General features: G+C 72.5%; 50 protein-coding genes and 2 riboswitches (1 of these 52 running past the window's edge). Of the genes, 28 read left to right on the top strand and 22 right to left on the bottom strand.

The window, feature by feature from the left end:
* Window positions 1-2: 2 nt before the first annotated feature.
* Window positions 3-1,535 carry an NADH-ubiquinone oxidoreductase-F iron-sulfur binding region domain-containing protein gene (locus tag AC3AGO_RS06940; protein ID WP_487819242.1) on the bottom strand — a complete coding sequence of 511 codons (1,533 nt, stop codon included), beginning with the start codon at window positions 1,533-1,535 and terminating at the stop codon, window positions 3-5.
* On the bottom strand, window positions 1,532-2,194 hold the full coding sequence (locus AC3AGO_RS06935) for a ferric reductase-like transmembrane domain-containing protein (protein WP_487819241.1): 663 nt from the start codon (window positions 2,192-2,194) through the stop codon (window positions 1,532-1,534). Before AC3AGO_RS06935 ends, AC3AGO_RS06940 begins: the two co-directional genes overlap by 4 nt.
* A 519-nt stretch (window positions 2,195-2,713) precedes the next feature.
* On the opposite strand from AC3AGO_RS06935, the gene AC3AGO_RS06930 reads away from it, so the two are divergent.
* Complete coding sequence (locus tag AC3AGO_RS06930) at window positions 2,714-3,847, top strand: PucR family transcriptional regulator (protein ID WP_487819240.1); 1,134 nt, start codon at window positions 2,714-2,716, stop codon at window positions 3,845-3,847.
* A gap of 290 nt (window positions 3,848-4,137) precedes the next feature.
* Here the strand turns inward: AC3AGO_RS06930 and AC3AGO_RS06925 are convergent, their stop codons facing one another.
* The 3 genes from AC3AGO_RS06925 to AC3AGO_RS06915 form a co-directional block, all read right to left on the bottom strand.
* Window positions 4,138-5,667: a DUF1996 domain-containing protein gene (locus tag AC3AGO_RS06925; RefSeq protein ID WP_487819239.1), complete on the bottom strand. Its 1,530-nt coding sequence runs from the start codon at window positions 5,665-5,667 to the stop codon at window positions 4,138-4,140.
* 47 nt (window positions 5,668-5,714) lie between these two features.
* Window positions 5,715-6,356, bottom strand: a complete 642-nt coding sequence (locus AC3AGO_RS06920) for a DUF4142 domain-containing protein (RefSeq protein WP_487819238.1) — start codon at window positions 6,354-6,356, stop codon at window positions 5,715-5,717.
* A 336-nt stretch (window positions 6,357-6,692) separates the two neighbouring features.
* Window positions 6,693-8,492, bottom strand: a complete 1,800-nt coding sequence (locus AC3AGO_RS06915) for an AMP-dependent synthetase/ligase (protein ID WP_487824562.1) — start codon at window positions 8,490-8,492, stop codon at window positions 6,693-6,695.
* Between the two features lie 338 nt (window positions 8,493-8,830).
* Between AC3AGO_RS06915 and AC3AGO_RS06910 the strand changes: the two genes are divergently transcribed.
* From AC3AGO_RS06910 to AC3AGO_RS06895, 4 genes are all read left to right on the top strand, one after another.
* Window positions 8,831-10,267 carry a GuaB1 family IMP dehydrogenase-related protein gene (locus AC3AGO_RS06910; RefSeq protein ID WP_487819237.1) on the top strand — a complete coding sequence of 479 codons (1,437 nt, stop codon included), beginning with the start codon at window positions 8,831-8,833 and terminating at the stop codon, window positions 10,265-10,267.
* Between the two features lie 94 nt (window positions 10,268-10,361).
* On the top strand, window positions 10,362-11,060 hold the full coding sequence (locus AC3AGO_RS06905; RefSeq protein ID WP_487819236.1) for a class I SAM-dependent methyltransferase: 699 nt from the start codon (window positions 10,362-10,364) through the stop codon (window positions 11,058-11,060).
* A gap of 221 nt (window positions 11,061-11,281) precedes the next feature.
* Window positions 11,282-12,793: an amino acid permease gene (locus AC3AGO_RS06900; protein ID WP_487819235.1), complete on the top strand. Its 1,512-nt coding sequence runs from the start codon at window positions 11,282-11,284 to the stop codon at window positions 12,791-12,793.
* Between the two features lie 10 nt (window positions 12,794-12,803).
* Entirely contained in the window at window positions 12,804-13,259 is a 456-nt protein-coding gene (locus AC3AGO_RS06895; RefSeq protein WP_487819234.1) for an Lrp/AsnC family transcriptional regulator, read from the top strand.
* Window positions 13,260-13,303: 44 nt separating this feature from the next.
* On the opposite strand, the gene AC3AGO_RS06890 is transcribed toward AC3AGO_RS06895, so the two are convergent.
* A complete protein-coding gene (locus tag AC3AGO_RS06890; RefSeq protein ID WP_487819233.1) occupies window positions 13,304-13,888 on the bottom strand; it encodes a peptidoglycan-binding domain-containing protein in 585 nt (194 codons plus the stop codon).
* 1,240 nt (window positions 13,889-15,128) lie between these two features.
* On the opposite strand from AC3AGO_RS06890, the gene AC3AGO_RS06885 reads away from it, so the two are divergent.
* Both AC3AGO_RS06885 and AC3AGO_RS06880 read left to right on the top strand, forming a co-directional pair.
* Window positions 15,129-15,944, top strand: coding sequence for a carbon-nitrogen hydrolase family protein (locus tag AC3AGO_RS06885; protein WP_487824561.1), 816 nt, complete (start codon window positions 15,129-15,131; stop codon window positions 15,942-15,944).
* 225 nt (window positions 15,945-16,169) lie between these two features.
* On the top strand, window positions 16,170-17,897 hold the full coding sequence (locus tag AC3AGO_RS06880; protein WP_487819232.1) for a flavin monoamine oxidase family protein: 1,728 nt from the start codon (window positions 16,170-16,172) through the stop codon (window positions 17,895-17,897).
* Window positions 17,898-17,960: 63 nt separating this feature from the next.
* Here the strand turns inward: AC3AGO_RS06880 and AC3AGO_RS06875 are convergent, their stop codons facing one another.
* The 4 genes from AC3AGO_RS06875 to AC3AGO_RS06860 form a co-directional block, all read right to left on the bottom strand.
* Window positions 17,961-18,890: a TIGR03619 family F420-dependent LLM class oxidoreductase gene (locus AC3AGO_RS06875; protein ID WP_487819231.1), complete on the bottom strand. Its 930-nt coding sequence runs from the start codon at window positions 18,888-18,890 to the stop codon at window positions 17,961-17,963.
* 116 nt (window positions 18,891-19,006) lie between these two features.
* Window positions 19,007-19,735 carry a DUF5995 family protein gene (locus AC3AGO_RS06870; RefSeq protein ID WP_487819230.1) on the bottom strand — a complete coding sequence of 243 codons (729 nt, stop codon included), beginning with the start codon at window positions 19,733-19,735 and terminating at the stop codon, window positions 19,007-19,009.
* 264 nt (window positions 19,736-19,999) lie between these two features.
* Complete coding sequence (locus AC3AGO_RS06865; RefSeq protein ID WP_487819229.1) at window positions 20,000-21,451, bottom strand: uracil-xanthine permease family protein; 1,452 nt, start codon at window positions 21,449-21,451, stop codon at window positions 20,000-20,002.
* Window positions 21,452-21,821: 370 nt separating this feature from the next.
* On the bottom strand, window positions 21,822-23,066 hold the full coding sequence (locus AC3AGO_RS06860; protein WP_487819228.1) for an MFS transporter: 1,245 nt from the start codon (window positions 23,064-23,066) through the stop codon (window positions 21,822-21,824).
* Between the two features lie 168 nt (window positions 23,067-23,234).
* Window positions 23,235-23,365, top strand: a riboswitch (FMN riboswitch).
* Window positions 23,366-23,564: 199 nt separating this feature from the next.
* On the opposite strand from AC3AGO_RS06860, the gene ribD reads away from it, so the two are divergent.
* The 8 genes from ribD to AC3AGO_RS06820 all read left to right on the top strand — a co-directional run bounded on the left by ribD (window position 23,565) and on the right by AC3AGO_RS06820 (window position 29,594).
* A complete protein-coding gene (gene ribD / locus AC3AGO_RS06855) occupies window positions 23,565-24,704 on the top strand; it encodes a bifunctional diaminohydroxyphosphoribosylaminopyrimidine deaminase/5-amino-6-(5-phosphoribosylamino)uracil reductase RibD (RefSeq protein WP_487824560.1) in 1,140 nt (379 codons plus the stop codon).
* Window positions 24,705-25,334 (top strand): riboflavin synthase, encoded by a 630-nt coding sequence (locus AC3AGO_RS06850; protein WP_487819227.1) that lies wholly within the window; start codon window positions 24,705-24,707, stop codon window positions 25,332-25,334.
* Window positions 25,331-26,002: a nicotinamide mononucleotide transporter family protein gene (locus AC3AGO_RS06845; protein WP_487819226.1), complete on the top strand. Its 672-nt coding sequence runs from the start codon at window positions 25,331-25,333 to the stop codon at window positions 26,000-26,002. Before AC3AGO_RS06850 ends, AC3AGO_RS06845 begins: the two co-directional genes overlap by 4 nt.
* Window positions 25,999-27,312: a bifunctional 3,4-dihydroxy-2-butanone-4-phosphate synthase/GTP cyclohydrolase II gene (locus tag AC3AGO_RS06840; RefSeq protein WP_487819225.1), complete on the top strand. Its 1,314-nt coding sequence runs from the start codon at window positions 25,999-26,001 to the stop codon at window positions 27,310-27,312. Before AC3AGO_RS06845 ends, AC3AGO_RS06840 begins: the two co-directional genes overlap by 4 nt.
* Window positions 27,313-27,377: 65 nt before the next feature.
* Complete coding sequence (gene ribH, locus AC3AGO_RS06835) at window positions 27,378-27,863, top strand: 6,7-dimethyl-8-ribityllumazine synthase (RefSeq protein ID WP_487819224.1); 486 nt, start codon at window positions 27,378-27,380, stop codon at window positions 27,861-27,863.
* Window positions 27,864-27,897: 34 nt separating this feature from the next.
* On the top strand, window positions 27,898-28,170 hold the full coding sequence (locus tag AC3AGO_RS06830; protein ID WP_487819223.1) for a phosphoribosyl-ATP diphosphatase: 273 nt from the start codon (window positions 27,898-27,900) through the stop codon (window positions 28,168-28,170).
* An 84-nt stretch (window positions 28,171-28,254) separates the two neighbouring features.
* Window positions 28,255-29,103, top strand: coding sequence for an ATP phosphoribosyltransferase (gene hisG / locus AC3AGO_RS06825; RefSeq protein ID WP_487819222.1), 849 nt, complete (start codon window positions 28,255-28,257; stop codon window positions 29,101-29,103).
* Between the two features lie 38 nt (window positions 29,104-29,141).
* A complete protein-coding gene (locus tag AC3AGO_RS06820) occupies window positions 29,142-29,594 on the top strand; it encodes a PH domain-containing protein (RefSeq protein ID WP_487819221.1) in 453 nt (150 codons plus the stop codon).
* Window positions 29,595-29,716: 122 nt separating this feature from the next.
* Here the strand turns inward: AC3AGO_RS06820 and AC3AGO_RS06815 are convergent, their stop codons facing one another.
* Window positions 29,717-30,757, bottom strand: a complete 1,041-nt coding sequence (locus AC3AGO_RS06815) for a LacI family DNA-binding transcriptional regulator (protein WP_487819220.1) — start codon at window positions 30,755-30,757, stop codon at window positions 29,717-29,719.
* 236 nt (window positions 30,758-30,993) lie between these two features.
* On the opposite strand from AC3AGO_RS06815, the gene AC3AGO_RS06810 reads away from it, so the two are divergent.
* The 6 genes from AC3AGO_RS06810 to AC3AGO_RS06785 all read left to right on the top strand — a co-directional run bounded on the left by AC3AGO_RS06810 (window position 30,994) and on the right by AC3AGO_RS06785 (window position 38,650).
* Window positions 30,994-32,325: an extracellular solute-binding protein gene (locus AC3AGO_RS06810; protein ID WP_487819219.1), complete on the top strand. Its 1,332-nt coding sequence runs from the start codon at window positions 30,994-30,996 to the stop codon at window positions 32,323-32,325.
* Window positions 32,322-33,290, top strand: a complete 969-nt coding sequence (locus AC3AGO_RS06805; RefSeq protein ID WP_487819218.1) for a carbohydrate ABC transporter permease — start codon at window positions 32,322-32,324, stop codon at window positions 33,288-33,290. Before AC3AGO_RS06810 ends, AC3AGO_RS06805 begins: the two co-directional genes overlap by 4 nt.
* Entirely contained in the window at window positions 33,287-34,135 is an 849-nt protein-coding gene (locus AC3AGO_RS06800; protein WP_487819217.1) for a carbohydrate ABC transporter permease, read from the top strand. Before AC3AGO_RS06805 ends, AC3AGO_RS06800 begins: the two co-directional genes overlap by 4 nt.
* A 59-nt stretch (window positions 34,136-34,194) precedes the next feature.
* Window positions 34,195-35,871 carry a glycoside hydrolase family 13 protein gene (locus AC3AGO_RS06795; RefSeq protein ID WP_487819216.1) on the top strand — a complete coding sequence of 559 codons (1,677 nt, stop codon included), beginning with the start codon at window positions 34,195-34,197 and terminating at the stop codon, window positions 35,869-35,871.
* A 275-nt stretch (window positions 35,872-36,146) separates the two neighbouring features.
* Window positions 36,147-37,508 carry a hemolysin family protein gene (locus AC3AGO_RS06790; protein WP_487819215.1) on the top strand — a complete coding sequence of 454 codons (1,362 nt, stop codon included), beginning with the start codon at window positions 36,147-36,149 and terminating at the stop codon, window positions 37,506-37,508.
* Window positions 37,505-38,650, top strand: coding sequence for a hemolysin family protein (locus AC3AGO_RS06785; protein ID WP_487819214.1), 1,146 nt, complete (start codon window positions 37,505-37,507; stop codon window positions 38,648-38,650). The genes AC3AGO_RS06790 and AC3AGO_RS06785 overlap by 4 nt, the downstream gene beginning before the upstream one ends.
* Here AC3AGO_RS06785 and AC3AGO_RS06780 read toward each other — a convergent pair.
* A complete protein-coding gene (locus AC3AGO_RS06780; RefSeq protein WP_487819213.1) occupies window positions 38,571-40,613 on the bottom strand; it encodes an AAA family ATPase in 2,043 nt (680 codons plus the stop codon). The two genes, AC3AGO_RS06785 and AC3AGO_RS06780, sit on opposite strands and share 80 nt — an antisense overlap.
* A 494-nt stretch (window positions 40,614-41,107) precedes the next feature.
* The gene (locus AC3AGO_RS06775) at window positions 41,108-41,764 is read right to left on the bottom strand and encodes a uridine kinase family protein (protein ID WP_487819212.1); all 657 of its coding nucleotides are present in this window, start codon (window positions 41,762-41,764) and stop codon (window positions 41,108-41,110) included.
* A gap of 200 nt (window positions 41,765-41,964) precedes the next feature.
* Here AC3AGO_RS06775 and AC3AGO_RS06770 point away from each other — a divergent pair, with 200 nt between their 5' ends.
* Complete coding sequence (locus AC3AGO_RS06770) at window positions 41,965-43,335, top strand: C39 family peptidase (protein ID WP_487819211.1); 1,371 nt, start codon at window positions 41,965-41,967, stop codon at window positions 43,333-43,335.
* Window positions 43,336-43,384: 49 nt separating this feature from the next.
* On the opposite strand, the gene AC3AGO_RS06765 is transcribed toward AC3AGO_RS06770, so the two are convergent.
* A complete protein-coding gene (locus AC3AGO_RS06765; RefSeq protein WP_487819210.1) occupies window positions 43,385-43,606 on the bottom strand; it encodes a hypothetical protein in 222 nt (73 codons plus the stop codon).
* Between the two features lie 120 nt (window positions 43,607-43,726).
* Window positions 43,727-44,779, bottom strand: coding sequence for a serine hydrolase domain-containing protein (locus AC3AGO_RS06760; protein ID WP_487824559.1), 1,053 nt, complete (start codon window positions 44,777-44,779; stop codon window positions 43,727-43,729).
* Between the two features lie 296 nt (window positions 44,780-45,075).
* Here AC3AGO_RS06760 and AC3AGO_RS06755 point away from each other — a divergent pair, with 296 nt between their 5' ends.
* On the top strand, window positions 45,076-46,140 hold the full coding sequence (locus tag AC3AGO_RS06755) for an alpha/beta fold hydrolase (RefSeq protein ID WP_487819209.1): 1,065 nt from the start codon (window positions 45,076-45,078) through the stop codon (window positions 46,138-46,140).
* Window positions 46,141-46,244: 104 nt separating this feature from the next.
* On the opposite strand, the gene AC3AGO_RS06750 is transcribed toward AC3AGO_RS06755, so the two are convergent.
* On the bottom strand, window positions 46,245-47,096 hold the full coding sequence (locus tag AC3AGO_RS06750; RefSeq protein WP_487819208.1) for a pentapeptide repeat-containing protein: 852 nt from the start codon (window positions 47,094-47,096) through the stop codon (window positions 46,245-46,247).
* A gap of 149 nt (window positions 47,097-47,245) precedes the next feature.
* Between AC3AGO_RS06750 and AC3AGO_RS06745 the strand changes: the two genes are divergently transcribed.
* Window positions 47,246-47,713, top strand: a complete 468-nt coding sequence (locus AC3AGO_RS06745; RefSeq protein ID WP_487819207.1) for an FxLYD domain-containing protein — start codon at window positions 47,246-47,248, stop codon at window positions 47,711-47,713.
* Window positions 47,714-47,833: 120 nt separating this feature from the next.
* Here AC3AGO_RS06745 and AC3AGO_RS06740 read toward each other — a convergent pair whose 3' ends face one another.
* Window positions 47,834-48,340 carry a DinB family protein gene (locus tag AC3AGO_RS06740; protein WP_487819206.1) on the bottom strand — a complete coding sequence of 169 codons (507 nt, stop codon included), beginning with the start codon at window positions 48,338-48,340 and terminating at the stop codon, window positions 47,834-47,836.
* Window positions 48,341-48,557: 217 nt separating this feature from the next.
* A complete protein-coding gene (locus AC3AGO_RS06735; protein ID WP_487819205.1) occupies window positions 48,558-48,773 on the bottom strand; it encodes a hypothetical protein in 216 nt (71 codons plus the stop codon).
* A 167-nt stretch (window positions 48,774-48,940) separates the two neighbouring features.
* Here AC3AGO_RS06735 and AC3AGO_RS06730 point away from each other — a divergent pair, with 167 nt between their 5' ends.
* The 3 genes from AC3AGO_RS06730 to AC3AGO_RS06720 all read left to right on the top strand — a co-directional run bounded on the left by AC3AGO_RS06730 (window position 48,941) and on the right by AC3AGO_RS06720 (window position 52,262).
* Window positions 48,941-49,540 carry a GNAT family N-acetyltransferase gene (locus AC3AGO_RS06730; RefSeq protein WP_487819204.1) on the top strand — a complete coding sequence of 200 codons (600 nt, stop codon included), beginning with the start codon at window positions 48,941-48,943 and terminating at the stop codon, window positions 49,538-49,540.
* A gap of 242 nt (window positions 49,541-49,782) precedes the next feature.
* A complete protein-coding gene (locus tag AC3AGO_RS06725) occupies window positions 49,783-50,223 on the top strand; it encodes an NUDIX domain-containing protein (protein WP_487819203.1) in 441 nt (146 codons plus the stop codon).
* Window positions 50,224-50,309: 86 nt separating this feature from the next.
* The gene (locus AC3AGO_RS06720) at window positions 50,310-52,262 is read left to right on the top strand and encodes an ATP-binding cassette domain-containing protein (RefSeq protein WP_487819202.1); all 1,953 of its coding nucleotides are present in this window, start codon (window positions 50,310-50,312) and stop codon (window positions 52,260-52,262) included.
* Window positions 52,263-52,328: 66 nt separating this feature from the next.
* Here the strand turns inward: AC3AGO_RS06720 and AC3AGO_RS06715 are convergent, their stop codons facing one another.
* The 4 genes from AC3AGO_RS06715 to AC3AGO_RS06700 all read right to left on the bottom strand — a co-directional run bounded on the left by AC3AGO_RS06715 (window position 52,329) and on the right by AC3AGO_RS06700 (window position 56,045).
* A complete protein-coding gene (locus tag AC3AGO_RS06715; protein ID WP_487819201.1) occupies window positions 52,329-53,126 on the bottom strand; it encodes a (2Fe-2S)-binding protein in 798 nt (265 codons plus the stop codon).
* Entirely contained in the window at window positions 53,123-53,962 is an 840-nt protein-coding gene (locus AC3AGO_RS06710) for an ABC transporter ATP-binding protein (protein ID WP_487819200.1), read from the bottom strand. Before AC3AGO_RS06710 ends, AC3AGO_RS06715 begins: the two co-directional genes overlap by 4 nt.
* Entirely contained in the window at window positions 53,959-54,909 is a 951-nt protein-coding gene (locus AC3AGO_RS06705; RefSeq protein WP_487824558.1) for a FecCD family ABC transporter permease, read from the bottom strand. Before AC3AGO_RS06705 ends, AC3AGO_RS06710 begins: the two co-directional genes overlap by 4 nt.
* A gap of 146 nt (window positions 54,910-55,055) precedes the next feature.
* Window positions 55,056-56,045: an ABC transporter substrate-binding protein gene (locus tag AC3AGO_RS06700; protein WP_487819199.1), complete on the bottom strand. Its 990-nt coding sequence runs from the start codon at window positions 56,043-56,045 to the stop codon at window positions 55,056-55,058.
* 35 nt (window positions 56,046-56,080) lie between these two features.
* A riboswitch (cobalamin riboswitch) is annotated at window positions 56,081-56,219 on the bottom strand.
* Between the two features lie 130 nt (window positions 56,220-56,349).
* Here AC3AGO_RS06700 and AC3AGO_RS06695 point away from each other — a divergent pair.
* Window positions 56,350-56,724: the beginning of an aldo/keto reductase gene (locus AC3AGO_RS06695; RefSeq protein WP_487819198.1), read on the top strand. It continues 453 nt past the right edge of the window; 375 of the gene's 828 nt are visible here — the first part of the coding sequence; the start codon lies at window positions 56,350-56,352; the stop codon falls past the right edge of the window.

Raw genomic sequence — 56,724 nt, 5'->3', positions numbered from 1 at the left:
GCTCAGCCCTCCAGCCGCAGCGCCAGTGCCGGACAGCGGCGTACGGCCCGCTGGGCCTGGCGGCGCAGCGACGGGGGGATCTCGGCGGAGCCGTGCGTGGGGTAGCCGTCCCGGCCGAGGGTGATGGCGTCGGGCACGACGCCCGCGCACAGTCCGTGCCCCTGGCACAGCGTCCAGTTGACCACCAGCCGCTCCTGCCGCTGCGGGGCTCCTTCCCGTACGGGCTCCGCGTCCGGAACCGGAAGGGCACCCCGTACGGGACGGCCGCAGCCGCGCCCCGCGGCGTGCTCCGCGAACTCGCCCGGGAACGCCGTCAGCGCCGAGTCCACGAAGCGTGCCGTGCCGTCCGGATGGCCGCACGCGCCCCGGCCCACCACGGCGGCGGCCCGTTCACGTACCGCTTCGAGCGCGTCCTGGCCGCCGCCGTCCAGCGCCCGGGCCAACGCCTCGGCCAGCGCGGGCAGTCCGAGCACGCACGGCCCGCACTGCCCTGCCGACTCGCGCGCCATCCAGCGGGCCACCCGTACGGTCTCGCCCGCCGGGCAGGTGTCCTCCGGCAGCGGAAGGACGGCCCCTGCGCCCAGCGTCGAGCCGAGCGCGGTGAGCGACTCCCGGGAGATCCGGGCCTGCCACGCGGACTGCGGGCCGAGCCAGCGGCCGTGATAGCCGCCGACCAGCACCCCCTGTCCGGGCCGCAGGCCGCACAGGCCCAGTACGTACGGCAGGGGCACACCCGTCGGCGCCTCCACGACCCGGCTGCCCGCGACGGTCAGCAGCACGGTGCCCGGCTCGTCGGGGAGGCCCGCCGTGCGGTACTCCAGGGCGCCCAGCCGTGCGGCGACGGCGAGTTGGGCGAAGGTCTCCGTGTTGGAGAGCAGCGTGGGCAGCCCGCCCAGACCGCTCTCGCTGCTGCGGACGCCGCGGCCGGAGGGCAGGGGCGCGAACTGGTTCAGCCCGTTGACGAGCGCCGACGACTCGCCCGTCACGAACCGTTCGGGCAGCCGCGTCACCCGCAGCCGTACGCCCTCCCGGCCGCGTTCGGCGATGGCCGCCCGTACCGACTGCTCGACGTCGCGGCGCACCACCCCCACATGGACTTCCTGCGCCCCCAGCCCGCGGGCCGTGAGCAGCGCGCCGTCCAGCACGAGATGCGGCGCGTACAGCAGCAGCGCCGTGTCCTTGAGGCAACTCGGCTCGCCCTCCGTGCCGTTGACGACCACGGCGGTACGTGCCTCGGGGCGGCGGCAGGCCGCCTCGATGACGGCGCGCAGCTTCCGTACGAAAGGGAAGCCCGCACCGCCCCTCCCGCGCAGCCCGGTGTTCTCGGCGAGGTCCACGAGCTCCTCGGGGCGCAGTTTCGGCAGCGAACCGTGCACGGTCAGATGGCCGACACGGTCGAGCCGTACGCCGTCGCCGAGCCCGGCGAGCAGCCGCGGCAGCCCGAACGCGGCGACGTCCGGCGCCGCTTCGGGGCGCCGGACCGGTACGGGGACGAGAGCCGCGGAGCCGGCCGGGACCGGGACGACAGAGGTCACTGCTGATTCCCTTCGGAGGTGCGCTGCCCCTCGGGGCGCGGGGCGTTGCGTTTCGGCGCGAGACGCAGGGCCAGCACCCCGGCCACCGCGAGCAGGCACAGCACGTACGAGGCGGCGACCCAGGGGCTCGCGGCGCGCCCGGACTTGAGTCCGTGCAGCAGCGCGAGCCCCCAGGCCGCGTAGGCGAGCATGTGCAGCGCCCGCCACCAGCGGGAGCGGCCACTGCGCGCGAACGCCCCGCGCACCGCGCCCGTGACCGCCACCGCCAGGAACAGATAGCCGGCGAGCGTGCCCAGCCCGATCAGCAGCGGCTGCGAACCGTCGGTGAACGGAACAGCCGCCCCCCGTAAGCCGGTTGACCCCATCGCGACCTTCACCCAGATGTGCAGGACGAGGAAGCCGAGACCGGCGACCGCCGTCCCCCGGTGCACGCCCTGCGCGATGAGCCGGTGCCCGGGGCCGAGCAGCTCCCGGTCGGTGGCCGCCAGCCCCCACAGCACGGTGACGGTCAGTGAGACCAGCGACAGCACGCCCGCACCGAAGTCGAGGAACGCCCAGACGCGGCCCAGCGAACCGCCGCTGACGGCGAGGAACAGCGCGAGCGCACACCCGAGGCCGAACGCGGCCTGGCGGCGCAGCGAGCCGTGCCCGCCGCGCACGGGGCCCCCGCCGGCCGGATCGCCGAGGAGGCCGGGCCCGCCGGGCGCACGTGGGGCGAGCGGCGCCCGCGAGGTGCGGGCTCGTGCCGTACGTGCCGGCCGGCGCGCACGGTGCGAACGGGAACTCAGGAGTTCTGGAGGGGACATCGGGGCTTCCGTATCTGCCGGTGCTCTCGCAGCGGGGCGGCCGGACGGCCGGTGCGGCGGCCGCCGGTTCCGGTGCCGGCCGGCTGGTCGGGGCGCCTGGTCGAGGCGGCTGCCGGGCGGCCGGAATGCGGTGGCCGGGGAGCCAGAAGCATCGCCGAACTGTCCGTTACCCATCCAGGATTTATCGTCCTGTGACAAATTCCTGTACTGGCGGCGCAGGGCCGCGGCGCGGCTGCCGATGATGCCGAACCAAGGGAAGCAGGGGGACCCCTCACCCCGCTGCCGGGCCGGGAAACCGGCCGCGGGGGCCACCTCCTCGGGCCTGACCGTCCCGTGCCGGGACAGGCCCGACCCGGCAGGAACGAGGTAGAGATGTGCGACCTTCTGAACCGCATCTGGTCACGACCACGGGGGGAGTGGACCCGAGTTCTGAGAAAGGAACTCCCCTCCCTCGCCGACAGGCTGGTGGAAGAGCTGCAGCACAGCATTCCGGCGATGTCGGCGCTGTTGCAGGACATCGAGCGCGAGGACGCCCAGTGGGCGATGGAGCAGGCACTCCTGTCGTCCCTCGGCTACCAGCACCGGGGCCCGCAGCACACCGGCCACATGAGCGCCGCGCTGCCGGTGCCCTCGGCGTCCGTGGCCCCCGCCGTCCCCATCGACCGGGCACGCCGTCAGCTCTTCACCGCCCTCACCGACGAACGCTCCACCTCCGAGCTGTCGTTGGCGGAGCTGGCACGCGCCGCCAGATGGCCGCTCCCCGAGACCGTGTGCGCCGTCGCGCTGGCCTCCCCCTGTGAGGCGCCGCAGCTCGCGGCGGCCCTCGGCAACGCGCTCGTCAGCCCCTTCGACGGCGAGCTGTGCCTGCTCGTGCCCGACCCCGAGGAGCACGCGGCGGCCGCGCTGGAGACCCTGCTGCGCGGCCGTACGGCAGCCGTCGGCCACACCGTGCCGCTCAACGACGCGGCCTCGTCGCTGCGTTGGGCCCGCCGGCTGCTGGAGGTCGCACCCCAGCACGCCGGGGGAGGAACCGGAACGGGAACGGGGACCGGAGCGGGAGCCGGACAACAGCGGGAACCCAAGGTGCTGTTCGTCGACGACCACCTGTCCCTGCTCCTTCTCCTCCAGGACGAATCCCTCACCCGCGCGCTCTCGGCGCGCTGGCTCGAACCCCTGGACGGGCTGACCCCGCGGCAGAGCGAACGGCTCGAAGTCACCCTGCTCGCCTGGCTGGAGGGCGGCGGCGCGCCCGAGGCGGCCCGCACGCTCCAGGTGCACCCGCAGACGGTGCGCTACCGCCTGCGCCAGATAGAGAAGCTCTTCGGCCCTTCGCTGCGCGACCCCCGTACCCGCTTCGAGCTGGAGATGACCCTGCGGGGTCGGCGCCTGCTGTCGCAGGTACGGCGCCGCCGCGCCCGCGCGGGACGGCGGTCGCGAACCGTGGTCTCGGGCACCGGCACCGTCCCCCTGGGCATAGCCCACGAGGCCCGAGTCAACGGCCTCTGAGCCCCGATAAGGGGCGCGGGGAACTGCGCAGTTAAGGGGCGCGGGGAACTGCGCACACCACACGCGGACCGCAGCCGCCGCTCCGGAGAAGGGGCGCGGGGAACGGCGCGAATAGGGGCGCGGGGAACTGCGCGGACGCGGCCACACGGACAACCGGCGGCCCCGGATCACGGAACCGGAACCGTGATCCGGGGCCGCCGTCCGCCCGGGCGGGACCGGAGGCGAAGCGGGGAGGGCCCCACCCGGGCTGTCAGGGCGCGCGGGTTGTCAGCGCACGCCGGGGCGGCGCGTCACCCGCACTTGCGCCCGGAGTTGATGCACCCGACCGCCTCCCGCATCAGCGCATCCGGCATCACGTTGATGAAGTCGCCGTGATCCGTGACCGGCTTGTGCAGCTGCTCGGGGAAGCTGTCGACCGCGAACGGCGTCTCGGCGGGCACCCCTTCACGCGGCACGTCGTACGTGATGCGCTGCTGGAGCTGCGGGATCGCCTTGAAGCCCGCGGGACACGAGCCGTCGTCCCCGGCGAAGGCGACATGGTCGCGGTGGTTGCCGCTGTCGGTGTTCTGCCCGTCCCAGCAGCTCTGGAAGTCGAACGTGCGGATCACCTTGCTGCCCTCGGGGCACAGCGGGTACTTGTCCGTCAACTGCCGGTCCTCGAAGCCCTCGCAGCTCCACGACGCGTTCGCGTTGGCGGTGCCGTTGGTGAAGGCCTTGGCGTCGCCGGTGATGATGCGCAGGAACCGCGGCATCTCCTCGACCTTGCTCACCGGGCTCCCCTTGAGGGTCAGCGACACGCTCGCGGGCCGCAGTACGGAGCCGACGTTCCCGTCGTGTGCGCCGCCCGGCTGGTGGCCGCCCTCCTGCTTGCCGTCCAGGGCGCGCAGCACGGGCCAATAGTGCGTGGACAGATCGCCGTTGGTGCAGGTTGTACCGGCCGCGGCGAGGCTCTCGTCGGTGGAGAAGCCGTCCGTCGACTCGTTGCCGACGTAGTCGTGCACGTGGTGGGCGCCGTTGCTCACGCCGGGGGCGGCGATGACGTTGTCGGAGTTGAAGTGGCCGTTCTCGTTGCGGCCGCAGTCCGAGGTGAACGTGCCCTTGGAGGCGCTGCCCTGCTCGTCCGGCTGCTGCGCGTTGGGCTCCACGTCCTTGATGTCGACGAAGTCCGCGGCGACGGGGCCGCCCTGCTGCTGACCGCCGTCTCCCTGACCGCCGTCCTGTCCCTGAGCCTGGCCCTGGTCCTGCCCTTGGTCCTGGCCGCCGTCCTGCCCTGCGTCCTGGCCCTGGTCCTGGCCGTCGTCCTGGCCCTGGCCGTCCTCGCCGTCTCCGGCGGGCGCCTCGGCCGGCGCCGTGGCCTGCGGGTCCTGCTTCATCTCGCAGCCCCGCATCTTCTCCAGCGCGTCCGGCCGGCGTTCCCCGCGCTGTGCGATGGCGTCCGCGATCCCGTCGATGGTCCCGGTCCGCTGCTGCTGCAGCTTCCGTAACACCGTTCCGGAGCCGCTGCCCTGCGGGAGCGCCGACAACTGCTCGTACGCGCCCGCGACTTGGCGGTCCAGCTTGGCCAGCCCCTTGGCGACGTCCGTACGGGCGCCGTCCGGCACGCGGTCCAGCTTCAGCCCGACGTCGGGGCAGGACACCGTGAACGCGGCGGGCGCGGCCCGCTGTTCGCCCCCCGTACCGTTCTCTTCCGTACCGCCCGGACCCGCGGAGGCGTTCGCGGCGATCACCGCGATGCCGCTGCCGCCGAGCACGAGGGCCGCGGCGATCGCGGCCACCTTGCTCGCGGTGCGCGGGCGGCGCTTGTGGGCCTGCTCTCTCATATGCCTTCTTCTCCCAGTCAGTTCAGCGCGGTCAGTTCAGCGCGCGGTCAGTGCAGCGCGTCGAAGTCGACGAGACCCGTGTCCTCCAGGACCGTGATGTGGTCGAGGACGACGGCGTTCGCGCGGGTCGCCAGCGAGCGCACCATCGCGTTCCGGCTGCGGTCCCTGACCAGTCCGACCAGCCCGAAGACCTTGCCGTGCGCGCGGCGCAGCAGATTGGTGAACAGCCGGTCGTACGCGCCGCCGCGGGCGGCTTCCATCTGGTCCAGCCAGCCGCGCTGTTGGGCGTTCGGCTGGTTGGGCAGCGTGATGCCCAGCGTCCGGCCGGCCTGGACGGCGCGCTTGTCCAGTTCGGTGTGGCCCTCGACGAGGTGGTCACCCGCGGTGCGGACGGCCTCCCGTGTGCCGCGCTCCTGCGCCTGCCGGCCTGAGGGCAGTTCCCACAGCCCGGCGAGCCGCACCTTCCGTACGAAGTCCCGGTCGAGCGGCGACAGCGGCCCGTACGGGGTGCTCACGGTGCCCCTGCCGTCGTCGTCCCAGCCCTCGCGGGCCGCGGCGGCGGAACGGTTGCCGGTGAACATGTGCACCGGCAGCAGCAGCGCGGTGAGCGTCGCCACCAGTGCCACCACGACGAGCGCCGTACCGACGGCGCGGCCGGACGTGAGATACCTGCCGAGGACGAACCGCAATGCGTGCTCCCTTCCGCGTCGACTCCCGGAGTGCGGAGACGCTATTGCGGGGCGGGTGTGCACTGCTGAGGCTTCGTCATCCCCTGACAAAGACCCCCACCCCCACCCACCCCCCTGCTACCTTGCGCGCCCACGCCTGACGCCTGGCCGAGCCCCTGTGCGGTCCGACGTGCCGCTGCGGCGGGGGAGTTGGGTGGCGCCCACCCCTTGTCCGCCGCAGCGGTACGTCGTGGAGCGGGTCGTTCCGGCGGTTCGAGCGGGGCTCGGGGTACGGGGCGGCGCCCCGCTGTCACCGCCGGCCGGTCACGCGGGCCGACTCGCCGCTGCGGCGGGGTGTCAGGGGCGGTTGGGGGTGTAGAGGGCGGTGATTTCTGTGGCGTAGCGGCGGACGGCCGCTGCGCGGCGCAGTTTCATGGAGGGCGTGAGCAACCCCGCGTCCTCCGTGAACTCGTGCGGCAGGATCCGGTATCCGCGGATCGCCTCGGACCGCGACACCGCGGAGTTCGCCCCCGCGACCGCGCGTCCGATCTCCCGTTCCAGGACCTCGTCCGGCACGCCCTCCCACTGCTCCAGCGCCTCGGGGTCGAGCGTGATGAGCGCCGTCACGTACGGCCGGTTGTCGCCGATCACGAGCGCCTGCGACACCAGCGGATGCGTCCGCAGCCGCTCCTCCAGCAGGTACGGGGAGACCGTGTTGCCGCCGCTGGTGACGATGACGTCCTTCTTGCGCCCGGTCAGCACGAGGTAGCCGTCGTCGTCGAGCCGCCCGGTGTCACCCGTCGCCAGCCAGCCGTCGAGCAGCCCCTCGCCCTCCGGTTCGTCCGGCTTCCCGGTGTACCCGGAGAAGAGCATCGGCCCGCGCACCCAGATCTCGCCGTCCTGCGCGATGTGCACCGCGGCCCCCGGCATGGGCCGGCCGACCGTGCCGAACCGCGGCCGCCCGGGAGGCTGCGCCGTGACGGCCGCCGTCGTCTCGGTGAGGCCGTACCCGTCGTACACGGTGATGCCCGCCCCGGCGAACGCCAGCCCGAGACGCCGGCTCAGCGGCGATCCCCCGGACACCACGTGCCGTGCCCTGCCGCCCAGCGCCTCCCGCAGCTTCCGGTGCACGAGCCGCTCGTGCATCGCGTGCCGGGCCCGCAGCCGGGTGCCGGGCCCGGGCCCGGCACCGTGGGCGTGCTGCTCGACGGCTTCCGCGTACCGCACGGCGACGTCCGTCGCGCGGTCGAAGAGCTGCCCGTGCCCGGCCCGTACGGCCGCGGCCCGCGCGCCGCTGTAGAGCTTCTCGAAGAGGTACGGGACGGCGAACAGGCTGGTCGGCGCGAACGAGCGGAGCGCCGGCAGCAGCGCGGCCGGAGCCGTCTCCGCCTGGTGTCCGATGAGGACGCCTCCCCGTACGCACAGCACGGTGACCATCAGCCCGTAGATGTGACACATCGGCAGGAACGCCAGCACGGAGGGCTGTTCGCCGGGCGCGGCCATCAGGTGCCGCCAGCCGGCGAGCAGGGTGTCGCACTCGAAGGCGAGCGCGGAGTGCCGTACGCCGCAGCCGCGCGGCTCGCCGGTGGTGCCGGACGTGTGCACGATGGCGGCCGTGCTGTCGGGCGTCACGGCGTACCGCCGCCGGTGCACCTCGTCGTCCGGGACGTGCCGGCCGCCCTCGGCCAACTCCCGTACGCAGCCCGCGTCCAGCTGCCACACGCGGCGCAGCGCGGGCAGCCCGTCGCAGGCCGTGCCGAGGGTCATGGCGTGGTCCTCGTCCTCGACGACGATCGCGGTGGCCCCGGACGCGGCCAGCACCCGGTGCAGTTGCGCCGCGGACGACGTCGGATAGACGGACACCACCTGGGCGCCGATCGACCACAGCGCGTGCGCGAACAGCGTCCACTCGTACCGCGTGCCGGACATGATGGCCACTCTGTCGCCGAAGGCGATCCCGCCGGCCAGCAGCCCCTTGGCGAGGGCGAGCACCTCGTCGCGGAAGCGGGCCGCGGTCATCTCCCGCCAGCCGCCGTGCTCTTCGCGCAGCGCGATCTGCGGCAGCCCCGGATCGCGCGCCGCGTTCTCGAAGACCGCGTCGGCCAGTCCGCCCGCGCGGAGCGGCTCCACGAGCGCCGGAACGCCGAAGTCCCGCACTCTCACGCCCCCTTGCCCCCTCGCCCCGTTGCGACACCGCGGCCACTGTCCGTGACCGTGACCGCAAAATACCGGCCACACAGTGCCAATGCCTAGTGCCTCTACGCATCCGTAACTTCGTGCGCATGCCGGGAGTTCCTTCAGCGACGGGAGTTGTGCACGTCCGGGACCGGGACGCCGGCTCCGGGCCGGCGGGGGACCACCCGGGGGACCACCGACGGGCGCGCGGAAGGGGCCGCCGCGCCCCGGTGCTCGTACGATCGCACCAGGGCGATCCCGCCCGGCCTGGCAGAACATACGTTCCCGTTCGAGCGGGCGGACATGGGAGAATCAAGTACGTGCGTTTTCTCAATGAACAGCGGCCCCCGTACGACCTCACGTACGACGACGTCTTCATGGTGCCCAACCGCTCGGCGGTCGGGTCCCGGCAGGGCGTGGACCTCTCCACCCCGGACGGGACGGGCACCACCATCCCGCTCGTGGTGGCCAACATGACGGCCATCGCCGGCCGCAGGATGGCCGAGACCGTCGCCCGCCGCGGCGGACTCGTGGTGATCCCGCAGGACATCCCGCTCGACGTCGTCACCGACGTCATCGGCTGGGTCAAGCAGCGGCACCACGTGCTCGACACCCCCATCACACTCCTGCCGACGCAGACCGTCGCCGACGCGCTGTCGCTGCTGCCCAAGCGGGCACACGGCGCGGGCGTCGTCACCGTCGACGGCAAGCCCGTCGGCATCGTCACCGAGTCGGACCTCACCGGCGTCGACCGGTTCACGCAGCTGTCCGAGGTGATGTCCCGCGAACTGCTGGTGCTGGACGCGGACATCGACCCGCGCGAGGCCTTCAACAGGCTGGACGCCGCGCACCGCAAGCTCGCCCCCGCCGTCGACGCCGACGGCCGGCTCGTCGGCATCCTCAGCCGCAAGGGCGCGCTGCGCGCCACGCTCTACACGCCCGCGGCCGACGCGGACGGCGGGCTGCGCGTCGCCGCCGCCGTCGGCATCAACGGCGATGTGGCGGGCCGCGCCAAGGCACTGCTCGCGGCCGGGGCCGACGCGCTCGTCGTGGACACGGCGCACGGCCACCAGGAGCGCATGATCGAGGCGCTGCACGCGGTGCGCGCCCTCGACCCGCAGGTGCCCGTCGTCGCCGGCAACGTCGTCGCCGCCGAGGGCGTCCGCGACCTCATCGAGGCCGGCGCGGACATCGTCAAGGTCGGCGTCGGCCCCGGCGCCATGTGCACCACGCGCATGATGACCGGCGTGGGCCGCCCGCAGTTCTCCGCCGTGCTGGAGTGCGCCGAGGAGGCCCGCAAGTACGGCAAGCACGTGTGGGCCGACGGCGGCGTGCGCCACCCGCGCGACGTGGCCATGGCCCTGGCGGCCGGCGCGTCGAACGTGATGGTGGGCTCCTGGTTCGCCGGGACGCACGAGTCGCCCGGCGACCTCCAGCAGACCGCGGACGGGCGGCTGTACAAGGAGTCCTTCGGCATGGCCTCCGCGCGCGCCGTGCGGAACCGCACCAGCGAGGAGTCGGCCTACGACCGGGCCCGCAAGGGCCTGTTCGAGGAGGGCATCTCCACCTCGCGGATGTTCATCGACCCGGCCCGCCCCGGCGTCGAGGACCTGATCGACTCGATCATCGCGGGCGTCCGCTCCTCCTGCACGTACGCGGGCGCGGGCTCCCTGGAGGAGTTCTCGGAGAAGGCCGTCATCGGCGTGCAGAGCGCCTCCGGCTACGCGGAGGGCAAGCCGCTGCACGCCAGTTGGTGACCCGCTGACGCGTCACGCCGACGGGCCGCCGGTACGGGATGCGGAGTCCTCCGCTCCCGTACCGGCGGCCCGCGCCGTGTGCTGCCATGGCCGCATGACCGCATACACGCGTGACGACCACCGCGGCACAGGTCCCGGAGAGATCACCCGCGACGGCTGCGCCGTCGAGATGTACGCCGGGCTCGGCGACCACGGCGAGACCGGCATCATCGCCGCCGCCGTCCCCCCGGGCGCCCGTACGCTGCTCGAACTCGGCTCCGGCGCGGGCCGGATGACCCGCCCGCTGCTGGCCCGCGGCTACGAGGTCACCGCCGTCGACGAGTCGCCGGGCATGCTGGAGCGGATCTCCGGCGCGCGCACCGTGTGCGGCAGCATCGAGGACCTCGTGCTCGGCGAGCGGTTCGACGTCGTCACGCTCACCTCCTTCCTGATCAACACCGCGGACCCGGTGACACGCGCCCGGCTGCTCGCCACCTGCTCGCGCCATGTGGCAGCGGACGGCTGCGTCGTCGTCCAGCGGCAGAGCGACACGAGGGACGGGGATCTCACCCCCGGCCGCTCCTGGGTCCGGGACGGCACGACCATCACCGTCGTCTCCGTCGACCCCGCGGGCGAGGGGGCCGTCCGCAGCTGCTTCCGCTACGAGAACGGCGGCCGCGTGTGGACGCAGACCTTCTACTCGTACCCACTGACCAGGAAAGACGTCGAACAGGCCCTGGACGGGGCCGGGTTGGCGTTGGACGCCTGGCTCACCGACGACGGCAGCTGGGTGCGCGCCGTCCCCACACCCTGAACGATCTTGCGTAAGACGGCGATCCGCGCAACGGATCGCCGTACACGCGCAAGAACCCCCCATTACCCGCCGCCGTCACCTGCTCGTAAGGTCAAGCGTCACGTGTGATCACCCCAAACACGCGTGAGCACGCTTCCGGCCGCCCGGCCCCCGCCGTCCCCGCGGGGCCCGGGGGCCGCACCTCCCCCCGGATACCGCAGGACGAGCAAGGAGACCGCACCGTGCTGGACCAAGGCGCCGCCCCATCCGCCCCACCACCCGCGCCGCGCCCCACAGGGCGCTCCACGGCACAGCTGTGGCGCCGTAAGCCCGTCGAACGACTCGTCGCCGAGAGCGGTCAGGGCTCGGGCGGCGCACTCCGCCGCTCGATGGGCATGTGGCAGCTGACGATGCTCAGCATCGGCGCCACCCTGGGCACCGGCATCTTCGTCGTGCTCGGCGAGGCCGTCCCGGACGCCGGACCCGCCGTCGTCGTCTCCTTCCTCATCGCCGGAGTCACCGCCCTCTTCTCGGCGCTGTCCTACGCCGAACTCGCGGGCACCATCCCGGTGTCCGGTTCCTCCTACTCGTACGCGTACGCCACCCTCGGCGAGCTCGTCGCCTGGGTGTGCGGCTGGTGTCTGCTGCTGGAGTACGGGGTGTCGGTCGCCGCCGTCGCCGTCGGCTGGGGCCAGTACCTCAACGAACTGCTGCACGGCACTCTCGGGATCACCATCCCCGAGGCCGTCGCCGCACCGCCCGGTGAGGGCGGCCTGTTCAACCTGCCCGCACTGCTCGTCGTACTGCTCGCCATGGTCTTCCTGCTCGGCGGCGCCAAGGAGAGCGCCCGCGCGAACGCCGTCATGGTCGCCGTGAAGATCGCCGCGCTGCTGCTGTTCTGCGGCGTCGCCTTCGCCGGCATCCGCGCCGGGAACTACGCGCCGTTCATGCCGCTGGGCATGGCCGGGGTCAGCGCCGCGGGCGCCACGCTCTTCTTCTCGTACATCGGCTTCGACGCCGCCTCCACCGCCGGCGAAGAGGCCCGCGACGCGCAGCGCGACCTGCCGCGCGCCATCCTGCTCTCCCTCGGCATCGTCACCTTCCTCTACTGCCTGGTCGCCGCCGTCGCCGTCGGCGCCCTGCCCTGGCAGCAGTTCGAAGGCACGGAGGCAGCGCTCGCCGGCATCCTGCACCACGTCACAGGACAGGGCTTCTGGCCCGTACTGCTCGCCTTCGGCGCCGTCGTCGCCATCGCCTCCGTCGTCCTGACCGTGCTGTACGGACAGACCCGCATCCTGTTCGCCATGTCCCGCGACGGGCTGGTCCCGAAGGTCTTCTCGAAGGTGCACCCGCGCACGGGAGCCCCGCGCGCCAACACCGTCATCGTGTCGCTCTTCTGCGGCCTGCTCGCCGCCGCCGTGCCGCTCGGCAGCCTCGCCGACGCCACCAGCATCGGCACCCTGTTCGCCTTCGCGCTCGTCAACGTCTCCGTCATCGTGCTGCGCCGCACCCGGCCCGCCATGCGGCGCACCTTCCGCGTGCCGCTCTCCCCGCTCTTCCCGCTGATCGGCCTCGCGCTGTGCCTGTGGATGATGGGCAGCCTGGACGCCGCGACCTGGACGGTCTTCGGGATCTGGATGGCCGTGGGGCTCGTGGTGTACTTCGGGTTCGGGATGCGCCGCTCCCGCCTCAACACCGAGCACAGCTCCGAACAGACCGCGCCGGCCGGCCCGGCGGAGCCGACGGAGGAGTGACCCGCACGCCGTGCCGCTGAACGAACTGGACGAGCGCATCGTCCACGCCCTCGCCGAGGACGCCCGCCGCACCTACGCCGACATCGGCGCCGAGGTCGGGCTCTCCGCACCCGCCGTCAAACGCCGCGTGGACCGGCTGCGGGAACAGGGCGCCATCACCGGATTCACCGTCCGCGTGGACCCGGCGGCCCTCGGCTGGGAGACGGAGGGCTACATCGAGATGTACTGCCGCTCCAAGACCTCGCCCGAGGACATCCACCGCGCCCTGACCCGCTACCCGGAGGTGGCCTCCGCCTCCACCGTCACCGGCGACGCCGACGCCATCGTGCAGGTCTACGCCGCCGACATGCGGCACTTCGAGCAGGTGCTGGAACGCATAGCGGGCGAACCGTTCGTGGAGCGCACGAAGTCGGTCCTCGTCCTGTCACCCCTGCTGCGCCGCTACACGTCCGGCCCGCCCGCCTGACAGGTCCGCCCTCCTGACGTCGCGTCAGGAGGGCGGACCCGCGGTCAGGCCGCTCCGGGAGCGCTCAGCGCCTCCCGGGTACGGGGGCCGAACTCGCCGTCCGTATCCCCCTGGACGCCGTGCGCCGCCTGGAAACGGAACACGGACTCCTGCACGAGGGTCGAGAAGACCCCGTCCTCCGGGGCGTCCCCGGCGAGGAAGTCCACCTGCTTCAGGCGGCGCTGCAACTGCGCCACCTCCGGGCCCGCGTCGCCCACGCGCAGCGTGCCGCGGGGCAGCGCGACGGCCTGCCCCGCGGGGCCCGGGCCTGTCCCTTCCTGGGCCTTGCCGTCTGTGGAGCCGCTGCTTCCTGAATCGCGCGGGCCGGAGGGGCGGGTGGTGTCACGGTCGGCCCGCTTCTCGTGAGAGCCCGCGCCGTGACCGGGCCGGCCCGCCCCCTCGGAGGGGCCCGGTGACGGCTCGGCCCCTGCCGGGCCGGACGGCGCGGGAGAGGCCGAGTGTGTGCCGGGGTGGTGTTCCGGTGCGCCGGGAGAGCTCCCGGACACGGCACGGTCCGCGCCGGAGTCCCGCTGCACCGTGAACAGCCCGCCACCCAGGACCACTGCCGTCGCGGCCGCGGTGAGGGCCACGACCAGGGGCCTCCGCCCGCGCCGTGAGAGCCGCGGACGGCGTCTCCGGCCCGCGCCTTTGCGGGCGGGGGTGCGGCGGGGCGGGGGGAGGGGTCCGGTTCGCTGTGTACGGGTCGAAGCGGCGGCGGATGCCGGGCCCTCGGGGTCCGAATCACCCCAGAACATGGGCAGTTCAGCGGCCGGGAACGGCTCCGCGGCGACAACCGGTACGGGCTCCGGGACCTCCGCGTGGTTCCGGGTGCCCACGTCCGGGAGTTCGGCGTAGGGGCGGATGTGCATCGGATCCACCTCGTCGGCCGGGAAGGGGCCCGCACAGCCGCACGCCTCCCGCCCAGCGGCGGCGGCCAGTTCGGCCCCGCAGTCCGCGCAGCAGTACGGGGCCGTCACCGGTCACCCCGGAACGGGTCCCGGACGTGCAGCGGGGCACGTCCGGGGTGGCGGGGGTGGCGGCGGCCGGTCGCGGGGGTCTTCAACGGGGGCTCCACTGGCTGTACGTCTTGATCATGAGCGCCGGCACTGGCTGCCCGGCGCGGCCATCCTGTCCCCCCGCGGACCCCTCCACGAGCCCGAACAGTGGATCTTCAGCCCCCGTTATGCCTCCCTTGAACTTTTGCCCCCATGGGGGCGGCGCGGGTGCGGGTCCCCCGTGTGGGGTGCGGGTCCCTGTGCGGGCGCCGGTCCGGTGTGCCCACCCGTCCCGCCCTCTGGGCGGACCGCCGTCCATGCCTGGGCGGGGCGCGGCTCTGGCGGGGTCTGGGGCGGAGCCCCGGTCTTTCGTGCGCAGCGCGGCTGGGGTCCGGGGAGGGACCTCGGCTCCCCCTCTTCCCTGCCCGCAGGGCAGGGCTGGGGGCCGGGGCGGAGCCCTGGAAGAAACGGGTAGGGGCGGGTCTGGGGCTCAACCCCTCACGGCGGCGCGTGCGTTGGGGGCGGGGTGCGGAACCCTGCGCGGGTGCGGCCCGGTGTGCCCACCCGTTCCGCCCCCAAGGGCGGACCAGCTGCCCACACCGGGGTGCGGGCGGCGTGCCCACACCGGGGCGGGGGCCGTACCCCGCACACCGCACAGCGCGAGCGTCACCGCCCCGCGCGAGCGACCACGCAACGGATCGTCGGCCCCGAGCAACGTCGCGCAACAGACAGGGGTCGAACGCGCAACGGAGACGCCTTGTACGCCACCGAAGGCGAACCGTACTGTCAAAGCGTCCCCCTCGAACGTTCCTTCATGACTCCTGCCCGAGGTTCCATGACGCCGCTGCGCACCGCGCTGTACCAGGGCCCCGCGGGGCTCGCCGCCTTCGACGCCGTGGCCGCCCGTGCCGCGGCACAGGGCGCCCGCCTGCTGGTGACCCCCGAACTGTCGCTGACCGGCTACGCGTTGGGCGACCGCGTCCACGAGCTCGCCGAGCCCGCCGACGGGCCCGGCGCCGAAGCGGTCGCCGCCGTCGCCGCCCGGCACGGCATCGCGATCGCCTACGGCTTCCCCGAGCGCGACGGCCCGCACGTCTTCAACTCCGTCCAGCTGACGGGCCCCGACGGCACCCGCCTCGCCCTCTACCGCAAGACGCACCTCTACGGCGGCTACGAGACGGACAACTTCGTCCCCGGCGACCGGCTCGTCGTCCAGGCGGACCTGCACGGGACCCGGATCGGGCTGCTGGTCTGCTACGACGTGGAGTTCCCGGAGGCCGTCCGGGCGCACGCGCTGGCCGGCACCGAGCTGCTGCTGGTTCCGACCGCGCTGATGCGCCCGTATGACTTCGTCCCGCGCACGCTGGTGCCGGCCCGCGCCTGGGAGAGCCAGCTGTTCGTCGCGTACGCCAACCGCACGGGACCGGAGGGGGAGTTCGACTTCGCCGGGCTGAGCTGCCTGGCCGCGCCCGACGGTACGGAGCCGGCCCGGGCCGGGCGCGAGGAGACGCTGCTCGTCGCCGACGCCGACCCGGCGGTGACCGCCGCGGCCCGCGAGGGCAACCCGTACCTCGCCGACCGCCGCCCCGGCCTGTACGCGGCCGCCGCCCGCACCGGGGACGCCCCGGAGGCCCCGGCCGGCGTCAGGTAACTCCCGCGCGGGGCACGGCAGTCCGGCCCCGCGCACACGGTCCGCCCGCTCCACCGCAGAACCCGCACCCGTACCCGCACCCCGTCACGCTCCCAGCCGGCACACCCGCAGGCCGGCACACCCGCGCACACCCCGCACGCCCGCCCCACCGGCGCGCCCGCGCCCACCCGAACCGCCACGCGCCACCCGCCACCCGCACGACCTTCGCAAGGAGACCCGCGCCCCATGACGTCCACGGTGCCGTCCGCCGTTCCCGACGAGCAGCACGCCGCGGCCCACGAGCCGCCGCCCGTCACCATGTTCGGCCCGGACTTCCCCTTCGCCTACGACGACTACCTCGGCCACCCCGCGGGCCTCGGCTCGGTGCCCGCCACCGAACACGGCACCGAGGTCGCCGTGATCGGCGGCGGTCTGTCCGGGCTCGTCACCGCGTACGAGCTGATGAAGGCCGGTCTCAAGCCCGTCGTGTACGAGGCGGACCAGCTCGGCGGCCGGCTGCGCACCGCGCACTTCGAGGGCCACGGCCCCGAACTCACCGCCGAGATGGGCGCGATGCGCTTCCCGCCGTCCTCCACGGCGCTGCAGCACTACATCGACCTGACCGGGCTGGAGACCACGCCGTTCCCCAACCCGCTGGCCCCGGACACCCCGTCCACCGTCGTCGACCTCAAGGGCGAGTCGCACTACGCCGAGACCCTCGACGACCTTCCGCCCGTCTACCACCAGGTGATGGACGCGTGGAACGCCTGCCTGGAGGAGGGCGCCGACTTCAGCGCTCTGCAGCAGGCGATACGCGAGCGGGACGTGGACCGCATCCGCGAACTGTGGGCGCCGCTCGTCGAGAAGCTCGACAACCAGACCTTCTACGGCTACCTCTGCGACTCCCCGGCGTTCGCGTCCTTCCGGCACCGGGAGATCTTCGGTCAGGTCGGCTTCGGCACCGGCGGCTGGGACACCGACTTCCCCAACTCCATTCTGGAGATCCTCCGCGTCGTCTACACCGGCGCGGACGACGACCACCGCAGCATCGTCGGCGGCAGCCAGCAGCTCCCGCTGCGCCTGTGGGAACGCGCCCCCGAGAAGATCACGCACTGGGCGCAGGGCACCTCCCTCGCCGGTCTGCACCCGGACGGGCAGCCCCGCCCGGCCGTGACCCGGCTGCACCGTACGGCGGGCAACCGCATCACCGTCACGGACGCGGACGGCGACATCCGTACGTACAGGGCGGCCGTGTTCACCGCCCAGTCGTGGATGCTGCTCAGCAAGATCGAGTGTGACGACTCGCTGCTGCCGATCGACCACTGGACGGCGGTCGAGCGCACCCACTACATGGAGTCCAGCAAGCTGTTCGTGCCCGTCGACCGGCCGTTCTGGCTCGACAAGGCTGTTGACGCCAACGGCGTCGAGACCGGCCGGGACACGATGAGCATGACGCTCACCGACCGGATGACGCGCGGCACTTACCTGCTGGACGAGGGCGGCCCGGACCGTCCCGCCTCGATCTGCCTCTCGTACACCTGGTGCGACGACAGCCTCAAGTGGCTGCCGCTGGACGCCCACGAGCGGATGGAGGTCATGCTCAAGTCGCTCGGCGAGATCTATCCCGGCGTCGACATCCGCAAGCACATCACCGGCAACCCGGTGACCGTCTCCTGGGAGAACGAGCCCTACTTCATGGGCGCCTTCAAGGCGAACCTGCCGGGCCACTACCGGTACCAGCGGCGGCTGTTCACCCACTTCATGCAGGACACGCTGCCCGCCGACCGGCGCGGACTGTTCCTCGCCGGCGACGACATCTCGTGGACGGCGGGCTGGGCCGAGGGCGCCGTACAGACCGCGCTGAACGCCGTCTGGGGCGTGCTGCACCACCTCGGCGGCTCCACCGACCCGGGCAACCCGGGTCCTGGCGACGTCTACGACCGGATCGCCCCGGTGGAACTCCCCGAGGACTGACGGCCGTTGGGGCCCGCCGGGATTCCGCTCCCGACGGGCCCTGTACGCGTCTCCACCGGGGGCCTACACGCCCGCGTCCCGCGCCGCCTTCCGCAGCGCCTCCCCCTTCTCGATCAGCTCCGTCACGTCCGCGGAGTCGGTCTGCGTGTCCAGCAGCACCTCGTCCACCCCGGCCGCGGCGGCGCCGCGCAGATCGTCCACGATCTGCTCCAGGCTGCCGGTGTACGTCATCCGGTCGCCGCCCAGCGGCCTGTCGGAGAGCTGCACGGAGGCCCGCACCGTGACGGAGAACCGGTGGTCCGAACGGCCCTCCTCCGCCGCCAGTTCGGCGATCCGCCCCCTGGTCGCCCGCACCTGCTCGTTCGTCACGTACGACGGCAGCCACCCGTCGGCCCGCCTCACCAGCCGCCGCAGCGCCCGGTCGTTGCCGGCCGCCAGCAGCACGGGGATGCGCCCGGCCGGTTTCGGGCCGATCGCGCTCGGGTTGAACCGCGTGCGCTTCCCCTCGTACGCGGGCACCGGGTCGGAGCCCCACACGCGGGCGCACACGTCCAGCAGTTCGTCGAGGCCGGCCCCGCGCCCCGCGTGATCGGCGCCGGCCGCCGCGTACTCGTCGCGGGACCAGCCCGTACCCAGCCCGGCCACGACCCGGCCGCCGCTCGCCGCGTCCAGTGAGCCCAGCGCCCGTGCCAGCAGGAACGGCTGGTGCAGCGAGCCCACGAGCACCGCAGTGCCCAGCCGCACCCGGCCGGTGACGGCCGCCGCCATCGACAGGGTGACCAGCGGATCGGCGACGGAGCGGAACCAGTCGGCCCACGGCTGGCCCGGGATCAAGTACATGTCGTCGACGGGCTGTTCGGGGCGCATGATCCGCTCCAGAACCCACACGCTGTCGTATCCGGCGTCCTCGGCGGCCCGCGCCGCCGACGTCACATCGTGCTGCGGGTCGTACGTGCCCGTCTGCGGCAGCCCGAGGCCGAGTCGCAACGCCATGGTTCCTCCCTCACCTTCCGCTTCCGCGCCAGACTCCGCGGATCACGGTCATGCCTAGGCGACAGGGACGGTTCCTGACAATGGCGCCTTCCCGGGATACATCGAAAACCGGCAGCTCATCCCGGATCGTGACCGCCCGGCAGCGGGGTCAGCAGACAGCGGCCCGCCATCCCCACCGTGGCGTCCAGCCGCTCCGCGAACTCGCCCGCCAGATCCGGCAGTTCCCGCAGGCCCCACAGGGCCCGGAAGGCCGCCCACGCCCCCTGACGCGCCTGTTCGAGGCTCCACGAGCCGATCAGATGCGTCAGCGGATCGGCGACGTCCAGCAGGTCGGGGCCCGGCATCAGCTCCTCCCGCAGCCGCTCCTCCAGGCCCGTCAGCAGCTCCCCGATCCGCTCGAAGTCGCTCCGCATCCTGTCCGGTTCCGAACCCCGCGCCCGGCACGTGTCGGCCAGCGCGAGCGGCAGATCGTGCCCGATGTGCGCGTTGATCCCGGACATCGCGAACTGCAGCGGCCGTACGGAGGGATGGCGCCGCAGCTGGAACAGCGGCCGCCAGCACGCCGGCACCCGCCCGCCCTCCTCGGAGGCCCGCACCGCTTCCAGATAGCGGCCCGCGAAGCGCGCCCCGAGCTCGCCGGCAGCCTCGCGGTCCCGGAACAGTCCGTCCGCGAGCCGCCGCGCCAGCTCCCGCGTCACTGACAGATACACCCTGTTGAAGACGGCCACCCCGTCCCGCGGCGGCAGATCCGCTCCGAGCGCGGTCATCCGCGCCACGACCTCGTCCACGCTCCCGCCGGCGGCGAGGGGCCGCTCGCGCTCGGGTACCTGTTCGGCTGACGTCATAGGGGCAGCGTGGCACCGCCCCCGCCGCGCCGCCCGGAACCCGCCGCGCACAGCCCCCGGACGGGGGACGCACGTGCGACTCCGCGGCGCATTCGGCCCGTTGCCCGTCCTGCCCGGCCCCCGTCCTGCGGCACACGGTCCGCCCCGCCCCCGCACACGCGGAAGGCCCTGACCGCCAGGCGGGGTGGTCAGGGCCTTCGTCACGCGTTTCCGGGGGAGCCGGTTGCACGCTACGTACTGTCCAACGGCCAACGGGCAGAAAGGTTACGCCTGTTGTCGCGGAGGATCCTCGTTCTCTCCGCCGCCGTCCCCGCCGGCCCCGGAGCCGGTCTCCGCGCCGTCCTCGTCGTACGCACTCGTGCCCTCGTCCAGCAGCGGTGGCTGCTCCCTCATATGGGCCGGGGCCATGACGCGCAGCACGTGGTAGCCGCTCAGGACCACGATCGTGCCCAGCGCGATGCCGTTCAGCTCGAAGGTGTCGGTGAACTTCAGCGTGACGCCGCCGACACCGATGATGATGCCCGCGGCCGTCGGCACGAGATTGAGCGGATTGCGCAGATCCACCCCGCTGTTGACCCAGATCTGCGCGCCGAGCAGACCGATCATGCCGTACAGGATCACGGTGATGCCGCCCAGCACACCGCCGGGAATCGCGCCGACGACCGCGCCGAACTTCGGGCACAGACCGAAGAGGAGAGCGAAACAGGCGGCGGCCCAGTAGGCGGCGGTGGAGTAGACGCGGGTGGCGGCCATCACGCCGATGTTCTCGCTGTACGTGGTGGTGGCCGGGCCGCCGACGGCCGTCGACAGCACGGTGCCCGCGCCGTCCGCGGCGATGGCCGTGCCCAGCTTGTCGTCGAGGTCGTCACCGGTCATCTCGCCGACGGCCTTCACATGGCCGGCGTTCTCCGCGATCAGCGCGATCAGCACGGGCAGCGCGACGAGCACCGCGGACCAGCTGAACGCCGGCGCGTGCAGATCGGGCAGCCCGACCCAGGCCGCGTCACGCACTCCGGACAGGTCGAGGCGCAAGTGGTCGGTGGTCTTCCCGCTGCCGTCCGGCGAGTGGATCATGCCGAACGCCGCGTCGGAGGCCCAGGACACGACGTACCCGAAGACCAGCCCCAGGAAGATCGCGATCCGGGACCAGAAGCCGCGCAGACAGACCACGGCGAGCCCGGTGAAGAGCATGGTCAGGACGGCCGTCCACTGGTCCTGCGGGAAGTACGTGGTGGCCGTGACCGGCGCGAGGTTGAAGCCGATCAGCATCACCACGGCGCCGGTGACGACAGGGGGCATCGCGGCGTGGATGATCCGCGCCCCGAAGTGCCGTACCGCCAGGCCCACCAGGGCCAGGGCGACGCCGACCACGAGGATCGCGCCGGTCACCGCGGCGCTGCCGCCGCCCTGCGCGCGGATCACCGCGGCGACCCCCACGAAGGAGAGGCTGCAGCCCAGATAGCTGGGCACCTTCCCGCGGGTGACGAGGAGGAACAGCATCGTCGCGATGCCCGACATCATGATGGCCAGATTGGGATCCAGGCCCATCAGCAGCGGCGCGACGAACGACGCGCCGAACATCGCCACCACGTGCTGGGCCCCGAGCCCCGCCGTCCGCGGCCACGACAGCCGCTCGTCCGGCCGGACGACGGCGCCCGGTGCCGGGACCCGTCCGTTCCCGTGCACTTTCCAGCGCAGGCCCAGGCCGCCGCTCATCTTCGCTCCAGCAATTGATCCCACTCGGTCACATGGCGAGCTATATCGTATGGGCGCCCCTGCCGTGCCTCATCCCGGCCGGGGGCAAGCCGTGGACCGCCTCCGCCGGTGACCGGCAGCGCAAGACCGGCGACTCGACCCGTGCCCGGTCACAGGCTGTGCGCCGCGGGCGCGTGCGGCGGCACTGCAACTCGCCCGCGCCGTGGGCCGGTTGGCGAGCCCGTGGTCCCGCCGGCCGGGGGAGGGGCCGGATTGGGCGCCGCCCCGGCCCGGGCACCGGAACACCTGATACGCCGCCTCCCGCCGGCCCGGCTCCGCCCGGCCTTCCGGCGCGCCGGCAACGAGCCGCGGCCCACGGGGCGTTGACGCCTCAGCGCGGTGTCTGCGCGTCGTGTCGTGGTGCCGCGTCCGGGGTGCGGGTGGTGGCGGGTTCTGTGCGGAGCACTCCCGCGCCCAGGACCAGCCCCAGCAGCAGCACCGTCACCAGCGCGAACGAGGCGGACAGCGAGGTGACTTCGGCGATCCAGCCGACCGCCGCGGGCGCGGCGAGCCCGGAGGCGTACGCCAGTGTCGCCACTCCCGCGATGGCCTGCCCGGGCGCCGCGCCGTTCGTACGGCCCGCCGCGGCGAAGCACAGCGGGACGACCACGGCGATGCCCACGCCGATCAGCGCGTAGCCCGCGACGGCGACGAGCGGTGTCCCGGCGGCCGTCACCAGGGCGCCGCCGGCCGCGGCGACCGCGCCGCACGCCCGCACCGTGCGCACCGGCCCGAAGCGCCGTACGACGGCGTCGCCCAGGAGGCGCGCGGCGGCCATCGTGCAGGCGAACGCGGTGTAGGCGGAGGCCGCCAACCCCGGTTCCGCGCCCGTCACATCGCGCAGGTAGATGCCCGACCAGTCCATGGACGCGCCCTCGGCGAAGACGGCGCAGAAGCCGATGAGCCCGACGGCGAGCGCCCCGCGCCCCGGAAGCGCGAACCGCGGCGGCTCCTCCGCCGCGCCCTGCCCGGAAGCGGATCCAGCGGCTGCGGCATCCGTCCGGTCGTCCAGCGCGTACCGGCAGGCGAGCACCGCGACGAGCGCCAACACCGGGGCGGTGACGGCCAGATGGAGGCGCGCGTCGAGCTGTACGTGCGCGGCGACCGCGCCGGCGGCGCCGCCCAGCAGCGTGCCCACGCTCCACAGGCCGTGCAGACCCGACATGACGGACCGGCCGTACCGCGCCTCGATCCGTACGCCCTGCGCGTTCATGGCGACGTCCAGCAGCCCGAGCCCGCAGCCGTACAGGAACAGCACGGCGCACAGCCAGCCCAGCGCCGGGGCGAGCGGCGGCAGGACGAGCCCCGCACAGCACAGCACCGCCAGAGCGGCGAGGGACCGGCGCGGCCCGTACCGGTGGGTGAGGCGGGCGGCCAGCGGCATCGCGACGGTGGCGCCGACCGTCATGAACACCAGGGCGAACCCGAGCGCTCCGGGCCCCAGCCCGAGGTGCTCGCGGATCCACGGGATGCGGGTGGCGAAGGTGCCGCTGGCGGTGCCGTGCACCGCGAACACCACCGCCACGGCCCGCCGCGCCCGTACGGCGCCCGCGTCCGCCGTGCCGTCCCGAGCCATCCGGTCACCCCCGCAGTCCGCCCTCGCCGCTCCGGCAACCCTTTCCCGCCGGACCCGCGGGCAACCTCCGCGCGGGCCGCGGCTGTCCACCCCTGTGAGCCACTCCACAGCAACCCCCTGCATGGCCGGACGCGGGGCGTGGCAGACTGGTCACCAGATCAGAGACGTCAGCGCACTCCGGGGTCGGTGAAAGTCCGAACCGGCGGTTACAGTCCGCGACCCGTCCGCTGCCAGCGGCCGGTTGACCAGGTGAAATTCCTGGACCGACGGTTAAAGTCCGGATGGGAGGCAGTGCGCGGCGGGCCGGGAAGGCATCCTGGCCGGCCGGAGAGGACCGTTCCGCGGAGGCGGAAGAGGATCTTCCACCGGCGGGCCGACCGCCGACCCGAACCCCGCGAAGTCCCGAAAGCGCCCCGGAGTCCGTGCCCGAAGAGGCAGGAGGACCCGGTGGCCCCCATCGCCGCAGCGGATTCCGCTGCACCGGCCGAACTCGCCGCCATGCGCCGCGCCATCGAGCTCGCGGACCGCGGCCAGGGTTCCACCAGCCCCAACCCAGTCGTCGGCTGCGTCATTCTCGACTCCGCGGGACAGACGGTCGGCGAGGGCTGGCACCAGCGCGCGGGAGGCCCGCACGCCGAGGTGCACGCGCTCGCGGAGGCCGGTGACGACGCCCGCGGCGCCACCGCCGTCGTCACTCTCGAACCCTGCAACCACACCGGCCGCACGGGACCCTGCGCGCAGGCGCTCATCGAGGCCGGGATCGCCCGCGTCGTGTACGCCGTCGAGGACCCCACCCCGCAGGCCACCGGCGGCGGCCGGGCCCTCGCCGAGGCCGGCGTGGACGTCCGTACCGGGCTGCTCGCGGAGGAGGCCAGCGCGGTCAACGCCGCCTGGCTCACCTCCGTCACCCGCGGCCGCCCCTACGTGACCTGGAAGTACGCCGCCACCCTCGACGGGCGCACCGCCGCGGCCGACGGCTCCAGCCGCTGGATCACCTCCGCCGAGGCCCGCGCCGACGTGCACCGGATGCGTGCCCGGCACGACGCGGTCCTCGTCGGCGCCGGCACCGCGCGCGCCGACGACCCGCACCTCGCGGTGCGCGACGTGTCCGGTGCGAAGCAGCCCGTACGCGTCGTCGTCGACACCGGCGCCACCGCCGTACGGGCCGGGGCGCGGGTGCTGGACGACACCGCGCCCACCGTGATCGCCGTCGCCGACGACCTGTCCGCCGAGGACACCGCACACCTGGAGGACGCCTCCGAGGTGCTGCGACTGCCGCGCGCCGCGGGAGGACGCGGCCTCGACCTCGACGCGCTGCTGTCGGCCCTGCACGAGCGCGGCGTGCTGTCCGTCCTGCTGGAGGGCGGCGCCACTCTCGCCGGGGCCTTCGTGGAGGCCCGCGCCGTCGACTCGGTCACCGGCTACGTCGCCCCCGTACTGCTGGGGGAGGGGCCCGCGGCGCTCGGTCCGGCCGGAATCAGCACCATCACGCAGGCGTTGCGGCTGCATGTGACCGAATCCGTGCGCATCGGGCCCGACCTGCGGATCACCGCCGTCCCCTGGGACGCCTCCGTGCCCGCCGCGACGGCCGCGACCGCCGCTCCCGCTTCTGCCGTCCCCGTCCCCGAGGAGTCCTGAGTGTTCACCGGAATTGTCGAAGAGCTGGGCGAAGTCACCGCCGTCGAGGACCTCGGGGACGCCTCCCGCTTCCGGCTGCGCGGTCCGAAGGTCACCGCCGACGCCAAGCACGGCGACTCCATCGCCGTGAACGGCGTCTGTCTCACCGTCACCGAGGTGGGCGGCGGCGAGTTCACCGCCGACGTCATCGCCGAGACGCTCTCCCGCTCCAGCCTCGGCGCGCTCGCCGTCGGCTCCCGCGTGAACCTGGAGCGCCCCATGGTGCTCGGCGGCCGGCTCGACGGACACCTCGTGCAGGGCCACGTCGACGGCACCGGCACGCTCGCCGAGCGCACCGAGGGTGGCACCGTACGGATCGACCTGCCGCCGGGGCTGGCCAAGTACATCGTGGAGAAGGGCTCCATCACCATCGACGGGGTCTCGCTGACCGTCGTCGAGGCCGGTGACGAGCACTTCACCGTCAGCCTCATCCCCACGACGCTCGACCTGACCACGCTCGGGGTGAAGCAGCCCGGCGACCCGGTCAACCTGGAGGTCGACGTGCTCGCGAAGTACGTGGAACGGCTGCTCGGCCACTCCGCCGGGCAGGACGCCGGCCGGCCCACCGGCCAGAATTCAGCCGCCCGATGATCGCTGTCGACTGGCTCAACGGCCAGGCCTTCACCGCCTTCGGGCAGCACGTCATCTGGTCCGACGCGATAGGCAACACCGTCGGCCTGGTCGCTCTCGCGCTCGGCTGGCGGCGTTCCGTCCTCACCTGGCCCGTCCAGCTGCTGTCCGGACTGGTCCTCATCGCCGCCTACGCGTCCGCGCACCTTGCGGGCGGCGTCGGCAAGCAGCTGCTGGTCATCGTCGTCGCCCTGTGGGGCTGGCGGCAGTGGACCCGCGGCAGGCAGCAGGCACAGGACGGCTCGGTCGCCGTCCGGTTCGCGACCTGGCGGGAGCGCGGATTCCTCGCCGCCGGCACGGCGGTGGGCACCCTCGCCGTCGGCGCGCTGTTCGCGCTGGTGCCCGCGCTCTCGTGGAACCCGTGGCCCGACGCGTACATCTTCGTCGGCACGCTGACGGCGATGGTCGCGCAGGCCCGCGGGCTCGTGGAGTTCTGGTTCGCCTGGCTCCTGGTCGACCTGGTCGGCGTCCCGCTCGCGTTCGCCAGCGGGCTCGCCTTCTCCGGCTTCGTGTACGTCGTCTACCTCGGCCTCGTCCTGTGGGGGCTGCGCGCCTGGTGGCTGCGCTCCCGCGTCGACGCCGCCCGGGGCTCCGGTCAGGAGCCCGCACTGGAAGGAGCAGCAGCATGACCGCGCTGCACAGCAGTTGGCACAGTGCCGCCGAGGCGTTCACCCCCGGCGGACCCGACGAGGACCTCACGCTCGACCCGGTCGGTCGGGCCGTCGCCGACATCGCCGCAGGACGGCCCGTCGTGGTCGTCGACGACGAGAGCCGCGAGAACGAGGGCGACCTGGTCGTCGGCGCGGAGACGATCACCCCCGAGGTGGTCGCCTTCATGATGAGCGAGTGCCGCGGGCTGATCTGCACCCCCATGGAGCCCGCCGACCTGGACCGGCTCCAGCTGCCGCAGATGGTCGAGCAGAACACCGAGTCCATGGGCACCGCCTTCACCGTCACCGTCGACGCGACCGCCGAGCACGGCGTCACCACCGGCATCTCCGCCGCCGACCGTGCCGCCACCATCCGGCTGCTCGCCGACCCGGCCGCCACGCCCACGGACTTCGTACGCCCCGGGCACGCCTTCCCGCTGCGCGCGAAGGCCGGCGGCGTACTGGCCCGGCCCGGCCACACCGAGGCCGGTGTCGACCTGGCGCGGATGGCCGGACTGCGGCCCGCCGCCGCGATCGTCGAGATCGCCGGCGAGGACGGCACGATGCTGCGGCTGCCGGAACTGGTGCCGTTCGCCCGCAAGCACGGGCTGGCGATCATCTCCATCGAGGACCTGATCGCGTACCGTACGGCGGCCGAGCCCACCGTCCGCCGTGAGGCCTCCACCCGGCTGCCCACCCAGTACGGCGACTTCCGCGCCTACGGCTACCGCTCCACCGTCGACGGCGTCGAGCACATCGCGCTGGCCGCCGGCGACATCGGCGACGGCGAGGACGTTCTCGTACGGGTCCACTCCGAGTGCCTGACCGGCGACGTGTTCAGCTCGCTGCGCTGCGACTGCGGCGCGCAGCTGCACGCCTCCATGGAGCGGGTGCAGGCCGAGGGCCGCGGCATCGTGCTCTACTTGCGCGGGCACGAGGGGCGCGGCATCGGCCTGCTGTCCAAGCTGCGCGCCTACGAACTGCAGGAGCGCGGCCGCGACACCCTCGACGCCAACCTGGAGCTGGGCCTCCCGGCCGACGCGCGGGACTACGCGGCGGCCGCGCAGATCCTCGGCGACCTGGGCGTACGGTCCCTGCGGCTGATGACGAACAACCCGGAGAAGACCGAGGCGCTGCAGCGCTACGGGCTGCACGTCACCGGGCGCGAGGCCATGCCCGTACAGGCGGGCGAGCACAACATCCGCTACCTGCGCACCAAGCGGGACCGGATGGGTCACGACCTGCCCTGGCTGGACGACGGACACGCCTCCGCCTGCGGCAGCCAGTGAGCCTCCGCATCCGATACTGACCACCACCCCCGATTCGGCAAGCAAGCACCGAGGAGACGAGCGACGTGAGCGGCAAGGGCGCACCCGAACTGTCCATCAAGAACTGCGGAGACCTGCGGGTCGCGGTCATCGCCGCGCAGTGGCACGAGAAGGTCATGGACGGCCTCGTCGACGGCTCCCTGCGCGCCCTGCGCGAGCTGGGCATCGACGAGCCGACCCTGCTGCGCGTGCCCGGCAGCTTCGAACTCCCCGTCGTGGCCAAGGTGCTGGCCGGCCGCGGCTACGACGCGATCGTCGCGCTCGGCGTCGTCATCCGCGGCGGCACCCCGCACTTCGACTACGTCTGCCAGGGCGTCACCCAGGGCCTCACGCAGGTCTCCGTCGACAGCGGCGTCCCCATCGGCTTCGGCGTGCTGACCGTCGACACCGAGCAGCAGGCGCTGGACCGCGCGGGCCTGGAGGGCTCGGTGGAGGACAAGGGACACGAGGCGGTCACCGCCGCCGTGGCCACCGCCACCACCCTGCGTACCGTCGCCGAACCCTGGCGCTGACGGCGGCCGGCGACCACGTAGGGTTGGGATCACCATGGACCGGAAAACATTCGAGGAGCTCTTCGGCGAGCTCCAGCAGAAGGCCGCCACCGGCGACCCCATCACCTCCCGCACTGCCGAACTGGTCAGCCAGGGCGTGCACTCCATCGGCAAGAAGGTCGTCGAGGAGGCGGCCGAGGTGTGGATGGCCGCCGAGTACGAGGGGGACGACCGCACCGCCGAGGAGATCTCGCAGCTCCTCTACCACCTGCAGGTCCTGATGGTCGCCCGCGGCATCTCCCTCGACGACGTATACGCTCACCTCTGAGCGTCCGCGTTCACATTCCGCAACACCTGTACGACACCTCCCGCACCGCGTCCCGCGCTGCCCCGAACGAAGGAAGCCCCACCCATGCTGCGCATCGCCGTCCCCAACAAGGGTTCACTGTCCGAGCCTGCGTCGGCGATGCTCCATGAGGCGGGCTACCGGCAGCGCAAGGACCGCCGCGAACTGGTCCTCGTGGACAGCGAGAACGAGGTCGAGTTCTTCTTCCTCCGCCCGCGTGACATCGCCGTGTACGTCGGCTCGGGCAAGCTCGACATCGGCATCACGGGCCGGGACCTGCTGCTCGACTCCGCGGCCAACGCCGAGGAGATCCTGCAGCTGGGCTTCGCCGCCTCCACGTTCCGCTACGCCACCCTGCCGGGCACCGCGAAGGACGTGACGGAGTTCGGCGGCAAGACGGTCGCCACCTCCTTCTCGGGGCTGGTCGCCCAGCACCTCAAGGACAAGGGCGTCGAGGCCTCCGTCGTGCACCTGGACGGCGCCGTCGAGACGGCCATCCAGCTCGGCGTCGCCGAGATCATCGCCGATGTCGTGGAGACCGGCACCACCCTGCGGAACGCCGGGCTCGACATCATCAGCGAGCCGATCCTGCACTCCGAGGCCGTGGTCATCCGCGGCAAGGACGCCGACCGGGAGGACCCGAAGGTCGCGCAGTTCCTCCGCCGCATGCAGGGCGTCCTCGTCGCCCGGCGGTACGTGATGATGGACTACGACATCCGCGCCGAGCAGCTGGAGAAGGCCGTGGCGCTGACTCCCGGCCTGGAGTCGCCCACCATCTCCCCGCTGCACGACCAGGGTTGGGTCGCGGTGCGCTCGATGGTCCGGACGAAGGAGGCTCAGCGGATCATGGATGATCTGTACGAGCTGGGCGCCCGCGCCATCCTCACCACCGGCATCCACGCCTGCCGCATCTGACAGCCCGTCACTCCTGCACCGCTGACTCAGGACTTCCCGTGACCGTCCAGCCGCCTGCCCTCCCCGTCACGTTCCGCCCGACGCGCACCCGCGTCGTGCTGCTCACCGTCGGCGTCGCCGTGTTCGTCGTGATCACGGCGCTCGCCGTGGTGCTGCCCGTGGCCGGGGCGGGGGAGCGGGCCAGCTTCGTGGTCACCGCGCTGCTCTTCCTCGGCGTGCTGGCACTGCTCAGCCGGCCCCGGGTCAGCGCCGACGAGGAGGGCGTCACCGTCGTCAATCTGACGACCAAGCGCCGCCTCGCCTGGGCGGAGGTGCTGAAGGTCAACCTGCGGCCCGGTGACCCCTGGGTCTATCTGGACCTCGCCGACGGCACCAGCCTGCCGGCGATGGGCATCCAGCCGGGCGTCGCCAAGCAGCAGGCGATCGAGGACGCGCGGGCACTGCGCGCGCTCGTCGACCGGCACGGCGACACCGCGGCTGAGCAGGACTGACCGGGTGCGGGACTGCCGGGTACGGGGGTGACCGGGTGCGGGACTGACCGGGCGCTTGGCTGACCGGGCACAGAACTGACCGGTCCCGGCGCTCTGTTCCACCCCGTCGGCCCGGCGCCCCGTCAGCCCGTCGGCTCGTTCTCGGCGGGGGCTGCCGTACTGCCGCGCGGGATCAGCCGGGTGGGCAGCTCGATGTGCCGGCCCCGGTCGCCCGCGGGGTCGTCGATGAGGGACAGTGCCAGCTCGCCCGCCGTTCTGCCCATCTCCTGCGGCGGCTGGGCGATGGTCGACAAGTCGACCCACTCGGCCAGCTCGTGGTCGTCGAAGCCGAGTACGGACATCCGGCCCGGTACGTCGACGCCGCCGTGCCGCAGCACGGACAGCACCTCCAGCGCTATCTGGTCGATCTCGCAGAACACCGCCGTCGGCGGCTCCCGCAGCGCGAGCAGGTCACCGACCGCCTCGGTGGTGGCGCGGCGGCCCCGGGTGGTCGCGGTGACCAGTTCGTCGTCGGCGGGCAGCCCCGCCTCCTCCAGCGCCTGCCGGTAGCCGGTGAGGCGCTGACGGGAGCTGTAGCTGAAACCGTTGTCGCGCTCGGCCCGGACGTAACCGACGCGCCTGTGGCCCATGTTGAGCAGGTAGCGGACGCCGCTGCGGGCCGCGGCGACGTCGTCGACGTACACCCCGGCGCGGCCCGTCACGTGCTGGCTGATGTAGACGACGGGCACGCCCAGGCCGTCGAGGCGCGCGTACTCCTCCTCGGTGAGGTCGAAGGAGATGACCAGCAGCGCGTCCGCGTTGCGGCGGGTGGGCAGCCGGTCGAAGAACACGGCGCGCTCTTCCATGTCCGAGACGCAGTAGACCATCAGGTCGAGGCCGGCCTCGCGCAGCACGGCGCCCAGCCCGGTGAGCACGGAGCCGACGAACCAGGACCGGAAGTGCGGCGCCAGTACGGCGACGGTGCCGGTCTTGCCGGTGACCAGGCTGGACGCCTGCCGGGACACGACGAACGACAGCTCGCCCGCCGCCTCCTCGACCCGGCGGCGCGCATCGGGCGAGACGCTCTGCACGCCGCGGAGGGTGCGGGAGACGGTCGAGACGGAGACTCCCGCGCGTTCGGCGACATCGGCCATGGTCGGGTGGCGTCGCTGCTCGGTCGGCATGGCCGGGAACCTAGCACAGCGATCCGTGCGTGTGACCCCTGCGTAAGACAGCGTTGCCACGCCAGAGATGACCGGTCACGGGCCGTGTCGACCTGCCCGGACCGGCAGTTGATGGCCTGTCCCTCCAATTCCCGGTCGTGTGCGATCCATTGACACCCCCTGAGTCCGCTCCTAGCTTGCAAGCGTTATCTCAGACAGCGGTCCCCCTCCTGTGTCAGGAGCGCATCGTCATGCCCATGAGCCGCCGAACCCTCATCGCCGCGGGTACGGGTGTCCCCGCGGCGCTGGCCGCAGCGACCGGCTGCGGCCGCGCCGCCGCACGCGGACCCGATCTCGAACAGGCCGCGCGGGTGCCCCGCGAACCGACCACCATCCGATGGTGGGCGGGCCGGGTGGCACGCGCCGACGGCGGCGATCTCAGACCCACCCTGATCAGGGCTTTCCGTCGCCGCTACCCGCACATCCGGGTGCAGACCATCAGCGCGCCCGCCAACACCGACACCTCGCGCTCGGCCCTCGCCACCCAGATCGCCAGCGGCGTCGACTCCCCGGACGTCTTCCTCGGCGACACCGCCTGGCCCGCCCAGTTCGGCTACAACGCGCTCGCCACACCGCTCGACTCCGTTGTCCCGGAAGGCTATTGGCAGCGCTATCCCGAGGAGCTGATCAAGTCCCTCACGTTCGAGGGGAAGCTGTATGCCTTCCCGCTCTATCTGGACAAGCCGTTCCTCTTCTACCGCAAGGACCTGCTGCGCAAGCACGGCCTGCCGGTGCCGCGCACCTGGGAGGAACTGTCCCGCACCGCCGCGAAGATCCAGCGCAGCGGCGACGCCGACTACGGCTACGTCTGGCAGGGCTCCGTCTACGAGGGACTGACCTGCAACGTCACCGAGATGGTGGCCGACGCGGGCGGCAGCATCCTGAACGAGGCCGGCACCCGCCCCACCTTCGACAGTCCGGCGGCGCAGCGAGCCGTGTCCTATCTGAAGGAGCTGGTGAGCAGCGGCGTGAGCCCGTCCTCCGTGCCGACGTTCATCGAGCAGGACAGCCTGGACGCCTTCACCAGCGGCCGGACGGTCTTTCTGCGCAACTGGTTCTACGCCTGGGGCGTCGTCAGCAACCCCGGCGACTCGCCGTACGCGGACCGCATCGGGGTGGCGCTGCGGCCGGGCTTCGAGGGACAGGACGAGCCCGGTGGCGGCTGCCTCGGCGGCTGGTGCCACTTCGTCAACCCGCACTCCCGCAGGCTGGGCGCCGCCGTCGCGTTCGCCCGTTTCTGCGCCGACGAGGAGGGTCAGATGATCCTGGCCCGGCAGGGCGGACAGCTGCCGTCCCTGAGGTCGGTGCAGGACAGCAAGTACATCCGGCAGTCGGAGAACCCGGCCTTCCGGCTCTCCAACGCGGTGAGGCTGACCGCCCGCCCGACGCAGAACCCGCAGTACCCGATGGTCAGCAAGGCGGTCTACACCCGCGTCAACCAGGCGGTCAGCGGCGGTTCGACGGTGCCGCGCGCGCTGGCCGCGGCACGGTCCGACATCGAGTCCGCACTGCGAGAGGAGGCACTGTGACCACCTCGACGCAGGCCCCGGCCGCCGCCCCCGCGCCCCCTTCGGCCCCGAAGCCGGGGACGCGCCGGCCGACGACGATCCGCAGCAGCCGGGCCCGTACGGGCTGGATCTTCACCGCGCCGACGCTGGCCGTCGTCGCCCTCGTGACGATCTTCCCGATTGTCTACTCCGTCGTCATGAGCTTCACCAAGGTCCGGCTGACCCACTCCGGGATGCAGATCGAGGAGTGGACGACCGCCAACTACCAGACCATGGGCACCAGTCCGGCCTGGCTCCAGGCGCTGGCCTTCACCACCGGATACACCGTGGTGACGGTCGCCATCGAACTCGCCCTCGGAGTCGCGGTGGCCGTGCTGCTGGACCGGCTGGAGGCGGGACGCGGCTGGATCCTCGCCCTGCTGCTGATCCCCTGGTCAATGATCACCGTGGTGTCGGCCCAACTGTGGGGCTATCTCTACGACTCCACGTACGGCGCCGTCACCTGGCTGTTCGGCCTCGTCATGGCGGAGCCGCCGGTCATCCTGGGCACCCCGCTGCCCGCCATGACCGGACTGGTGGTCGCCGACGTCTGGAAGACCACCCCGTTCGTCGCCGTGATCGTCCTCGCCGGTCTCGTCCGCATCCCGCGCGAGCAGTACGAGTCGGCGGAGATCGACGGGGCGGGCGCCTGGGCGACGTTCCGGCACGTGGTGCTGCCCGCGCTGCGGCCGGTGCTCGCCGTCGCCGTACTGTTCCGCGTGCTCCAGGCGTTCGGCGTGTTCGACCTGCCCTTCGTCCTCACCGAGGGCGGACCGGGGACGGCCACGCAGTCCCTCGCCATCCTCGGCTACAAGGCGCTCTTCCAGAACCTGAACCTCGGCATGGGCGCCGCCGTCGCCACCAGCACCGGACTGTTCGTGGTGCTCGGATGTCTGCTGTTCCTGCGGCTGTTCCGCACCCAGGTCGACGAGGGAGGCACGGCATGAGCCGCTTCCGCCGGCGCACAGGAGTGCGCCGCTACGTGAACGTGGTCAACATCGGTGCGCTGGCCGTCGTCGTGGCGACGTCCGTACCGCTGCTGTGGATGGCCGTCACGTCCTTCAAGCCCGTCAGCGAGGCGGGCGCCGTCCCTCCGACGCCGCTGCCGAAGGACCCGACCTTCGCGAACTACGCCACCGCGCTCGGCTCGGCCGGATTCGGCCGCTACCTGCTCAACAGCACGGTGATCTGCGTCAGTTCGACCGTCGTCGTGCTCGGCCTGGCGCTCTTCGCCGGCTACGCGCTGGGCCGCACCCCGATCCGCGGGCGCTCGCCCGTCATGGTCGCGTTGCTGATCATCTCCGTTTTCCCGACGATCGCGGTCGTCACCCCGCTCTACCTCGTCGAGCGTGAACTCGGGCTGCTGAACAGCCTGTTGGGGCTGATCATCCCGTACGTCGCCTTCCATCTGCCGTTCGCCGTGTGGATCCTGCGCAACTCGCTGCTGGACATCCCCTACGAACTGGAGGAGTCGGCGACCGTCGACGGCGCCTCACCGGTGCGTACCGTCCTGTCGGTGATCCTGCCGCAGGCGCGGCCCGCGCTGTTCACGGCGGGCGTGTTCACCTTCACCGCGACCTGGACCGAGTTCCTGATGGCACTCACCTTCAACAGCGAGGACAAGGTCCGTACGGTCCCGGTCGGCATCGCCCTGTTCAGCGGCCAGTACGAGATCCCGTACGGCACGGTCTTCGCCGGCGCGATGGCCGCCACCGTACCGATCGCCCTCCTCGTGCTCGTCTTCCGCCGCACGGTCCTCTCCGGCCTCACCGACGGCGCGGTCAAGGGCTGACCCGCCTGCGCTCCCGCTTCCGCACCCGCGCACCATCACCGCCCCGCAAAGGAGTTCGCGTGACCGACCACCCCGTGGCCGACAATTCCTCCCAGGACCCCGACTGGTGGCGGCAGGCCGTCGTCTACCAGGTCTATCCGCGCAGCTTCGCCGACTCCGACGGCGACGGCATCGGCGACATCCCCGGCATCACCCGGCGCCTGACGCACCTGCGCGACCTGGGCGTCGACGCCCTGTGGCTCAGCCCCTTCTACCCCTCCGAACTCGCCGACGGCGGCTACGACGTGGCCGACTTCCGCGACGTCGACCCGCTGCTGGGCACCCTCGACGACTTCGACGCCATGACCGCCGAGGCCCACAACCTCGGCCTCAAGGTGATCGTCGACATCGTCCCCAACCACACCTCCGACCAGCACGCCTGGTTCCAGGAGGCGCTGCGCGCCGCACCCGGCTCGCCGGCCCGCGACCGCTACATCTTCCGTGACGGGCGCGGCCCCGACGGCAGCCTCCCGCCCGCCGACTGGCAGTCCCGGTTCGGCGGGCCCGCCTGGCACCAAGTCCCGGACGGGCAGTGGTATCTGCACCTGTACGCGCCCGAACAGCCCGACCTCAACTGGGACAACCCGGAGGTGCGGGAGGACTTCCGTACGACACTGCGCTTCTGGTCCGACCGGGGCGTCGACGGATTCCGCATCGACGTCGCGCACGGCATGGCCAAGGACCTCGCCGAGCCGCTGCGCGACCTCGGACCCGTCCAGTACAAGGGGCAGGCCGACGACATGCCCGCGGGCGCGCACCCGTTCTACGACCGGGACGAGGTGCACGAGATCTACCGCGACTGGCGGAAGCTGCTCGACTCCTACTCGCCGCCGCGCGTCGCCGTCGCCGAGGCCTGGGTGAAGAACGAACGCCGCGTGCTCTACACCCGTTCCGACGAACTGCACCAGGCCTTCAACTTCGAATATCTGGCGGCCGACTGGTCGGCGCCGCGGCTGAAGGAGGTCATCAACTCCTCGCTCGAAACGGCCCGCGCCTCCGGCGCCTCCGCGACCTGGGTGCTGTCCAACCACGACGTGGTCCGGCACGCCTCCCGCTTCGCCCTCCCGCCGGGCACGAACCTGGACGCCTGGCTGCTCTCCGACGGCCGCGACCCGGCGCCCGACCCCGTCGCGGGTCTGCGCAGGGCCCGCGCCGCGACCCTGCTCATGCTGGCCCTGCCCGGCTCCGCCTACCTCTACCAGGGCGAGGAACTGGGCCTGCCCGAGGTCGCCGACCTGCCGGCCGAAGCGCTCCAGGACCCCGTCTGGGAGAACAGCGGGCACGAGCGGAAGGGCCGCGACGGCTGCCGCGTCCCGCTGCCCTGGGAACCGGACGGCGAGACGTACGGCTTCGGCACGGGCGGCGCGTGGCTGCCGCAGCCCGCCGCGTTCGGCCCGCTGTCCGCCGCCTCCCAGGCCGGCACGGCCTCCTCCACGCTGGAGCTGTACCGCTCCGCGCTGCGGCTGCGCCGCGAACTGCTCGGCCCGGACGAGACGCTGACGTGGGCGGAGACCTCCCGGCCCGCCGACGGCGTGCTGCACCTCGTACGCGCCGGCGGCTGGCACTGCGTCGCCAACCTCTCCCGGCTCCCCGTCCCGCTGCCCGAGGCTGTCGCCGGTGCGGAGGTGCTCCTCTCCAGCGCCCCGCTGACGGGCAGCACCCTGCCGCCGGACACGTCCGTGTGGGTGCGGCGGTGACCCCGTAGGGAGTACCGGGTACACACGTACGGGCGGCGGGGCGGGGCAACGGTGCCCGGCCCCGCCGCCCGTACTTCCCCTCCGGAGAGGCGGGGCACCATACAGCAACGGCAGCCACGGGGTTGGCCTTCCGGGCCCACTCAGTACGCTGGTGACGCGGCGACCGCCGCACCCCGCCTCTTACGCCGGCCCGGCGGGCACCTGCGACCCGAGGAGTGACACCTCCCCGCGATGGACGGACCGTCCTGTCCTGATGCCGCCCGGGGTGAAACCCCGTGACCGTCCCACTGGCGCTGCTCGCCGCGGCATTCCTGCTGATCCTCGCCAACGGCTTCTTCGTCGCCGCCGAGTTCGGCCTCGTCACCGTCGAACGCCCCGAGGCGGAACGTGCCGCCGCACAGGGCGACCGCCGCGCGCGCGACGTCCTCGCCGCACTGCGCGAACTGTCCTTCCAGCTGTCCGGTACACAGCTCGGCATCACGCTGACCTCCCTCGTGGTCGGCATGCTGTCCGAACCGGCGCTGGCCCGACTGCTGCACGGTCCGCTCACCGCGACCGGGCTGCCCTCCGGCGCGGTCGGCGGAGTGTCCGTCGTCCTCGGCATGTTCACCGCGTCCGCCGTACAGATGGTCATCGGCGAACTGGTGCCCAAGAACTGGGCGGTGTCCCGCCCGCTGGCCGTCGCCCGGTTCGTCGCCGGACCGCAGCGGCTGTTCGCCCGTCTGCTGCGGCCCGTCATCTCCCTGCTGAACTCGGTCGCGAACCGGATGGTGCGTGCCATGGGCGTACAGCCTGCCGACGAACTGGACTCGGCCCGCAGCCCCGGTGAACTGGTCTCGCTCGCCCGGCACTCGGCACGCGCCGGGGCCCTGGAGGCGGACACCGCCGACCTGTTCGTACGGACCCTCTCCCTCGGCGACCTGACCGCGCAGCACGTGATGACGCCGCGGGTCCGCGTGTGCGCCCTGCAGGCCGGCGCGACCGCCGAGGACGTCGTCAACCTGACGCGCGCCACGGGCCTTTCCCGCTTCCCCGTCTACCGCGAACGCCTGGACGAGATCACCGGCATGGTGCATCTGAAGGACGCTCTCGCCGTCCCCGTGCACGAGCGGCTGCGGGTGCACGCGGGACACGTCGCCCAGCCGCCGCTCATGGTGCCCGGCAGTCTGCCCGTACGGCCGCTGCTGGCCAGGCTGCGCGACGAGCAGCCCATCGCCGTCGTCGTCGACGAGTACGGCGGCACCGCCGGCGTGGTCACCCTGGAGGACATCGTCGAGGAACTCGTCGGCGAGGTGCGTGACGAGCACGACGAGGAGACCGGCGGCCCCGAACTCGCCCCCGCCGCACCCGAACCCGACGGCCGTCCCGCCTGGGAGGCCGACGGCGGCTGCCGGGTGGACGCGCTGCGGCGCATCGGCCTGGACGTGGCGGGCGGGCCGTACGAGACGGTCGCCGGGCTCGTCGCCGACCTGCTCGGGCGGATCCCGGCGCCCGGCGACACCGCGCGGTTCGACGCGGGCGAGGGCGCCGGCACATGGCAGCTGCGGGTCCGACTCGTCTCCCACCACCGGGCCGAACGCGTACGGATAGTGCCCGCGCCCGCACGTACACCGGCAGTGGCGGGTGAGGTCAAGTGAGCCTGCTGCAACTGTTCTTCGCCGGCGTGCTGGTGCTCGGCAACGGCTTCTTCGTCGGCGCCGAGTTCGCCCTCGTGTCGGTGCGCCGCAGCCAGATCGAACCCCTCGCACAGGGCGGCACCCGGGCCGCGGCCCGCGCCCGCCGCGTGCTGGCCGGTCTGGAGAACCTGCCGCGCATGATGGCCGCGGCCCAGTTCGGCATCACCGTCTGCTCCCTGACCCTCGGCGCCGTCGCCGAACCGGTGCTCGCGCACCTCATGGAACCGCTGTTCCGCGCCGTACAGCTGCCGCAGGCGCTCGTGCACCCGTCCGGCTACGTCATCGCCCTCGCCGTCGTCGTCTTCTTCCACCTCGTCATCGGCGAAATGGTGCCCAAGAACCTGGCGATGGCCGCACCCGAGCGGGCCGCCCTGTGGCTCGCCCCGCCGCTTGTCGCCTTCGCCCGGCTGACGCGGCCCGTCATCGCCGCGTTCGGCGCCACCGCCGCGCTGGTCCTGCGCATGCTGAGGGTCGAGCCCAAGGACGAGGTGGAGACCGTCTTCACCAGCGAACAGCTCACCCGGCTGGTCGCCGACTCCCGGCAGGCCGGGCTCCTCGACCACGAGGAGCACGAACGGCTGTCCGACGCGCTCGGCCTGGCGTCACGCCCGCTGTCCGACGTCCTGCTCGACCGCGGCGAACTGGTCACCGTCGGACAGGACTGCACCCCGCAGGAGATCGCCGGACTCACAGTGAAAACGGGCTACTCGCGCTTCCCCATCTGCGCGCACACCGGCGTCGGCGCTGAGACGTTCATGGGCTATCTGCACGTGAAGGACGTACTGGAACTGGACGAACAGGACCGGGCCGTCCCCGCGCACCTGTGGCGCCCCATGGCCACCCTGCGCGCCGGACTCCCGCTGGACGACGCCCTGTCGGCCATGCGCGCCTCCGCCTCCCATCTGGCCGGCGTCGCCGACGACAGCGGGCGGATCCTCGGCGTGGCCGCACTGGAGGACGTCCTGGAGATGCTGGTGGGCGAGGTCCACGACCCGGCACACCGGAGCGTCGTGCCGGGGAGCGTCAGGACAGTGGGGGAGGAGCGTCCGGACGCGGACCGTCCGGCCCCCGGCCGGACAGCACCTCACCGTATGCCTGCATGAGGTCCGGCAGCCGCAGCGTCGCCAGATCGTCGCGGGAGGGCGCGCCCGGATAACCGGACAGCCGCAGATCGCGGTAGGCGCAGCTCTTCTCGTACAGGGTGCGCAGGAAACGTCCGTTGCCCAACTCGTCGATCCAGCCCTGGTCGACGACGTGTCCGCTGATGCTGCGCAGCTCCTCCAGCGACTCCTCGTCCCACACGTCGCCGCTCTCCGCCGCCAGCACCTCGCCGATCGACGTCAGTTCCAGCGGGCGGTAGCTGGGGAAGTCGACGCGGGTGGTGAACCGGGAGGACAGCCCCGGGTTCGCGGCCAGCAGCCGGTCCATGCCCTCCGGATAGCCGGCCAGGATCACGACGAGGCGGTCCCGGTTGTCCTCCGCGCGCTTCAGCAGCACCTGGAGCGCCTCGTCGCCGTACGCGTCGCCCTTGCTGTAGCCGCTGTTGGACAGCGCATACGCCTCGTCGACGAACAGCACGCCGCCCAGCGCCGAATCGATCAGCTCGTTGGCCTTCACCGCCGTCTGCCCGAGGAACTCGCCGACCAGGTCGGCCCGTTGGGCCTCGACCAGATGGTCCCCGCCGAGCAGCCCGAGCGCGTAGAAGGCGCGGCCCAGTATCCGCGCGACGGTCGTCTTGCCGGTGCCGGAGGGGCCGGAGAAGACGAAGTGCCGTTTGGGCGGCTGCACCGGCAGCCCCTGGCGGGCCCGCAGCCGCGCCATGTGCAGCTGTGCGGACAGCGCGCGGACCTGCCGTTTGACCGGCTCCAGGCCCACCATCCGCTCCAGTTCCTCCAGCGCCTGCGCCAGCAGCGCCGGATCCGAGGGGCCGGCCAGCGCGCGGTCCGTGCCGCCGTCCGCGGGCCGCGGCACCGTACGCGCGCGCAGCGCGTCGGCGTCCAGGCGGGGCGGCTCGGCGGGGTCGCCGGTGTCCTCGATCCGGAGCGTCTCCGCCGCGGGGTCCACGTCCGGATCGGCGGTCTCCGCCGCGTCCGGCACGGTGTCCGCGGTATCGGCGCGGTACCCGTCGGCGTAGCCGTCCTGCAGCGCGTCGGGGAAGCCGTCCTGGACCCCGGAGCCCGAACCGGCCTCGTCCAGGCCGGAGTTGCGGCCCTCCGCGCCGCCCTGCCTGCCCGGGCCCGCACCGGTGCCGGCCAGCGTCACCGCCGGCGTCAGATCCCCGGCGTCGCCCGGCCCGTCGCCCTCGGCGATCGTCGTCAGACGGGCCGCGGTGTCCATGAACGCCGGATCGATACGGTGCACCGCGCGGTACAGCGGCAGCGCGGAAGCACTGCGGCCCGTGCCCTCCCGGGCGCGGGCCAGCCAGTAGCGCAGCTCCTTGCGCTGCGGCTGCTCGCTGCGGCAGCGCATTAACGCGGCGGCCAGCAGCGGCTCGGCCTGCCCGTACATCTCCAGCCGCACCCGGGCCATACCGGCGAACAGTCCGGCCTCTATGCCCAACAGCGGGTCGTCCACGAGCGGTTCGGTGTGCGCGACCAGCCGCTCCCAGTCCTTCGCCAGATAGGCCCGGCACGCGTGCAGGAAACGCACCTGCGGGTCGGTGTCCACCGGAGGGCAGCCCGCCAGCGCACGGTCCAGATCGGCGACATGCCGGCCGTCCAGCCAGTGCGAGGCGTGCGCCAGCTGCAGATCCCGCTCCGTCTCCAGGACGGGCTGCACCCACCAGCCCAGCCAGTACCAGGAGTTGAGGGTGCGGCCGTGCCGGGAGCGCTGCTCACCGAACCGGTCCCGCGCGTGGTACATCCGCAGCAGCGCCGTGGCCGTGTCGGCGCGCAGGGCGTGCAGCCCCAGCCAGGCGTCGGCCATGCCGGAGTCGATCCGCACCGCTGTGCGGAACTCCTCCTCCGCCTGCGCGTATCCGCCCACCGTGTACGCGTCGACGCCTCGCAGCCAGGCGAGGTCCGCCGGTGTGTGCAGGCCCGGGGCGTCCTGCCTGCCGAAGTCCATCACGTCTCCCACGAAACGTCCCCCCGTCCAGTGCCGACGGCCGCCCGCCTCCTCCCACTGCCCACGGGCGGCATGAACCTCCGTACCCGGGCCGTGAGTTGGGTCGCCGTCCCCTGCGTGCTACCCCGGGTTTCCCGCGCCGATTCGCATCGTACCTGCGCAACCGGCCGTGCCGAAGGGCGGCGTACGCATGATCCGGACACCGGTGGGACGGAGGGGGAGCGCCGTGGCGGGCGGGACGGAGACACCGGGAAACGTGACGCTCGGTGAGTAAGTGGCCGCGGGTGGCAGGCAGTCGGAGCTGCGCGCGGACAGAACGAAGCCCCCGATCACGGGGGAACAACCGGGGGCTTCGCGTCCATGCGGCCTGTGCAGACCGCTTGCCGGAAACGTAATTCCTGGATGCCCGCCGGGTCAAGCAGCGCCGTGCGGCGGCCTGTTGGGCATCGCGGTGCGCCACCCACGGGGTTACGCAGCGTGAATCACCGGAGCACTCATGGACGCCCCTGGGGTCCCTCACGCACCTCATAACCCTCACGGCACTCACGTACCAGAAAATTCGCATGGGGAGAGGAGGGGTCCTCGGCGAAATGCGTACGCTCGGCGCGGCGCCACCCCTCCCAGAACTCCGTCAACTCCGGCCCGTCCCGCCCCATCCCTCTCGCGTGCGCCGCGTCCGCCGGCATGTCCATCCACACGAGCGCCGCCAGCCACGGCCTGAGCGCCCGCCTGCCCGCGCCCACGCCTTCGACGAGCACCACAGGCGCGGGCGGGAGCTGAGCCGTGTGCGCGTACGTACGGTCCACCCAGTCGTAGACGCCGTACCGGGCCGGCTCACCCCGGCGCAGCGGCGTGAGGACCTGCGCCGTGAGCCGCTCCGTCCAGGCGAACAGCGCCTCGTGGGACGCCAGATCGTCGAGCCGGAGGACCGGCGCGCCGCCGAGCGCGTCCGCCAGCCGGACGGCGAACGTCGACTTCCCCGAGCCCGCGTGCCCGTCCACCGCGGCCAGCCGTACGGGCCCGAGCGACGGCGGCAGCCCGGACAGCAGACGGGCCAGGGCGGGGAGGCCGTCCGGGACCGGGGCTGCCGGGCCGTCCGGGGGCGCGGGGTGCGGGACGGGCCGGTGGGGCGGCGGGGGCTGCGGAGACATCGGGGACCAGCGTACGGCGCTGCTCACGTCAGTGGTGGAGGCCACTGACAGGGGTGCGCCCGGGGCGCGCCGAGGGCGCACGGCTCTGGTTGTGGCGGCCCCGTAGCGGGGATAGTTGGGTGCGAAGGTGTGCGTGACGTGCACCTGCCGCTGCCGGGCAGCGCGCCCGGCCCAGGGAAACCGACTCGGGGAGCCCCGCCATGAACCACAGATCCGCCACGCGCCGCACCGTACTGGCCGCCGCCGTCGCCGCGGCCGCGGGTGCGGCAGCCACCCCGGCACTGGCCGCCGGAGCGCCGGCGCGGCCGGGCAGGCCCGGCAAGGAACCCGGACGGGTCTCCTTCCACAGCTGGACCTCGCGCGGCGACTGGGACTCCGGCGAGGCGGCCGGCACCCGCACGGTCGACAACGGCAGGCCCGGCATCGTCATCGGCACCCCGGGCGGCACCACGGACTACCGCGACCCGCACACCGGACGCACAGCGCGCTGGGAGTACGCCACCTGGACCTCGCGCCCGCAGAAGGCGGCCGTCCCCGCGGGCGAACTCATCGTCTCCTGGAACGCGCACACCCCCGCCGGCACCTGGATCAAGACGGAACTCTCCGGCACGTACACCGACGGCACGCAGACCCCCTGGTACACGATGGGCATCTGGACGTCGGGCGACGGCACCGACGTACCGCGCCGCACCTCCGTCGACAACCAGAGCGACGGCAAGAGCAGCATCTCCACGGACACCTTCGCCATCGACAACCTCGCGAGCGGACTGCGCCTGACCACATACCGGTTGCGCGTCACGCTGCTGCGCGCCCCCGGCGGCAGCGCGACGCCGACGGTCTGGCGGCTGGGCGCGATGACCTCCGACGTCCCCGACCGCTTCACCGTCCCCGCCTCGAAGCCGGGCCTGAGCGGCGGCGCCGAACTCCCCGTCCCGCGCTACTCGCAGGAGATCCACAAGGGGCAGTACCCGGAGTACGACAACGGCGGCGAGGCCTGGTGCAGCCCCACGTCCTCGCAGATGATCATCGAGTTCTGGGGCCGCAAGCCCACCCCCGCCGACCTCGCCTGGGTCAACCCCTCCTACGCCGACCCGCAGGTGTGCCACGCGGCCCGCTACGTCTTCGACTACCAGTACGACGGCTGCGGCAACTGGCCCTTCAACGCCGCGTACGCCGCCACCTACCGCGACATGCAGGCCGTCGTCACCCGCCTCGGCAGCCTCAACGACGCGGAGCGCCTCATCGCCGTCGGCATCCCGCTGATAACGTCCCAGTCCTTCATCAAGTCCGAGCTCACCGGCGCCGGTTACGGCACGGCGGGCCACCTGATGACGGTCATCGGCTTCACCCCCGCGGGCGACGTCATCGCCAACGACCCCGCGTCCCCCAGCAATCCGGCCGTCCGCCGCGTCTACAAGCGGCGCGAATGGGAGAACATCTGGCTGCGCACCAAGCGCAAGAACGCCGACGGCAAGGTCGTTTCGGGTACGGGCGGCGTCTGCTACCTCTACTTCCCCACCCAGCTCACCCCCGCCCAGAAGCAGGCCCTGCGGGACGTCGGGGTGGTCTGACAGCGACAGGAGGCCGGGCCCCAGCGAACTGCGCTGGGGCCCGTCGGCCTCAGCCCTCCTCTGTGCTGACGCAGAACAGCTTGCCCGCGGAGGAGGCTTTCTTGCCGGAAAGGAGGTCCGTTGCCGGACCGGTGAGCTTGTTGAGCGGCTGCGAGTACTGATCTTCCAGTTTCACGCAGGGCGTGGACTCGCCGGCGGATGCCAGCCCGGCGCCACCGAAAACGGCCGTCGTGGTGAAGGCGGTCACAGCCAGAACAGCGCGTGCGCGCATACGTTCCTCCAGGTCACGGGGATGATCATCCTGATGAACGCCGGAGGGGCCGCCAGGTTACGCATCAGCCCTCTGCTGGTGCTCGCCGACGGACCGGTGGAACCGCGTGGACCCGAGCACTCACTCACACGCGTTCAAGAGCGCGTCACTGACGTCGCTCTGATGGCGGACGCCCTCCCGTTTCGTGGACAACAGCCCGGTGAGATAGACGAAGACCATCTGCCGGTGAGGATCGGCCCAGGCCAGGCAGCAGTTGCCGCCGTTGTGGCCGAAGGTGTCGGGAGAGCTCAGCTTTCCCATCGACAGCGTTCTGTCGCCGGAGCCGGGACCGCCCAGCTCGAAGCCCTGGGCCCACCGGACCTCCACCCCCAGCGTCCGGTCGACTTCGCCGTCAGAGGTGGAAGACCGGAGCGCCTCCTGGAGCGCCGCCCGCGGCAGGACCCGTACGCCCTCCAACTCGCCCCCGTTCAGCAGTGCTTGGTAGAAGCGCGCCATGTCTCTGGCGGTGGTGGAGACACCGGCGGAGGGGATGACGGCCCGCCGCGTCGCGCGGCGGTTCGCCACCGGACCGCCCAGCCGGCCGAGAAAGCCCCGGCCGCGGATCGGCACATGGCGGTCCCACATGTGCGGCGGCAGCCCCAGATGCGTGTCGGCCAGACCCAGCGGCTTCAGGAACTCCTCGTGCAGCGCCGCCTCGACCGGCCGGCCGGTGACCCTGCGCACCACCTCCCCGAGGACGAACCCGTAGGCAAGGAGCTGGTAGGCGCAGACCCTGCCGGGCTCCCACCTCGGGCGGGCCCGGGCGATGTGTTCCAGCGAGCGGTCCCAGTCGTCCATCACCGCCACGTCAGCGACCAGTCCCCGCGCGTGCGACATGCCGGAACGGTGCTGCAGTACGTGCCGGAGTGTGACCGCTTCCTTGCCGTACGAGCCGAATTCCGGCCAGTGCCGGGCGACGGGATCGTCCAGGCCCAACCTGCCCTGCTCGGCGAGGAGATGGACCAGCAGCGCGACATAGGGCTTGCTCGCGGAGAAGGTCCACATCAGTGCGTCGGGCCGGCACCCCACTGCCGTGTCCAGCAGAACGCGGCCTTCCCGCATCACACAGACCTGCGCTGCCGTTCCGCGCGCACGCACCAAGTCCATCGCCCGGGCGAGGCCCTCGGGGTTCACACGCAACAGCCCTTCTCTCCCTCGTACGTCAGGAACCACGGACTGCGTACGCGCCGATTCGCCCGCCACCCTACTTGCCCACGAGGCAAAAACCTGAAATCTCGCAAAAGTGAACAAATGACGCGTCGTAGCATTCAGCGTCGGCCACCCCGCGTCCGTGCGGCGGCCGGCGCACCGGAGAAGGTCCTCCAGCAGGTCCGGCCGGGGCGACACCCTCCCGTCGTGTGCCGTTCGCTTCGCCTCTCTATGCTCCGGCGTCCCGCCAGCGTGTGCCGTCATATCCAAGGAGCCGGGCCGTGCGCCTCCTCTGCAACGTCCGGGCGTCCTGGGGCAGTCGCTCCCGCCCGGCGTGCCTCTTCGCCGCCATCCTCCTGACGGGGCTCACCGCGTGCAGCGGGACGCCCACGGTCTCCACGGGCCACGACGAGGGCAGATCCCCGGACGGCGGCCGAGCGGAACAGCCCGCGCCCTGCGGCGGGGAGACGCCGTCCGGCCGCGTCTCCTCGGGCCGTACGTCCTCTCCGGCGCCCACGTACGAGGACGTCGCGTACGCCGACGGCTCGGACGCGCAGAAGCTGGACCTCTACCTTCCCGAAGGGGCCGGTAAGGAGACTCCGCTGATCATCAACGTGCACGGCGGGTCCTTCCGGCAGGGCGACAAGGCGATGGAGAAGCCCAACATCGCGCACCAGCTCCGTCAGGGCTACGCGGCCGCGAGCCTCAACTACCGCCTCAGGGGAGAGGCGTTGTTCCCCGCGGGCGTCCAGGACGTCAAGGCGGCCGTACGGTGGCTCCGCGCGCACGCCGGCGCGTGCGGCTTCGACCCCGAACGCTTCGTGATCTGGGGCGAGTCCGCGGGGGGCTACATGGCGCAGATGGTCGCCGTCACCGGCGGCCGGAAGACCATGTTCGACGACCCGGCCCTCGGCAACGCGGGCGTCTCCTCCGCCGTCCAGGCAGCGGTCGTCTGGTACGGACTCAACAACTTCGCCGCCATGGACGGCCAGTTCCGGCAGGACACCCCCAAGGCGTGCGGGCGCCTGCACCCGCGCGACGCCGCCGAATCCTCGGAGTCCCAGTGGCTGGGTGCGGCCCTGCCGACGATCCCGGAGAAGGTACGGAAGGCCGACCCGCTCACCTACCTCGGCACGGCGCGCGATCTGCCACCGTTCAGCATCGCCACCGGCGACGCGGACTGCCTCGTACCGCACCAGCAGTCCCGCGACCTCCACAAAGCAGTCCGCAAAACCGGCACCCACTCCGAACTCACCATCGTCCCCGGAGCAGGCCACGGCCCCGAGGTGGACCGTGCCCAAGTCGCCTCCGCGCTGGACTTCCTGAACAGGACCTTTCAGCGGTGAAGTCCGCCGGCCGCCGCTGAAGCCCCGAGTGTTCCTCCTCGCGAGCGACGAGCATCGTGGACGGGCCATCCTGCGCGGTGCCGGGGTTCACGAGCGGCGGCACGCTAGGCCGCAGGGTCGTGGCGCCAGTGCGGAGGGCGGTCGAGTGTTGTCGGGAGGCGTGTTGTGGCGTTTCCGCGGGCCGCGTTGAGCTGGGGCTGTGTCAGGAAGAGGCTGCCGCCGAGGTCCGTGCCCCGCAGATCCGCGTCACGAAGGTCCGCGCCCGTCAGGTCGGCCGCGTACAGGTCGGCGTTCCTGAGGTCGGCGGCGATCAGATACGCCCCGCGCAGGCACGCGCCGCGCAGCGCACCGTCCCGGAACCGCGCGCCCATCAGATCCGCGCCCCGGAGGTTCTTCCTGCGGCCGGGCACCCGTGCCCGCGCCAGATCGCCCGCGCGCAGCAGGAGCGCGTTGACGTCGTGCCGGAGCGCCGGAACGTCCAGTCCGGCGAGCTCCGCGGCGCTCCCGCGCGTGAGTGCTTCGATGTCGCCCTGCGCACGCTGGAGTTCAGGGTGTACGGGGCCGGCGTCCGGCAGTGTGAGCGCTTCCGCCACGTACCGGAGCAGCTCGTGCAGCTGCCGCATCACGGGGAACACGTCGAACATCTGCCGCGCGGTGTCCGGGAACTGCCGCCAGTCCTCGCCGCCGAACGTCACTTGGGAAACCTGCTGCCCGGCGCCGAAACAGTCGTAGACGGTGCACCCGGGAAAGCCCTTGTCGCGCAGCCGCTCATGGATGCCGCAGCCGAAGTCGGCCTGCAGATTGGCGCACGGTTCCCCCGCCTTTTTGTCTACCGCGAAGTCGGCTCCCGCAGTGAACGGCAGTGCGACACAGCACAGTCCGAAGCACTGCGCGCAGTCAGCCTGCAGAACGGTTAACCGGTCACCGGCAGAGGACGTGCCGGACTCGTGAGTCACCTCGGGTGCACTCCTGGCGCGAGCGAATCTACGACCGCCGGACGGCGGTCGATGGCGTACAGGAGACAAACGTAACGAATCCTGTGGTGAAGCTGTCTACCGACTTTTCCGGTGGCTAGTCTCCGCTCCTTCGTGGAGGGGGGATCGTCATGAGGATCCGTGCGATTGCTGTCGCTGTGGCGGCAGGCTGTTTGGTGTTCACGGGTGCGTGCTCCGGCAGCACCGATGACGGGAGCAAGGATTCCGGGTCGTCCAAGACCAAGGACAGCGGCAAGAAGTCCGCCAAGAAGTCGGCGAAGAAGAACAGCGACAAGGGGGCAGGCGCCGACAGCGGCAAGGCCGGAATGGACGATGTGACGGTCTCGACGTGCAAGTTGGACGGGGTCACCAGCATGGCGTCCGCCGTGGTGAACATCGTCAATCACAGCACCAAGACGTCGAATTACATCGTGCAGGTCGAGTTCCTCGACAAGTCCGGCACGCGTGTCGACGAAGGGCTCGCGGCAACCAACAACCTGGCCGCGAAGCAGGAGACGCAGCAGACGGCCCAGGGCCTCCAGCAGCTCAAGGGCACCGTCAAGTGCAAGATCACGGATGTGACCCGGCTCGCCAGCTAGGCCACTGTCCGACGGGGCCCGTCGGCGCAGCACTTCGTACGGGCCCCGCCGTACCCCGGAGCGCTGCCCCGGGCTTCAACGTGCGTTGCCGCACGCGCCGTTGACCGGAACCGACCGCTGTCAGGCGCCCACCGAGCCGTCCACGCCCTCGCGCAGGAAGTCCGCGTGGCCGTTGTGGCGGGCGTACTCGTGGATCAGGTGCAGCATCACCAGGCGCAGGGACACGTCCTCCCCGCTCCTGGGGTGACGCCCCGTCACGTCCAGGGAAGGGGCGGCCTGTTCGACGCGACGGGCGTGGGCGATCTCCGCGCGCCATGCGGTGAACGCCCCCGGGGCGGAGGCCGACCGCGCGTCGTACGCCGTCTGGAAGTCGTACTCGGCGGACCACACGAGCGGTATGTCCTCGCCGTCGATGACCCGGCGGAACCATGTGCGTTCCACCTCGGCCATGTGCCGCACCAGGCCGAGCAGCGACAGCGTGGACGGCGGCATCGACGTACGGCGCAGCTCCTCCTCGGTGAGGCCCTCGCACTTCACAGCGAGCGTCGCACGGTGATAGTCGAGATATGCGCGCAGCGTCTCGCGCTCACCCGCGGTCAGAGGCGGATCGGTACGTTCGGTCGTCACGCCGCCCTCCCTTCAGTCGGACGGGACCTCGATTGAGCGAGGCCCGACGTGCGGAACGCCGAACGGATCGTACTCACCGGCGATCTGGCCGCGGGCCCGCTTCGTCCGGCACGCCGGCCGCATTCGGCGGCTCACCGCACGCAGAACCCCCCACGCCCTGAGCCCGGACGGCCAGGGCGGAAGGGGGCAGCGGGGCAACGGAGTTCCGGGCGCTGCCTCAGTGGCCGGCGGCGCCCCACACGTCGGGCCCGCCGCCGCGCCACTCGATGAGGTCGGGGTCGTCGAGCTGGATGCGGTCCTGCGGGAGTCCGGCGCGGCGCAGGAATTCCTCGACGTCCTGCGCTCTGTGGGCGGTACCCAGCGTCTCTGCGTGGGCCGTGACCTGCCGCCCTCCGTCGGGGGAGGGCGGGTGCACGACAATCGGAGGGGTCATGTCCTCAGCGTGCGACCCGCCCCGGCCCGGCGCATCCCGCGGCGCGGCACGATCCTGTGAATTCCGCAACGCGGCACGCCCCGGCACGCCCCGGCCCACCCCTGGCGCGGCCCCGGCGCGGCACAAAACCGGGTGCTCCATCGCCGCCCGCCCCGCACACTGGCGCGATGCCGCAGCTGATCGCACCCGACGTCCGGGTCCACGCCTCGTATCTGGCCGCCATGGACGAGTTCCGCGCGGAGGGGCGGGGCGGAGCAGACGACGACACCGCGCTCGGTCTCGGCCTGCGCGAGTACGGGGACCGATGGCACGACCCGGAGGTCTTCGCCGAGTACGTCCAGCGGATACGTGTCACACACGGCCCCCGCAGCCTGCTGCAGTACGACGTGGAGTGCACGACCCTCTGGTACGTGGACGGCACGACGTATCTGGGACGGCTCGCCATCCGGCACCGTCTCACCGCGTACTGGCTGCACCTCGGCGGACACATCGGCTACGAGATCCGTCCCGGCGCCCGCCGCCGCGGCCACGCCACGGCGATGCTGCGCGCCGCCCTGCCGTGGGCGGCACGCCTGGGAGCCGACCCGGCGCTGATCACCTGCGACACGGACAACACCGCTTCCCGACGGGTCATCGAGGCGTGCGGCGGCGTACTGGAGGACGAGCGCGAAGGCAAGCTGCGCTACTGGACACCGACCACACAGGGCAGCCGGAAACCGGCCACGCGTGCCGGCGCACCGGAGCAGCGCAATCCCCGTACAGGGTGACCGGACACGCCTGAGTGAATCGCACAAGAGGCGCCCGGTCGCTCGCCGGGGCGCGGACGCGACTTGACCCATCGGTCGAACTTCCGATCGACAATCCACCCTCCTGAAGCCGTGACAGCCACTCCCGAGCGTCGTTTTTCCGAGCATCCGTCCGAAACGGCGTCAACGGAGGAGTGGTCATGCTTTCCCGTTCAACAGTCAGTGCCTCCCACTCGGAATTCGAACAATCCCGTCACAGGCGGGTGGTCGACGTGTTCGTCCTGCTGCACCGCGACGACGGCAGGGTCCTTCTGCTGCGCAGGGCGGGCGAGGTGTACGCGAGCGGGCTGCTCGTGCTGCCCAGCGGCCATCTCGAGGCCGGCGAGACAGTCGTCGACGGCGCGGTCCGGGAGACGTACGAGGAGGTCGGAGTCTCCCTGCCGCGCGGCGAGTTGGAGTTCTGCCACCTGATCGACCACCGCAGCCCCGAGGGGCAGCAGCGGCTCGGCGTCGCCTTCACCGCGCAGCGCTGGAGCGGCGAGCCGTACAACCGCGAGCCGCACAAGCACTCCCAGCTGATCTGGGCCGATCCCGCCGCGCCGCCGCGCGACTGTGTGCCGTACGCCGCGGCGCTGCTGACCCGGTTCGCGCAGGGCGCCCTGCTGTCCACCGACGGCTACCCGCCGCGGCACCGCGCCGGGTGAGCGCCCGGCAGAGAACGCCGCGGGCAGCACAGCCGGCACAGGCACCACGGCCGGCACCAGAAGCGGGAGCGACGGAGAGGGGCACTGTGGACGTCCGGGTCTCGGAGGCCGAACGCGAGCTGTTCGGCGGGAAGTTGCGCTACGACCAACCCTATGTACGGCACGAACAGCCGCTGCTGCACGTCGGGTTCTGGGGCATGGCGAAGGCGCTGCCCCGCATGGTGGGCGTCGTCGTGCGCGCCGCCTGGGCGGTGGACAGGCCCGCGCTGTGCGGGGTGGTGGCGGCCGAGCTGGGGCAGGGCCTGGCCGGAGCGTTCGGCCTGGTCGCCACCAACAAGGTGCTGTCCGAACTGTTCGCGGGCGGCCCCACACCGGAGCGGCTGCGCCAGGCGCTTCCCGCGCTGGCCGCCATGGCGGCGGTGGCCGTGTGCGCCGCCGTGCTGGCCGCCCTGTCGGTGGCCATGTCCGGCCGGCTGGAGCCCCAGGTGGAACGTTCGGTGTCCGCGCGCTATTACGCGGCCGCCACCCGCGTGGAGCTGAGCGCCACGGAGGAGCCCGCCGTCCAACGGGTCCTGGAGGCCGGGAGATTCGGCACGGACTCGGCACGCCGCATGATCGGACTGTCGGTCGCCGTCGTGAACGCGCTCGTCGGCCTCACGGCGGCCGGCGCCGTCCTGGTCACCCTGCACGCCGCACTGCTGCCCATGCTGCTGCTCGTCGCGGTGCCGCGCGGCTGGGGTGCAGTGCGGTCCGCGCGCCGCGAGTACACCTCACGGCGGCACTGGCTCGACCACCGGCGGGCCATCGCGACCCTCGTGCAGTATCTGACAATGGCGCACGCGGGACCGGAGATCCGCGCGCACGGCGCGGGAGGGCTGCTCCTGCGCGCCTACGGAGAGATGTCCGGCTCCATGGAGGACGAACAGCGGCGCCTCGCCCGCGCACAGGCCGGCACCCACCTGGTCGCGTCCGGACTGTCGGGCGTGGCGGCCCTCGGCGCCTACGGAGTGCTGTGGCTGCTGCTCACCGGCGGCGGCATGCCCCTCGCCGTCGGCGGCACCGCCGTGATCGCCATCCGTACGTCCACGGCCCGACTGACGTCCCTCGTCATGCAGTTGAACCGGATGTACGAGGAGACGCTCTATCTCAACGACACCGAGGAGGCCTGCGAGGTCGCCGGCCGGCACGCCATCCCGGGCACCGGACTGCCGCTGCCCGGCGTCGTACGGGGCATCCGCCTCGAGGAGGTGACGTTCACGTATCCGGGCGCGGAGGCGCCCTCGCTGGACGGGGTGAGTCTGACGGTGCCGCGCGGCGCCGTCGTCGCCCTGGTCGGGGTGAACGGCTCCGGCAAGACGACCCTCGCGAAGGTCCTCGCCGGGCTGCTGCTGCCCGGCTCCGGGCAGGTGTGGTGGGAGGGCGAGACGGCCGGTGCGCGCGCCTCGGTGGAGCTGCGGGAGGCCGACCGTTCCGAGGTGTTCGGCCATGTGGCGCTGCTCGGACAGGACTTCCCCCGCTGGCCGATGACGGCGCGGACGAACATCACCATCGGCAGACCGTGCGAAGGCCCGCCGGACCAGCGGCGGCTGGAGGGCGCCGCTGGGGACGCCGGCGCGCGTGCGCTCGTCGAGGGGCTGCCGCACGGGTGGGACTCGATCGTGGTGAAGGGGTACGAGCGGGGCACGCAGATCTCCGGCGGGCAGTGGCAGAAGATCGCCAACGCCCGGATCCGCTACCGGCACGCACCGTTCGTCCTCGTCGACGAGCCCACGTCGGCGCTCGACCCGCAGGCCGAGATCGACGCCTTCGAGGGGCTGCGGCGGATGACCGACGACGGCACGACCGTCGTACTGATCACCCACCGGCTCGCCGCCACCGCCACCGCCGACCTCATCTACGTCCTGGACGAGGGCCGGCTGGTCGAACAGGGCGACCACCAGGCCCTGTTGGACCGCGAGGACGGCCTGTACCGCGCCATGTACGAGGCACAGGCCGCCCAGTACGGGAAGGTCCCCAGGACCCGCGCGGCCCCCGACTGACCGGACAGCGGGGGCGTACCGGTGACAGGCTGACGGGCCCGGCGGCGTACGTGGGTGCGCCGCCGGTCAGCGGCGCCGCGCGTACGCCCGCAGCCGTTCGGCGCGCGGGGTGAGGCAGCAGCTGGCGCACCGGACGGCCTCCGCACTGGTGTGGAACAGGCAGCAGGTGCGCCGCAGATAGACCAGCCGGACGGTGCCGTCGGGACGAACGACCTGCTCGACGTCGCCCAGCCGGGACAGTCCGCCCGGGACCGGCCCCGCGAACTCGGCCCACCGGGCCGCCATTTCGCCCACGGGCGCCGACGACGCGCACAGCGCCGTCGCGCACCCGTGGGCCACGCCGCCGCGCAGCTGCCGCAGTCCCGCACGGGTGCGTTCGTGCAGCGCGTCCGCGAGCGGCAGCAAGTGGCCGTCCAGTACGGACCGGTGGAGCGACGGCAGCCCCGGCTCCAGCAGCCGCGCACGGCGCACCCGTACGCCGCCGATGCCGTGTCCCGAGGGGCGCACGAGCACGTTCCGCGGGCGCACATCGAGCACTTGGCCGTCCAGCGCCCAGCGCAGCACAGCGGCAGCCGTGACCCTGCCCGCGTACACGGCGATCAGTGTCAGCGCCGCGGCGTGCGCCGTACGGTGGCCGCTTCCGTGGTGCTCGCTCTCCAGCAGACGCTCCAGCCCGGGGCTGCCGGGGGAGAGGAGCCGGTCGGCGGGCAGCCAGTCGTCGAGTTCCCCCTCCGGCGGTTCTCCGCACAGCAGCTCGTAGCGCGGACCGTGGACGGCGCACAGTTCCGCCAAGTCCGGTCGGCTGTACGGCAGTCCAGAGGGTTCGCGGGTCGTACGGCTGTCGGTCCGGGCGCCGGCCGTCACGGCCGCACCGCGGCGGGCACGGCACCCATGCCGGGCGGGAGGTACACCACTGTGGGCGCCTGCGTGACCGGATGCACCGTCACCTCGGCCCGCACGCCGTACACCTCGGCCAGCAGCTCCTGCGTGAGCACCTCGCCGGGCGGCCCCGAGGCCACGACCCGGCCGCCGTCCAGCACGTACAGCAGGTCGCAGTAGTAGGCGGCGAGATTGAGGTCGTGCAGGGCGATCAGGTTGGTGGTGCCCAGATCCCGTACGAGGGAGAGGACCTCCCACTGGTAGCGCACGTCCAGATGGTTGGTCGGTTCGTCGAGGACGAGCAGCGCGGGCCGCTGCGCCAACGCGCGGGCCACCAGGACGCGTTGCCGTTCACCGCCGGACAGCTCGCCGAAGGGCCGGCCGGCCAGCGTGTCGGCGCCCACGCGCGCGAGGGCGTCCCGTACGAGCTGTGCGTCGGCTGCGCTGTCCGTCTCCCAGAAGCGCTTGTGCGGTGAGCGGCCCATCGCCGCGATCTCGCGCACCGTCAGGCCGAACCCGTCACTGCTGTCCTGCGGCACGGTGGCGGTCCGCTGCGCACGCTTCTTCGGGCCGAGCTCCGCCATGTCCCGCCCGTCCAGCAGCAGTCGTCCCGCGGACGGCTTCAGCGTGCCGTACACGCAGCGCAGCAGGGTCGTCTTTCCGCTGCCGTTCGGCCCGACCACGCCCACAGTCCGGCCCGGCAGCGCGGTGAGCGAGACCTCGTCGACGAGTGAACGGCCGCTGTCCGTACGGAAGGTGACGTCCTCCACGCGCAGTTCCGCCGCGTCCGCCACTTCGCTCCTGTCCGTCCCGGCGGTCATGCGATCCCCTCCGTACGGGTGGTGCGGCGCAGCAGCCACAGAAAGAACGGTCCACCGGTCAGCGCGGTCAGCACGCCGACCGGGATCTCCTGCGGCGCCGCGACCGTACGTGCCGCCAGGTCGGCGAGCACCAGGAACGCCGCACCGGCCAGCGCGGCCACGGGCAGCAGCGCCCGGTGTCCGGCGCCGACAGCCATCCGTGCGGCGTGCGGCACCATCAGACCGACGAAACCGATCGCCCCGCTGACCGTCACCAGGACAGCCGTCACCAGGGACGCCAGAACGAACACGGCCGCACGGAACCGCCCGGTGTGCAGGCCGAGCACAGTGGCGCCCTCCTCGCCGACCAGCAGCAGATCGAGCGGGCGCGCCAACAGCATCAGCACCGCCAGCCCGGCCAGCAGGACGGCGGCGGGCAGCGGCAGGCTGTCCCAGCGGGCCCGGCCCAGGCCGCCCAGTGTCCAGAAGAGGATCTCCTTCATCTGCTCGGCCCGCGCGGAGGTGACCAGAACGAGGCTGGTCAGCGCCGACAGGATGTACTGCACGGCCACCCCGGCGAGCACCAGACGGCCCGTCGTCATGGTGCCGCCCCTGCGGGCCATCGCGTACACGACGAGCAGCGCACCCAGGGAGCCGACGAAGCCCCCGGCGGGCATGGTCAACGCGCCCGCGCCCACTCCGAGGACGGCCACGGCGACGGCCCCCGTCGAGGCGCCCGAGGAGATGCCGAGCAGGAACGGGTCGGCGAGCGGGTTCCGTACGAGGGCCTGCAGCACTGTGCCGACGACGGCCAGTCCGGCACCGACGACGGCGCCCAGCAGCACGCGCGGCAGCCGTACGTCCCGCACGATCGTCGTGAACGGGCCGGGCGGCGCGTCCCCGGTGACGATGCGCAGTACGTCGCCCGCCGGCACGCGTACCGCGCCCAGGGCGAGCCCGCCGAGCATCGCGACGGCCAGCACGACTGTCAGCAGGCCGACGGCCAGCGGGACCACCAGGCGGGACCGCCCGCCTGGTGGTTCGGACGGTGCGGCGGCGCTCCCGTCGGCAGGCGAACCGGCATTCCGGGGCGGGGATTTCAGCAGCACGCCGCTCACCCCTCGTCCGGATGCAGCTGGTGCGCCAGATCGCCCACCGCGCCCGGCGCCCGTACGCCCAGCACGGCCGAGGACAGCGGCAGAACGGCGAACCGCTTGTGCCGGACCGCCGGCACGTCGCGCAGCGCCGGATCGGTCAGCAGCTTCCGCTTCTTCTGCTCGACGGGGGTGCCGCCGTAGTCGTAGAGGAGGATGACCTCGGGCTTGCGCTGGACGACCTTCTCCCAGGACACGTCGGCGAAGGGCTTGCCGATGTCCGAGAAGAGGTTCCGCCCTCCGGCCCGTTCGATGATGTCGTCGCCGATGCCCTCGCCGCCCGCGGTGAACGCCGAACTGTCACCGCTGTCATAGACGAAGACGGACGGCTTGTGCTTCCCCTCCACCTGCTTGCGCACGGACGCCAACTGCCGGTCGTAGCGCGCCAGGAGCTTCTCGCCGCGCTCCGGTACGCCGAACGTCCGGGCGGTCTCCCGTATCTCCTGCCGCAGCTGCGCGAACCCCACGCGTCCCTTGGCGCACTGTTCGACGTTCAGCCGGGTGTGCACGCCGCTCTTCTCCAGGGACGCCCGGTCGCGGCCCTCGGTCTTGTCGAAGGCGCTGCTGTAACCGCCGTACACGAAGTCCGGGTTCGCACCCAGCAGCGTCTCCAGCGACGGATAGCGCTTCGCGAGCACCTTCACCCCGCGGTACGCCTTCCCGTACCGCGGCAGCACCTTGTCGTCCAGATAGGCGGTGCCGGCGAGCTTCTTCTCCAGGCCCAGCGCGAGCATCACCTCGGTGGTGTGCTGGTTGAGCGTGACGGCCCGTTCGGGAGGCCGCTGATAGGTCGTCTTCACACCGCAGTTGGTGACGGTGTACGGGAAGCCCTCGGCCGCCTTCCCCCGGTTCTCCTGCGGGCCGCCGGACGCGGGGCCTCCGCAGGCGGCGAGCGGGGCGAGCACCGCGGCGGATATGAGCGTACGCAGGGCTCTGGATGCCCGTGACATGGTCGTGCCTCCTCCGGGGGATCCGCGTCCCCTGGTCGGTGCGGAGGCGGCAGACCAGTGTCTGACTCCCGTACGGCGTCCGCGGGTTGACCACCCGCCGGGCCGTACGGTCACAGTGGCGGGACCGTGCCGGATTCACACCGGCTTCCTGACATCCGCCGCCTTGATGAGCAGGCGCATTCTTCCACACCCCGTCCCGGCCGCCCTGGACGGAAGAGCGGCTGAAACGTATCGGATGGATCTAGGGTTGAGGGGGCAAGGAATTGCACGACCCCCCCGCAGACAGAGAGCACGAGGAACGCACGTGACCACTGTCCCCGCCGTCACCCTGAACAACGGCAACCCCATGCCCCAGCTCGGCTTCGGCGTCTACCAGGTGCCCGACGACGAGGCCGCCTCCGTCGTCAGCACAGCGCTGGAGACCGGCTACCGCAGCATCGACACCGCGGCCCTCTACGACAACGAGGAGGGCACCGGGCGGGCCATCGCCGGCTCCGGCATCCCGCGCGAGGAAATCTTCCTCACCACGAAGCTGTGGAACACCGAGCAGGGCTACGACTCGACCCTGCGCGCCTTCGACGAGTCCCTCGCCAAGCTGGGCACGGACTACGTCGACCTGTACCTGATCCACTGGCCGCTGCCCGCGCGCGACCTGTACGTCGACACCTGGCGCGCCTTC

It is taken from the genome of Streptomyces sp. BL1 (assembly GCF_057628045.1).
The sequence above is the reverse complement of the archived record's forward strand: the minus strand, read 5'-3'. Positions and strand labels throughout refer to the sequence as shown.

Bases quoted from the DNA above. Each gene is read 5' to 3' on its own strand.
- AC3AGO_RS06710 (WP_487819200.1), bottom strand. From the start codon at position 53,962: ATGACCGCCGGGACGGACAGGAGCGAAGTGGCGGACGCGGCGGAACTG.
- AC3AGO_RS06840 (WP_487819225.1), top strand. From the start codon at position 25,999: ATGACCGCGCTGCACAGCAGTTGGCACAGTGCCGCCGAGGCGTTCACC.
- AC3AGO_RS06845 (WP_487819226.1), top strand. From the start codon at position 25,331: ATGATCGCTGTCGACTGGCTCAACGGCCAGGCCTTCACCGCCTTCGGG.
- AC3AGO_RS06735 (WP_487819205.1), bottom strand. From the start codon at position 48,773: ATGACCCCTCCGATTGTCGTGCACCCGCCCTCCCCCGACGGAGGGCGG.
- AC3AGO_RS06800 (WP_487819217.1), top strand. From the start codon at position 33,287: ATGAGCCGCTTCCGCCGGCGCACAGGAGTGCGCCGCTACGTGAACGTG.
- AC3AGO_RS06860 (WP_487819228.1), bottom strand. From the start codon at position 23,066: ATGGCTCGGGACGGCACGGCGGACGCGGGCGCCGTACGGGCGCGGCGG.
- AC3AGO_RS06925 (WP_487819239.1), bottom strand. From the start codon at position 5,667: ATGAGAGAGCAGGCCCACAAGCGCCGCCCGCGCACCGCGAGCAAGGTG.
- AC3AGO_RS06780 (WP_487819213.1), bottom strand. From the start codon at position 40,613: ATGGACTTCGGCAGGCAGGACGCCCCGGGCCTGCACACACCGGCGGAC.
- AC3AGO_RS06745 (WP_487819207.1), top strand. From the start codon at position 47,246: ATGAGGATCCGTGCGATTGCTGTCGCTGTGGCGGCAGGCTGTTTGGTG.
- AC3AGO_RS06815 (WP_487819220.1), bottom strand. From the start codon at position 30,757: ATGCCGACCGAGCAGCGACGCCACCCGACCATGGCCGATGTCGCCGAA.
- AC3AGO_RS06700 (WP_487819199.1), bottom strand. From the start codon at position 56,045: ATGTCACGGGCATCCAGAGCCCTGCGTACGCTCATATCCGCCGCGGTG.
- AC3AGO_RS06730 (WP_487819204.1), top strand. From the start codon at position 48,941: ATGCCGCAGCTGATCGCACCCGACGTCCGGGTCCACGCCTCGTATCTG.
- hisG (WP_487819222.1), top strand. From the start codon at position 28,255: ATGCTGCGCATCGCCGTCCCCAACAAGGGTTCACTGTCCGAGCCTGCG.
- AC3AGO_RS06810 (WP_487819219.1), top strand. From the start codon at position 30,994: ATGAGCCGCCGAACCCTCATCGCCGCGGGTACGGGTGTCCCCGCGGCG.
- AC3AGO_RS06765 (WP_487819210.1), bottom strand. From the start codon at position 43,606: ATGCGCGCACGCGCTGTTCTGGCTGTGACCGCCTTCACCACGACGGCC.
- AC3AGO_RS06865 (WP_487819229.1), bottom strand. From the start codon at position 21,451: ATGAGCGGCGGCCTGGGCCTGCGCTGGAAAGTGCACGGGAACGGACGG.
- AC3AGO_RS06885 (WP_487824561.1), top strand. From the start codon at position 15,129: ATGACGCCGCTGCGCACCGCGCTGTACCAGGGCCCCGCGGGGCTCGCC.
- AC3AGO_RS06930 (WP_487819240.1), top strand. From the start codon at position 2,714: ATGTGCGACCTTCTGAACCGCATCTGGTCACGACCACGGGGGGAGTGG.
- AC3AGO_RS06705 (WP_487824558.1), bottom strand. From the start codon at position 54,909: ATGCTCGGCGGGCTCGCCCTGGGCGCGGTACGCGTGCCGGCGGGCGAC.
- AC3AGO_RS06775 (WP_487819212.1), bottom strand. From the start codon at position 41,764: ATGTCTCCGCAGCCCCCGCCGCCCCACCGGCCCGTCCCGCACCCCGCG.
- AC3AGO_RS06830 (WP_487819223.1), top strand. From the start codon at position 27,898: ATGGACCGGAAAACATTCGAGGAGCTCTTCGGCGAGCTCCAGCAGAAG.
- AC3AGO_RS06905 (WP_487819236.1), top strand. From the start codon at position 10,362: ATGACCGCATACACGCGTGACGACCACCGCGGCACAGGTCCCGGAGAG.
- AC3AGO_RS06870 (WP_487819230.1), bottom strand. From the start codon at position 19,735: ATGACGTCAGCCGAACAGGTACCCGAGCGCGAGCGGCCCCTCGCCGCC.
- AC3AGO_RS06770 (WP_487819211.1), top strand. From the start codon at position 41,965: ATGAACCACAGATCCGCCACGCGCCGCACCGTACTGGCCGCCGCCGTC.
- AC3AGO_RS06880 (WP_487819232.1), top strand. From the start codon at position 16,170: ATGACGTCCACGGTGCCGTCCGCCGTTCCCGACGAGCAGCACGCCGCG.
- AC3AGO_RS06875 (WP_487819231.1), bottom strand. From the start codon at position 18,890: ATGGCGTTGCGACTCGGCCTCGGGCTGCCGCAGACGGGCACGTACGAC.
- ribD (WP_487824560.1), top strand. From the start codon at position 23,565: ATGCGCCGCGCCATCGAGCTCGCGGACCGCGGCCAGGGTTCCACCAGC.